We start from the raw sequence: 57,671 nt of genomic DNA on the forward strand, positions 1-57,671 counted from the left end.
GATATTTTTTAAGCCCGGAGGCTTTTGATATCTGCTCTCGAGTGCCCACACAGATTGTCTGATAAATTGTTAAAGAGCGGTGCAGTCAGCGGCTGAGCCTGCTGCTGCGAGGTGGCGTATGTTACGCTACTCTCTGTGTCAGTCAAGCGTTTATTTTCGCTTTAACCGGCGGTGATTTTCATCACCTCAACACCACATTTCGTAAGCCGTTGTGCCGTGTCGATGGAGGCGCATTATAGGGAGTCGTTCAGAGAGCGCAAGAGGCTTTTTTAAAGTTTTGTGTCGTTCGTCTGAATATTGTGCAAAGCGCGCGTTTTTAGCGCTTTTCAATTGCCTGAGGCAGGTCGGCGAGGCTATCCAGCACCCAGTCAGCGGCTGCTTCCCCTTCCGCTGTCACCGCTTTACCGCTGCGCACCAGCACCGTAGTGCCTACGCCCGCCGCTTTGCCCGCCAGCATATCTTCCGTTTTATCGCCCACCATATAAGAAGCCGCCATATCGATATCGAGATGCTTCTGCGCCGAGAGCAGCATGCCGGGCTGAGGCTTACGGCAGTCGCACTGCTGGCGATACTCCTCAACAGCCGCGTCCGGCAAATGGGGACAGAAATAGATGCCGTCGAGATCGACGTCGCGGTCCGCCAGCGACCAGTCCATCCACTCGGTCAGCTGCATAAACTGATCTTCGGTGAACATACCGCGGGCAATGCCGGACTGATTGGTAATCACCACCAGCGCGAATCCCATCTTCTTCAACGCCTGCAGCGCCTCGATAGTGCCGTCGATAAACTGGAAGTTGTCGATTTCATGGACATAGCCGTGATCGACATTCAAGGTGCCGTCACGATCAAGAAAAACAGCCGGGACTTTATTCGCCACTGAGAAACTCCTGCTACTAAAGATGCTACTAAAATTGCCGCCTAGTATTGCATGATTGCAATAAAAGAGAGAATGGCAGTTTAGATGACTTTGATTGATTTAGACGTCTGGATGCCTTAACATCCGCTCAGCTTTCGCACTCTGGTTCGGCGCGAAGGGTTCCACACCACGGACAACGTAAGACGATAATAAATAACCTAATGATTAAACTCGAAAATATTACCAAAGTGTTCCAGCAAGGCTCACGTACTATTCAGGCGCTCTCCGACGTTAGCCTGCACGTGCCGGCGGGACAGATCTATGGCGTGATTGGCTCGTCTGGCGCAGGTAAAAGCACGCTAATCCGCTGCGTTAACCTGCTGGAACGCCCGACCTCAGGCCGCGTGCTGGTCGACGGCCACGACCTGACCGCGCTGAGCGAGCGTCAGCTGACGCAGGCGCGCCGTCAAATCGGCATGATTTTCCAGCACTTCAACTTAATGAACTCGCGCACCGTTTTCGGCAACGTGGCGCTGCCGCTGGAGCTGGGCAGCCTGTCGCGCGACGAGATCAAGCAGCGCGTCACCGAATTACTGGAGCTGGTCGGCCTGGCTGATAAGCATGACGCCTGGCCCGCCAACCTCTCCGGCGGACAGAAGCAGCGCGTCGCCATCGCCCGCGCGCTGGCCAGCAACCCGAAAGTGCTGCTGTGCGACGAAGCCACCAGCGCGCTCGACCCGGCTACCACCCGCTCTATCCTTGAGCTGCTGAAAGATATCAACCGTCGTCTCGGCCTCACCATTCTGCTGATCACCCATGAGATGGACGTGGTAAAGCGCATTTGCGATCAGGTCGCGGTGATTAGCAACGGCGAACTGATCGAGAAAGACAGCGTCAGCGAAGTCTTCTCTCATCCGAAAACGCCGCTGGCGCAGCAGTTTATTCAGTCGACGCTGCACCTCGATATCCCGGAAGATTATCAGCAGCGCCTGTCGCCGCAGCCCGCCGCCGAGCGCGTGCCGCTGCTGCGTCTCGAGTTCACCGGCAAATCCGTTGACGCGCCGCTGCTTTCGGAAGCCGCGCGCCGCTTTAACGTTAATAACAACATTATCAGCGCGCAGATGGATTACGCCGGCGGCGTGAAGTTCGGCATTATGCTGGCAGAAATGGACGGCGCGGAAAGCGACGCCAAAGCCGCTATCGCGTGGCTGCAGGAAAATCATGTAAAAGTAGAGGTACTGGGTTATGTCTGAGGCGATGATGGCTTTACTGGCGCGCGGCGTCTGGGAAACGCTGATGATGACCTTTGTCTCCGGCTTCTTTGGCTTTGTGCTGGGCCTGCCGGTCGGCGTGTTGCTCTACGTCACCCGTCCGGGACAGATCCGCGAGAACAGAACGCTCTATCGCGTGCTCTCCGCGCTGGTCAATATTTTCCGCTCTATTCCCTTCATTATCCTGCTGGTGTGGATGATCCCCTTTACCCGCGCTATCGTCGGCACCTCTATCGGCCTGCAGGCGGCTATCGTGCCGCTGACCGTCGGCGCCGCGCCGTTTATCGCGCGTATGGTGGAGAATGCGCTGCTTGAGCTGCCAACCGGCCTGATTGAAGCGTCGCGCGCCATGGGCGCCACGCCGCTGCAGATCGTGCGCAAGGTACTGCTGCCGGAGGCGCTGCCGGGCCTGGTCAACGCCGCGACCATCACGCTGATTACCCTGGTGGGCTACTCCGCTATGGGCGGCGCCGTCGGCGCGGGCGGACTGGGACAGATTGGCTATCAGTACGGCTATATCGGCTATAACGCCACGGTAATGAATACGGTGCTCGTGTTACTGGTGGTTCTGGTGTATTTAATTCAGTTTTGTGGCGACCGCATCGTACGTGGCGTGTCCCATAAATAAGTCAGCAATATCATTACGTCTCCATTAAGGAAGAGATATGACTTTTACATTCAAAAAGATTGCCGCTGTGGGTGCCCTGCTTGGCGTGATTGCGCTGGCGGGATGCGATCAAAAAGCCAAAGATCCAAACCACATTAAAGTGGGCGTGATTGTCGGCGCGGAACAGCAGGTTGCTGAAGCAGCGCAGAAAGTGGCGAAGGATAAATATGGCCTCGACGTTGAGCTGGTAACCTTCAACGACTACGTGCTGCCGAACGAAGCGCTGAGCAAAGGCGATATCGACGCCAACGCCTTCCAGCACAAACCTTACCTGGATCAGCAGATCAAAGATCGCGGCTACAAGCTGGTGCCGGTCGGCAACTCCTTTGTTTATCCGATCGCGGGCTACTCGAAAAAAATCAAATCGCTGGACGAGCTGCAGAACGGCGCGCAGGTCGCTATCCCTAACGATCCGACCAACCTCGGCCGTTCGCTGCTGCTGCTGCAGAAAGTGGGCCTGATCAAGCTGAAGGATGGCGTTGGCCTGCTGCCGACCTCGCTGGATATCGTTGAGAACCCGAAAAACCTGAAGATCGTCGAGCTGGAAGCGCCGCAGCTGCCGCGCTCGCTGGATGACCAGCAGATCGCGCTGGCGGTGATTAACACCACCTACGCCAGCCAGATCGGCCTGACGCCAGCCAAAGACGGTATCTTCGTCGAAGACAAAGACTCACCCTACGTGAACCTGATCGTCAGCCGCGAAGATAACAAAGACGCGGAAAACGTGAAGAAATTCGTGCAGGCCTATCAGTCTGACGAAGTGGCAGAAGCCGCGAACAAGATCTTCAACGGCGGCGCAGTCAAAGGCTGGTAATCCCTTTCCCAATGGTTCCAGTCAGGGCGGCGCTTAGCCGCCCTTTCTTTTGCGCCGCACCCGGCGCGACTTGTTATTTCCCCTTGTCCTTGTTTCAATAACGCCACTTTTTACAACCTTGAGGATGTTGCCATGCGTTTATTACCGCTCTGCTTGTTGGCATTGATGCTGACCGGGTGCGTTCACGAATATCACCCTATAAGCAGCGGACCCGTTCATTCGCAGCCATCCCGCGAGCCGGCGCGTAAGCCGACGCCGCGTCCCGCACCGGTCAAAGTCTACACCGACGCCGCCGATCTGGTCAGCAAGCCGTTCCGCGACCTGGGCGAAGTCGCCGGCGACGACTGCCAGAGCAGCCGTCAGGATTCGCCGCCCAACCTCGCCACCGCGCGCAAGCGCTTGCAGGTAAAAGCCTCTTACCTGAAAGCCAACGCCGTTTTGCTGCACAAGTGTGAAATCGTCAGCAGCACGCCGGGCTGCTATCGTCAGGCGATCTGTCAGGGATCGGCGTTGAAAGTGAATCAATGAGCGCCTTCGCCTTCGAGCAGATCGGCGTGATCCGTTCGCCGTGGAGAGAGAAATTCGCCGTTCCGCGTCAGCCTGGCCTGGTGCCGGACGGTCAGGGCGAACTGCATCTGACGGCGCCCTATAATCAGCCGGAGGCGGTGCGCGGGCTGGAGAGCTTCAGCCATCTGTGGGTGCTGTTCGTGTTTCATCAGACTATGGCGGGCGGCTGGCGTCCCACGGTGCGGCCGCCGCGCCTGGGCGGCAATGCGCGCATGGGCGTGTTCGCCACCCGTTCGACCTTTCGCCCGAATCCTATCGGCATGTCGCTGGTCGAGCTGAAGGGCATCCGCTGCGAGAAAAATCAGGTGATCCTGCAGCTCGGCAGTCTGGATCTGGTCGACGGCACGCCGGTGGTCGATATTAAGCCCTATCTCCCCTTTGCCGAGGCGCTGCCGCAGGCGCGCGCCGGGTTCGCGCAGAAGGCGCCCGCCGCCGATATGCCGGTGCGCTTCTCGCCGCAGGCTGAGCAGCAGCTAGCGCAGCAGCAGCCGCGCTATCCCCATCTGGCGCGGTTTATTCGCGACGTGCTGGCGCAGGATCCGCGTCCCGCCTACCGCAAAGGCGACGCGCAGGCGCGGGAATATGCCGTCTGGCTGCTCGATTTTAATGTGCGTTGGCGCGTGGATGACACCGGCACTGAGGTCATCGCGCTCGACCCGCGTGAAAACGCGCTTTTGGGCCCGTGATCTCGCTGGTACACTAGCCGCCAACTCATTTTTGTCAGTGACTTTCCGTTTAACTGGAATCTTAATCAATGCGTACTACTCAATATTTGCTCTCTACTCTGAAGGAGACGCCCTCCGACGCGGAAGTGATCAGCCACCAGCTGATGCTGCGCGCCGGGATGATCCGCAAACTGGCTTCAGGTCTCTATACCTGGCTGCCGACCGGTTTACGCGTGCTGAAAAAAGTCGAAAACATCGTGCGCGAAGAGATGAACAACGCGGGCGCGATTGAGATCTCCATGCCGGTGGTTCAGCCTGCCGATCTGTGGCAGGAGAGCGGTCGCTGGGAACAGTATGGCCCGGAGCTGCTGCGCATCGCCGATCGCCACGAGCGCCCTTTCGTGCTCGGCCCGACGCATGAAGAAGTGGTGACCGATCTGATCCGCAACGAGCTGAGTTCTTACAAGCAGCTGCCGCTGAACCTCTATCAGATCCAGACCAAATTCCGCGATGAAGTGCGCCCGCGTTTCGGCGTAATGCGTTCGCGCGAGTTCATCATGAAGGACGCCTACTCCTTCCACACCACGCAGGAATCGCTGCAGGAAACCTACGACGCGATGTATCGCGCCTACAGCAACAGCTTTAGCCGCATGGGCCTCGACTTCCGCGCGGTGCAGGCGGATACCGGCTCTATCGGCGGCAGCGCGTCGCACGAATTCCAGGTGCTGGCGCAGAGCGGCGAAGATGACGTGATCTTCTCGACCGAATCGGACTACGCCGCCAACATCGAAATGGCCGAAGCGGTGGCGCCGGCCGGCGATCGCCCGCAGCCGACCCAGGCGATGACGCAGATCGACACGCCGAACGCCAAAACCATTGCCGATCTGGTCGAGCAGTTCCAGCTGCCGATTGAGAAAACCGTGAAGACGCTGATGGTGAAAGCCAGCGAAGAGAGCGGCCATACGCTGGTGGCGCTGCTGGTGCGCGGCGATCATGAGCTGAACGAAATCAAAGCGGAAAAGCTCGACGTCGTCGCCTCGCCGCTGGTGTTCGCCACCGAGGAAGAGATCCGCGCTCACGTGGGCGCAGGCCCAGGCTCGCTCGGTCCGGTCGGTCTGGCGATGCCGATTATTGCCGATCGCAGCGTCGACAAGATGAGCGACTTCAGCGCGGGCGCCAACGTCGACGGCAAGCACTTTGTCGGCATTAACTGGGAACGCGATCTGCCGCAGGCGATCGTTGCCGATATCCGCAACGTGGTGGAAGGCGATCCGAGCCCGGATGGCAAAGGCACGCTGCAGATCAAACGCGGTATTGAAGTCGGCCATATTTTCCAGCTCGGCACCAAATACTCTGAAGCGATGAAAGCGGCGGTTCAGGGCGAAGATGGCCGCAACCAGGTGATGACCATGGGCTGCTACGGCATCGGCATCACGCGCGTGGTGGCAGCGGCGATTGAGCAGAACCACGACGATCGCGGCATTATCTGGCCGGCGGCGCTGGCGCCGTTCGAAGTGGCGATCCTGCCAATGAACATGCACAAATCTTTCCGCGTGAAAGAGCTGGCGGAAGAGCTTTACACCACCCTGCGCGCGAAAGGCGTCGAGGTGATCCTCGACGATCGTAAAGAGCGTCCGGGCGTGATGTTCGCCGATATGGAGCTGATTGGCGTGCCGCACACTATCGTCATCGGCGACCGCAATCTCGATAACGAAGAGATTGAGTACAAGGCGCGCCGCGCCGGCGAGAAAGAGATGATCAAGCAAGGCGAGATCGTCGACTTCCTGCTGAAGGCCCTCAACAAGTAATGCCCCTCTCGCCCCCGCTTGCGGGGGCGTTTTTTTACACCACTTTTCCCCGTAGCGATTTTGTCGAGCTGCGCCGCGCTTTCCCCTCCAGCCGCCGCTCTTTCGAGGCGCGCGTCGGCCGCGTGGCGCGACGGGCCTTCTCCACGCGGGTCAGCTCCTGAATCAGATTCACCAGCCGCTGCACCGCCGCCTCGCGGTTCATCTCCTGGCTGCGATACTCCTGCGCTTTAATAATCACCATGCCTTCCGGGGTGATCAGATGATGCTTTGCCGCCAGCATGCGCTGCTTGTGAAACGGCGGCAGCGACGAGGTGGCGATATCGAAACGCAGATGAATGGCGGTGCTGGTTTTATTAACGTGCTGGCCGCCGGCGCCCTGGGCGCGAATGGCGCTCAGCTCAACCTCGCTCTCTGGCAGTTCGATCGTGCGTGAAACCTTAATCATTTGTCACCTGATACCCTGATGCGTTGTTTAACCCGTTCATCGACTTAACCTTTTGTGCTTGCGTTTCCTGCTGCTTAACCAGCGTATTCTGTCACTTTAGCCGCTTTCGACCACGCGATCCTGCTTTGCCGTGGCTGAAATCCTGGAAATGCCTGTGATATAGTCCTCCTGGCAACCAGAGTATTCTTGCTCTGCTGAGGAGGTGAACGTGCAAAAATATTGTGAATTGGTTCGTCGCAAGTATGCCGAGATCGGCAGCGGCGAACTGGGATATGTGCCCGACGCGATCGGCTGCGTTTTACAGGCACTCGATGATATTGCCGCTAATTCTGCGCTAAACTCTTCTGTCAGGGAACAGGCAGCCTATGCCGCTGCAAACTTACTGGTGAGCGACTATGTTGACGAATGAAGCCTACAGACCCATCAACTGTGATGACTATGACAACCTCGAACTCGCCTGCACCAGACACTGGACGCTTGAGCTGACCTTGAAAAACGGCGAGGCGCTGAAAGCGAAAGCCATCGACATGGTTTCACGCAAAAACGTGGAATACCTGACGATTGATCTCTCTGGTGAAACGCGCGAGCTACGCCTCGATCACATCGCCAGCTTCAGCCATCCTGAGCTGGGCACCGTTGTCGTCAGCGAAGAGTAACGACAACGCCTCGGGCGGGATTTTTCCCGCCCCCTTCTTTTCCCTTTACGGCTTTAGCGACCCATAATAAGCCGACACATCCGCCATATCCTCATCGCTTAATCCCGCCACAAACGCCTTCATCACCTCCGCCTGTCCGCCGCTGCGCTCGCCTTTTTTGTACGCCTGCAGCGCATGGTTCAGGTAGGCGGCGTTCTGTCCCGCCAGGTTGGGATAGAGCGGCACGCTGCTTTTTCCCTGCGCGCCGTGACAGGCGGTGCAGGCGGCGGACTTCTGCGCGCCCGCGTTGATATCGCCGTCGGCCAGCGCCGGCAGCGCCGCCGCCAGCAACAGCATGGGCAGAACTCTCTTCATTTTGCTCTCCAGCATTATCGTTATTTTTGCCAGATCGCCTGCCAGCCGTGTTCGTCAACGGCGGCGCCCTGCCGGGTAATGAACAGGCCAGGCGCGCAGACAAGCGTCTGATTGTAATAGATCAGCGGAATACGTTCGCGCTGCCACGGCGGGATCGCCAGTTCCTGCCACACTTTTTTTATCTCCCGTCCGCCGGCGCGACCGGCCAGATGCACCTCGCCCTGCGCATGAAAACGCACGCTGACCTCTTCATCCGCATCGGGCTGACGCAGCGCCGACGGCGCGCGGTGCGCCAGCAGCACGCCGAGCTGCTGCGGCAGCAGCAGCGGCTCGCGCCGGTCGGGCCAGGGCAGCAGCCGATCCTTTAGCGCAGCGCAGCGCGGCACCCAGTAGAGCCGATCGCGGTAGCGGCGCGCCTCCGCCTCGCCAAAGCGTAAGCGCGGCTGCGCGTCCTCGCGGCTCAGCATCACCTCCTGGCGCAGGCGCTGCAGCGCGGCGCGCGATACCATCGGCGCGCCCTGGCGGGCGATCCAGCGCCGCAGCAGCGCGTTGGCGCGCGTCTCGCTCATCGTTAAAAGCGGCGGAAAATGCAGGCTGCCGTCCGCCTGCGTCAGCGCGGCCAGCTGCTCCGCCAGCAGCTCGTCCAGCAGCTGCTCCTGCTCGCCACACAGCGCCGCGCTGCGCGCGCAGGCCTCGGCGAAATGCGGCCAGCGCGCCTGCAGCTCAGGCAGCAGGCGCTGGCGCAAAAAATTGCGGTCGTAGCGCGCGTCCTGGTTGCTTTCGTCTTCGATCCAGCGCAGCTGATGCTGCCGCGCATAGGCTTCCAGCTGCTGGCGCGACTGGCCGAGCAGCGGGCGCAGCAGCACGCGGCCATAGCGCGTATGGCGCAGCGGCATCGCCGCCAGCCCGGCTGGCCCGCTGCCGCGCTTCAGCGCCAGCAGCAGCGTTTCGCACTGGTCGTCGAGGTGCTGCGCGGTCAGCAGCAGCTCGTCAGGCTGCATCGCCGCCGTCAGCGCCTGGTAGCGCGCCGCGCGCGCCGCGCCCTCGACGCCCTGCTCACGCGCGTCGACCTGCACGCGCAGCACCTCGCAGCGCAGCTGCCAGTCGGCGCACAGCGCCATGCAGTGCGCCGCCCAGCTATCGGCGTTGGGGCTTAATCCATGATGAACATGCAGCGCGCGCAGGCGCGTTTGCGGGTGCGCCTGCTGCCAGCGCAGCAACTGATGCAGCAATACGGTGGAATCGAGGCCGCCGCTGAACGCCACCACCAGCGCGGCATCGGCGGGCAACAGCGAGGCGAGACAGGATAAAGACATGACGCGTTCCAGATTCAGGGCCGCCGGATGCGGCCCCTGCGCGCGCTATTTTACGCCTGATAAAGCTCCAGCGGCAAACCATCTGGATCGGCAAAGAAGGTGCACTGCTTGCCGGTCAGATCGTCGATGCGGATCGGCTCGCACACCACCCCTTTTTCCGCCAGCGTGGCGACCGCCGCCGCGACGTCCGGCACGGTAAAGGCGAGATGGCGCAGGCCGCAGGCTTCAGGATGACTGACGCGCGCCGGCGGCGAAGGAAAAGAGAACAGCTCGATGGTGTACTGGCCGTTCAGCGCCAGGTCGCCTTTCCACGAATCGCGCGCCTCGCGGTAAACCTCGCTCATCAGGCTAAAGCCGAGCACGTCGCAGTAAAAGGCCTTACTGCGCGCATAATCGGTGGCGATAATGGCGATGTGGTGGACAGAAGATAACTGCAGCATAACGACTCCATGACGGTTTTTTGCTTATCCTGAAGCGTGCGGCAGCGGCTTGCAATGCGCAATTGTCTGAAGCCGCTGCCTTTTCCCCTATTTCAGCACGCGCACGCGATAGTCGCCCTCTTCCGTCAGCGTCGCGCCGTGAATATCGGTCTCAAAGCCGGGATAGTGGCGTCCGATGGTGCAGAGCATCAGCAGGAAGTCGAGCACCGCGCGGCTCTCTTCGGTGATCATCTCGCCCGGCATCACCAGCGGCACCCCAGGCGGATAAGGCAGGATCATATTGGCGGAGACGCGGCCTACCAGCTGCTTGAGATCCACGGTTTCCACCTTGCCCTGCACCTGCTGCTGAAACGCCTGATGCGGCGTCATCTTCATCTCCGGCAGCACGTCGAACGCCTTCAGCATCAGGCGTGGCAGATCGTGCTGGCGGATCAGCTGGTGGATCCCCTGCGCCAGCGTCTGGATGCGCATATTGCGGTAGAAGTCGGGATCTTCGGCGTAGAGATCCGGCAGCATATTCTTGACCCGCAGGTTGAGATCGTAGGCGCGCTTGAACTCGGTCAGGCCGCGCAGCACGCTCATCGCCCGCGTCTTGTCGATGCCGATGCTGAACAGAAACAGCAGGTTGTAGGGGCCGGTTTTCTCTACCACGATGCCGCGCTCATCGAGGAATTTTGCCACCAGCGCCGCCGGGATCCCTTCATCCGCCATCTCGCCCAGCTCGCTCATGCCCGGCGTCAGGATGGTCACCTTGATCGGATCAAGGTACATATGATCGGCGTCCGCCTGGGTAAAGCCGTGCCACGCTTCGTCGCCCGGCTGGATCGGCCAGCACGCCGCTTCGTCGACGTGCTCCGGCTGCCAGATATCGAAGAACCAGCTGTCGGACTCCTCGCGCAGCCGCTGGATCTCGCGGCGAAAATGCAGCGCGCGCTCGACGGAGCGGTTGATCAGCCGCCTGCCGGGATTGCCGCGCAGCATCGCCGCCGCGGTTTCAATCGACGACACAATCGCGTAGTTGGGCGAGGTGGTGGTGTGCATCATGTAGGCTTCATTGAAGGTGTGCTCGTCGTAGTCGCCTTTGATATGGATCAGCGAGGCCTGCGAGAAGGCCGCCAGCAGCTTGTGGGTCGACTGGGTTTCATAGATCACCTTGCCGGGCGTGCGCTCGCCGCTCATGCCGCTTTTGCCGGCATAGATGGGATGGAAGTTGGTATAGGGCACCCAGGCGGAGTCGAAATGGATCGACGGCACCTCCAGCGTCTGCTTGATGTACTGCGTGTTGTAGAGCAGGCCGTCGTAGGTGGAGTTGGTGATCACCGCGTGCACCGGCCAGCTGGCGCGCGGCGTCGCCGCCACTTTTTGCTCAATGCTGGCGCGGGTAAACTCCCGCTTCGGAATGCCGCCGAGAATGCCCAGCGCGTTGCGCGTCGGCTTCAGCCAGATCGGCACGATATCGCTCATCATCAGCAGATGGGTCAGCGACTTGTGGCAGTTGCGGTCGATCAATACCGTGCTGCCCGTCGGCGCGGCGTACATGCCGACGATTTTATTCGAGGTCGAGGTGCCGTTGGTCACCATGTAGCTCTGCTCGGCGCCAAAGGTGCGCGCCACGTACTCTTCCGCCTCCAGATGCGGACCGGTGTGATCGAGCAGCGACCCCAGCTCGGTGACCGAGATAGAGATATCCGCCTTCAGGGTGTTGGCGCCGAAAAAGTCGTAGAACAGCGTGCCGACCGGGCTTTTTTGAAAGGCGGTGCCGCCCATGTGGCCCGGCGTGCAGAAGGTATATTTCCCCTCTTTCACATAGGTAAACAGCGCCTTGGTCAGCGGCGGCGTAATGTGATCGATGTAGTCGTCGGTGTACTGGCGGATATGCAGCGCGATATCGTCCGCGGCGTTCAGCGCATATTCAAAGAAGTGCAGCGCCATGCGCATCTCGTTGATGCTGACGTCCATCTGCGAATGGGTGTTGATAAAGGCATAGAGCGGCAGGTATTCGTTGAGCTGGTTGATGTCGGCGCACAGCGCCGGACTGTTGTGCGCGTCCCAGTCGAAGATCACGCCGCAGACGCGCGGGTTGTGCTCTATCAGCTTCAGCAGGTCGTCGATATTTTTGGGGTAAACCGGGTGAAAGCCCTGCTGCGTCAGCGCCGTCTCCAGCTCGCGCAGCGGTTCGTCTTTATAGAAAACGCCGTGTGAGCCCATGATCGCCAGAATATTCAATGCGCACCTCCCTTTTAATGTGCACTGCTAAGCATAGCGAAGAGTGGCGGTCGGCTGCTGTCGGAATGCTCCTCTCCTTTGCCAGACGGCCGCGTGCGGGCATAAAAAAAGCGGACCGGAGTCCGCTTTCTCAGGCTACTGCGCGATTACGCGTAGCCGTAGCTCATCAGACGCTGATAGCGACGGTCGAGCAGCTCTTCGGTGCTCAGGGTGTCGAGATCGGCGAGATCCGCCAGCAGCTGGTTTTTCAGCGCCAGCGCCATATCCACCGGCTGACGATGCGCGCCGCCCAGCGGCTCCGGAATGATGGAGTCGATCAGCTTCAGCTCTTTCAAACGGTTAGCCGTGATGCCCATCGCTTCTGCCGCCAGCGGGGCTTTATCCGCGCTTTTCCACAGAATCGAGGCGCAGCCTTCCGGCGAGATCACCGAGTAGGTGCTGTACTGCAGCATATTCACTTTGTCGCCGACGCCGATCGCCAGCGCGCCGCCTGAGCCGCCTTCGCCGATCACGGTGCAGATCACCGGGATTTTCAGGCCGGACATTTCACGCAGGTTGCGGGCGATCGCTTCCGACTGGCCGCGCTCTTCCGCGCCAACGCCCGGATAGGCGCCCGGCGTGTCGATAAAGGTGATCAGCGGCATTTTAAAGCGCTCGGCCATCTCCATCAGACGCAGCGCTTTACGGTAGCCTTCCGGCGCCGGCATGCCGAAGTTGCGGCGGATTTTCTCTTTGGTTTCGCGACCTTTTTGATGACCAATGACCATCACCGGGCGGCCGTCGAGACGGGCGATGCCGCCGACGATCGCTTTGTCGTCGGCGTAGGCGCGGTCGCCAGCCAGCTCGTCAAAGTCGTCAAAAGCGTTGCGAAGATAGTCCAGCGTATAAGGACGCAGCGGATGGCGCGCCAGCTGCGCGACCTGCCATGCGCCTAAATCGGCGAAGATTTTGCGGGTCAGCTCGACGCTTTTCTCGCGCAGACGCTGCACTTCTTCGTCCAGATTAATGTGTTTATCATCCTGACGACCAATCGACGTGAGCGAATCAATTTTCGCTTCAAGTTCGGCGATTGGCTGTTCAAAATCCAGGTAATTAAGACTCATAATGTTCCTGTTTTAGTCAAACTCCAGTTCAACCTGCTCCGACCCTATCAACGAGCGCAACTCGTTGAGCAGGCGATCGCTGGGCGAAATACGCCACGCTGCACCAAAGCGTAGCTTCGCTCGCGCGTCGGCTCTCTGGTAGTAGAGATTCACCGGAATCGTCCCTGAGCGATGGGGCTCAAGGGACTGGCGGAGCCGGTTTAATAGCTGGTCATCAATTTGCCTGTCCGTCAGCGAGATAGCAAGTCCACGCGCGTATTTTTCGCGCGCTTCGTCAATGTCCATGACTTCTCGGGCGGTCATTTTAAGGCCGCCGCTAAAATCATCAAAGCTGACCTGTCCGCTGACGATCAGGATACGGTCTTTCTCCAGCAGCTGCTGGTATTTGTCTAACGCATCGGTAAATAACATCACCTCCAGACGGCCGGAACGGTCGTCCAGAGTACAGATACCAATTCGGTTGCCGCGCTTGGTCACCATCACGCGCGCCGCCACCACCAGACCGGCGGCGACGGTAATTTTACCACGCTCGGTAGGATGCATGTCCTTCAGGCGCATGCCGCCTACATAGCGTTCGATCTCTTTCAGATACTGATTGATCGGATGGCCGGTGAGATAGAGGCCGAGCGTTTCGCGCTCGCCGTCCAGCTGCACCTGCTCGGGCCACGGCGTGACGCTGGCGTAGGATTTCTCCACCTGCTCTGGCTCTTCCGCCAGCACGCCGAACATGTCGGCCTGGCCGATCGCCTCCGCTTTGGCGTGCTGATCCGCCGCTTTCAGCGCGTCGCCGAGCGAGCTCATCAGCGCCGCGCGATGCGGGCCGAGGCGGTCGAAGGCGCCCGACATGATCAGCTTCTCCATCACGCGGCGGTTGATCTTTTTGGTATCGGTACGCGCGCAGAGATCGAACAGCTCGCGGAAGTAGCCGTCCTGGTTGCGCGCCTCGAGGATCGCCTCGATCGGGCCTTCGCCGACGCCTTTAATGGCGCCGATGCCGTAGACGATCTCATTGTCGTCGTTGACGTGAAACTGGTAGAGGCCGGAGTTGATATCGGGCGGCAGCACCTTCAGGCCCATGCGCCAGCACTCATCCACCAGGCCGACCACCTTCTCGGTGTTGTCCATATCGGCGGTCATTACCGCCGCCATAAATTCGGCCGGATAGTGCGCCTTCAGCCACAGCGTCTGGTAGGAGACCAGCGCATAGGCGGCGGAGTGCGACTTGTTGAAGCCGTAGCCGGCGAACTTTTCCACCAGGTCGAAGATCTTCATCGACAGCTCGCCGTCGATGCCCATGCTCTCCGCGCCCTCTTTAAACACCGAGCGCTGCTTGGCCATCTCTTCCGGTTTCTTTTTACCCATGGCGCGACGCAGCATATCCGCGCCGCCCAGGGTGTAGCCGGAGAGCACCTGAGCGATCTGCATCACCTGCTCCTGATAGAGGATGATGCCGTAGGTGGGTTCAAGCACCGGCTTCAGGCTTTCATGCTGCCACTGAATATCGGGATAGGAGATCGCCTCGCGGCCGTGCTTACGGTCGATAAAGTTATCCACCATGCCCGACTGCAGCGGGCCGGGACGGAACAGCGCCACCAGCGCGATCATATCCTCGAAGCAGTCTGGCTTCAGGCGTTTGATCAGGTCTTTCATGCCGCGCGATTCAAGCTGGAACACCGCCGTGGTTTCCGCGCGCTGCAGCATGTCGAAGCTTTTTTTATCATCCAGCGGGATGGCGGCGATATCGATCGGCGGCAGGCCCTGCTTCTCCCGGCGCGGGTTGATCATCTTCAGCGCCCAGTCGATGATGGTCAGGGTGCGCAGCCCAAGGAAGTCGAACTTCACCAGACCGGCGTACTCAACGTCGTTCTTGTCGAACTGCGTCACCGGATGGTTGCCGTTTTCGTCACAGTAGAGCGGCGCGAAGTCGGTAATCTGCGTCGGGGCGATCACCACGCCACCGGCGTGCTTACCGGCGTTGCGCGTTACGCCTTCCAGCTTGCGCGCCATGTCGATCAGCGCCTTGACCTCTTCGTCCGCGTCGTACATCTCTGGCAGCTGCGGCTCGACGGCGAAGGCTTTCTCCAGCGTCATGCCGGGATCGGGCGGGATCAGCTTGGAGATGCGGTCGACAAAGCCGTAGGGATGACCCAGCACGCGGCCGACGTCGCGGATCACCGCTTTCGCCGCCATGGTGCCGAAGGTGATGATCTGCGACACCGCCTCGCGCCCGTACATCTCGGCGACGTGGTCGATCACCTGGTCGCGCTTCTCCATACAGAAGTCGACGTCGAAGTCAGGCATCGAGACACGTTCTGGATTAAGGAAGCGTTCGAACAGCAGGTCGAACTCCAGCGGATCGAGATCGGTGATCTTCAGCGCGTAGGCGACCAGCGAACCGGCGCCCGAGCCGCGTCCCGGCCCGACCGGAATGCCGTTATCTTTCGACCACTGGATAAACTCCATCACGATCAGGAAGTAGCCAGGGAAGCCCATCTGGTTGATTACGTTAAGCTCGATCTCCAGACGCTCGTCATATTCCGGCCGTTTCTGAGCGCGCTCTTCCGCATCAGGAAAGAGAAACTCAAGGCGCTCTTCCAGCCCTTCGCGCGACTTCATCACCAGAAAATCTTCGGTGCTCATGTCGCCGGTCGGGAACTGCGGCAGGAAATATTCGCCGAGGCGCACCGTCACGTTGCAGCGCTTAGCAATCTCTACGCTGTTTTCCAGCGCTTCCGGGATGTCCGAGAACAGCTCGCACATCTCCTCTTCGCTGCGCATATATTGCTGAGGGCTGTAGTTGCGCGGCCGTTTGGGATCGTCGAGCGTGTAGCCGTCATGGATCGCCACGCGGATTTCATGGGCGTCGAAATCCTCTTCATTGAGGAAGCAGACCTCGTTGGTGGCGACCACCGGCACGCCTTCGGCGATGGCGAGTTCGACCGCGGCATGCAGATAGCTCTCCTCGTCGGCGCGGCCGGTGCGGGTCAGCTCAAGGTAGTAGCGATCGGGGAAATGGGTCTGATAAAAGCTCAGGCACTGCGCCACCAGCGCGTTGTTGCCGCGCAGCAGGCTGCGGCCGACGTCGCCGCGACGGCCGCCGGAGAGCAGGATCAGGCCTTCGCCCAGCTCCAGCAGCCAGTCGCGGTCGATCACCGGGCCGGCAATGCCGTAGCCGCGCTGATAGGCGCGCGAGATCAGCAGCGTCAGGTTCTGATAGCCGGTATTGTTGGCGGCCAGCACGGTGAGCTGCGTCAGCTCATCGCCCATCAGCTCGCTGGCGACGTTAAAGTCCGCGCCGATAATCGGTTTGATCCCCGCGCCGTGCGCGCTGCCGTAGAAACGCACCAGCCCGCACAGGTTCATGAAATCCGTAATCGCGATGGCCGGCATGCCGAGCGCAGCCGCCTTTTTGACCAGCGGCCCGGTTTTCGCCAGACCATCGACCATGGAGTAGTCACTGTGGACACGCAGATGTATAAAACGGGGTTCAGCCATATCGGTTTCCGGTTAAAACAGCGTCAGGCGATTAAAGCGGTGCCGGCTGGCCAGCGGCCAGCACTTCAGCGTCGATCAGGGCGTTGCGCACCGGCGCAAAGCTGCGGCGATGATGCGGCGTGGCGCCGTGCTGCGTCAGCTTTTCCATATGCAGCGCAGTGGGGTAGCCTTTATGCTGGGCGAAGCCATATTGCGGGAACAGCCGATCCAGCGCCGCCATTTCGCGGTCGCGCGTCACCTTGGCGATAATCGACGCCGCGCTGATTTCAGCCACCAGGCTGTCGCCTTTCACCACCGCCTGCGACGGCATCGGCAGCGCCGGGCAGCGGTTGCCGTCCACCAGTACGAAATCGGGCGTCAGGGCCAGGCCCGCCACCGCGCGCTGCATCGCCAGCATGGTGGCGTGCAGAATATTGAGCTGATCAATTTCGTCCGGCTCGGCGCGGCCGAGGCTCCACGCCAGCGCGTTCTCCTTGATCTCGTCGAATAACGCCAGGCGGCGCTTTTCCGACAGCTTTTTCGAGTCCGCAAGGCCCTGAATCGGCCTGGCGGGATCGAGGATCACCGCTGCCGTTACCACTGCGCCAACCAGCGGGCCGCGGCCCACTTCGTCGACGCCTGCGATCAGGCGGGCAGCGGGATAGATAAACTCAGCCATGGGCGATCTCCAGTACGGCGTCCGCTGCCTGTTCATCTGCGTTCCAGCGGATCTGCTGATGCAGCTCGCTAAAGGTCGCGAGCAGCGCATCGCGCTCTGGGCCGGCGTGCAGCAGCGGATCGAGCGCCGCCGCCAGCGCGTGCGGTTCGCACTCGTCCTGCAGCAGCTCTTTCACCAGTTCGCGTCCCGCCAGCAGGTTCGGCAGCGAGACGTAAGGCGTTTTCACCAGCCGCTTCGCCAGCCAGAAGGTCGAGGGCTTCATGCGGTAGCCGACCACCATCGGACATTTTGCCAGCATACACTCCAGCGCGGCGGTGCCGGATGCCAGAATCGCGGCGTCGCTCGCAATCATCGCCTCGCGCCCTTTGCCATCCAGCAGATGCATCGGCAGCTCTGGGGCAACCTCGGCTTTGATCTGCTCGAACTGCACGCGACGTTTCGCATTGACCAGCGGCACCACAATCTCCAGCGTCGGATAGCGCACGCGCAGCAGCTGCGCCGCGCGTAAAAAGTCGGCGCTGAGCATCTCGACTTCCGCATGGCGGCTGCCGGGCAGCAGCGCAAGGCAGATCGCCTCGTCGGCAATGCCGAGTTCGCGCCGCGCGGCCGCTTTGTCCGGCTGCAGCGGCATCGCATCCGCCATGGTGTGGCCGATAAAGCGGCACGGCACGTTGAAGCGATCGTAAAAGGCTTTTTCAAACGGCAGAAAAGCGAGCACCAGATCGGTGTTGCGGCCGATTTTAAACACGCGCTTTTGTCGCCAGGCCCAGACCGAGGGGCTGACGTAGTGAATGGTGCGAATGTTGTTGCGCTTGAGCCGCCCTTCCAGTCGGATATTGAAATCGGGCGCGTCGATGCCGACGAAAACGTCGGGCTTGAGATCGGTAAAGCGCTGCGTCAGGTCGCGGCCGATTTTCATCAGGCGCGGCAGACGGCCCAGCACTTCGACAATGCCCATTACCGCCAGCTCTTCCATCTCATACCAGACTTCGCAGCCTTCGGCCTGCATGCGCGGGCCGGCCACGCCGACGAATCGGGCATCGGGATGACGCGCTTTGAGCGCGCGGATCAGGCCGGCGCCAAGAATATCGCCGGAGGTTTCTCCGGCGACCAGGGCTATCGTAAGGGGACGCACTGACATGAATTAACGAATCAACCCACGCGTTGAACGGGCGAAGAAGTCGTAGAACGGCTGCACTTCGCTGTGCTGCTTCGCCAGCGCTTCGATCTCCGGCTTCGCTTCGTCCAGCGTTTTATTGCTGCGGTAGAGCACTTTATAGGCGTTGCGAATGGCGTGCAGCGCCTCTTTGCTGAAGCCGCGGCGCTTCAGGCCTTCGATGTTGATGCCGAACGGCGTCGCGTGGTTGCCCTGCGCGATAACGTACGGCGGCACATCCTGCGCCACGCCTGAACAACCGCCCACCATCACGTGCGCGCCGATAGTGCACCACTGATGCACCGCCGTCATGCCGCCGATAATCGCAAAGTCGTCCACGGTGACGTGGCCGCCCAGCGTGGCGTTGTTGGCGAAAATGCAGCGGTTGCCGATCACGCAGTCATGGGCGATATGCGCATTCACCATCAGCAGGTTATCGCTGCCGATGGTGGTCACGCCGCCGCCCTGCACGGTGCCGCGATGAATGGTAACGCTCTCGCGGATGCGGTTGCGGTCGCCTACTTCAACGCGCGTCGGCTCGCCGGCGTATTTGAGATCCTGGTTCACTTCGCCGATAGAGGCGAACTGATAGATCTGGTTATCTTTCCCGATGCGCGTGTGGCCGTTGATAACCACATGCGACTTCAGGACCGTGCCTTCACCGATCTCTACATGGGCGCCGATAAAGCAGAACGGGCCGATATGCACGTTGGGGCCGATAACGGCGCCCTCTTCGATGACGGAACTGGCATGGATGGTGGCGGTTGGATCAATCACAGATTATGCCTCCCGGCTACGGGCACACATCATGGTCGCTTCACAGACAATCTTGCCGTCAACGGTAGCAACGCCTTTAAAGCGCGTCAAACCACGGCGGGTTTTCTCGAAAGTCACTTCCATGATCATTTGATCGCCCGGTACCACCGGACGCTTGAATCGGGCTTCGTCGATGCCGGCGAAATAGTAGAGTTCGCCCGGCTCCAGCTTGCCGACGCTTTTAAACGCCAGGATGCCGGTAGCCTGCGCCATCGCTTCGAGGATCAGAACGCCTGGGAAAATCGGTTTACCAGGGAAGTGCCCCTGGAAAAACGGTTCGTTTACGGAGACATTCTTCACCGCGCGCAGATACTTGTGCTCTTCAAACTCCAGCACGCGATCAACCAGCAGAAACGGGTAGCGGTGCGGCAGCAGCTCTAAAATTTCTTCAATTTTCAGAGTATGAGTTTCAGTAGTCAAAATACTCTTCCTGTCCTAAAAATCTGATGACATCAATAACACGGCCTGCACAGATCAAAACGATCCTCCGCAGGCCGAAATCGGTTCAATGGCGCCTGGCTTGCCTGCTTAGCAGTTTTTATTAGCAAGCCGGTCGCATGTGGGATGGCGTTTAGTCGTCTTTGCCGACCTTCCGCTCGATGGCTTTTAAGCGCTTGCTCATGTCATCGATGTTCATCACCAGCGCTGCAGTTTTGCGCCAGGTTTTGTTGGGTTGTAGCGGAATGCCCGAGGAGTATACCCCAGGCTCTGTGATAGGACGCATCACCATGCCCATTCCGGTCACGGTCACCTTGTCACAGATTTCCATATGGCCGTTAATGACGCTGGCACCGCCAATCATACAGTAACGTCCAATTTTCAAACTACCCGCCATGATCACACCACCCGCAACCGCGGTATTGTCGCCAATAACCACGTTGTGTGCGATCTGACACTGGTTGTCTATGATAACACCATTGCCGATCAGAGTGTTATCCAGCGCGCCACGATCGATGGTGGTACAGGCGCCGATTTCAACCCGATCGCCGATAATAACAGCGCCAAGCTGCGGGATTTTCACCCAATTGCCGCGATCGTTGGCGTAGCCAAAGCCGTCAGCGCCGATCACGGTGCCAGACTGAATCAGACAATCCTGACCGATTTCGATTTCGTGATAAATGGTCACGTTGGCCCACAGGCGGCTGTTGTTGCCGATGCGCGTCTTTTTACCGACGAAGCAACCCGCGCCGATCACCACGTTGTCGCCCAGCACCACGTCCGATTCAATCACCGCATTGGCGCCGACCGAAACGTTCTGCCCCAGCGTCGCGCGGGGATCGATCACCGCGCTGGGCGCGATATTCTGCGCCGGCTGCGGGGTAGTATCCAGCAGCTGAGCCATGCGCGCATAGGTCAGATAGGGATTCTTCACCACCAGCGCGGCCGTGTGACACCACTCCAGATCCGCTTCCGTCAGCACCACGGCCGATGCCTGACACTGGGCGAGCTGCTCGCGGTAGCGGCTGTTGCTAAGAAATGTGATTTGGCCGGTTTGGGCGGATTGCATAGAAGCAATGCCGGAGATGGCGAGGTCGCCATCTCCGTGCAATTCTGCATCCAACTGCTGGGCTAAATCAGCCAGTCGAATTGATGACATCGATTATTTAACCTGTTTCAGCACGTCAGCGGTAATGTCTTTCGCGTTAGCCGCGTAAGCCACGGCGTTGGCGTCGATCACCACGTCATAACCTTCATCGCTCGCCACTTTCTTCACGGCGTCCTGAATACGGCTCAGCAGCTTGTTGCGCTCTTCCATCTGACGACGACGGTTGTCCTGCTCAAACGCCTGCGCTTTAGAGGAGAAGGCTTCGCGCTGCGACATGACGTCTTTTTCCATGCGGCTGCGGTCGCTGGCCTTCATGGTTGAACCGTCACGCTGCAGGCGCTGCATTTTGGTCTGCAGGTCGCGCTCCTGGCTCTGCAGCTCGGTTGCACGGCCCTTGAACTCGTTTTCCAGCTGTTTAGCAACGGTCGCACGCTGCGGTAACTGTTGGAAAATGCTGGACACGTTTACCACTGCGATTTTGTCAGCAGCCTGAGCGCCTGCGGAAACAGCTAAAGCAAGACCCAGTCCTGCGGCACACAACAACTTTTTCACTATAAACTCCTTACCATCAACGTTTGTGTCAGCGACACAGTGTTTGCTCCGAACCGCTATCGAGACTGCGGTTCGGTAGCAAGACTTCAGCTTACGCTTCCTTGCTCAGAACCTTACCAGGTTTTACCAATGTTAAACTGGAACTGTTCTGATTTGTCCCCTTCCACTTTCTTGACCGGCTGCGCATAGGAGAAGACCAACGGTCCCAGCGGAGACATCCACTGCAGCGCGATACCGCTTGAAACGCGGATATTGTTCGGATCGCTGTAGTCCGGGATGCCGGCAGCGCGGGTTTCATCGGTGTTCTGCCACTTGGTGTCCCAGACGGTGCCCGCATCGACGAACAGCGAGGTGCGCACCGAGTTGGCATACTTCTCGCTCAGGAACGGCGTCGGCGTAATCAGCTCGAGGCTGGCCACCGCCATCGCGTTGCCGCCCACCGCGTCGCTCGACTTACAGATGCCGTTCGGATCGCTCAGCGTACAGGTTGAGGAGCCGTCGTTCAGGTAAGCCGCTTTCGGACCGATGGTGTTGGAGCGGAAACCGCGCACCGTGCTGGAGCCGCCCGCATAGAAGTTCTCATAGAACGGCATCTCTTTGCCGCCCAGACCGTCGCCGTAACCGACGCGGCCGCGGCCTAACAGCACCCAGGTGCGATCGCGGTTCAGCGGCACGAACTGCTGCGTGTCCAGCGTCGCTTTATAGAAGCTGTTGTCCGAGCCCGGAATGGTGACCTTGCCGTTCAGGTTGGTACGGTTACCCGCCGTCGGGAAGAAGCCGCGATCGAGGGTGTTATAGGTCCAGCCGTAGTTGAAGGTGAAGTCATCGGCGGAGAAGTCGCCTTTGTCGTTCAGCTCCTGCGGCTTGCCAACGGAGTCGAGATAACGCCACATCGCCACCTGCGGCTGCATGTTGGAGAGGTCGTTATGCACATAGCCCAGACCGACGCGCAGCGTGTTGTTCTCGTTGACCGGGAAGCCGAGCGTGCCGTCTACGCCATAACTCTTGTTGGTGTAGTCGGAGAGATCCGCGTCGTCCGCTTTAAAGTCGTTGTAGAACACGCGGCCGCCGAGGCTCACGCCATCCACCGTAAAGTACGGATCGGTCAGCGAGAATTCCGCATAGGTCTGGTAGTCGTTTTTGGTGCCGCTGATGCTCACCGTGTTGCCGGTGCCCAGCCAGTTATCCTGGGTGACGCCAACCTGGAAGCTGACGCCGCTTTCGGTGCCGTAGCCGACGCCGAAGTTAAAGGTGCCGGTGTTGCGCTCTTTCACCTTGTAGACCACGTCCACCTGATCCGGCGAACCCGATACGCGCTGGGTATCGACGTCCACGGTTTCAAAGTAGCCGGTACGGTTCAGGCGCTCTTTGCCCTGCTCGACCAGGTCGCTACCCAGCCATGCGCCTTCCATCTGGCGCATTTCGCGGCGCAGCACCGCGTCTTTCGAGGTGTCATTGCCCTCAAAGCGCACTTTACGCACGTAGTAACGGTTGCCGGCATCCACGCTGATATGCAGCTTCACCGTTTTATCGGCGTCGTTGATCTCCGGCTGCGTCATCACGCGCGGATAGGCGTAGCCGTAGCGGCCCAGCAGCTTCTTGATGTCATCTTCCATCTGGGTGACTTTGGTGCCGTTATACAGCTCGCCCGATGGGATTTGCGTCAGATGTTCGATCTCTGCCGAGTGGCCCGCCATGCTGCCGTTGACGATCACGCCGGCGATTTTGTACTGATCGCCCTCGGTGATATTAACGGTGATGTAGATGCCTTTTTTATCCGGCGTCAGGCTGACCTGCGTCGAATCGATATTGAAGCGCGCATAGCCGCGATCGAGGTAGAAGCTGCGCAGGGTTTCCAGGTCGCCCGCCAGTTTCTGCTTTTGGTATTTGCGATCGCCGACCACGTTCCACCACGGCACTTCGTCGCGCAGCTGGAAACGGGAGATCAGCTCATCGGAGCTGAAGGCTTTATTGCCGACGATGTTGATCTGCTGAATTTTGGCGGAGACGCCTTCAGTGAAGACCAGCTTCAGGTCCACGCGGTTACGCGGCAGCGGCGTGACCACCGCCTTCACGTTGGCGGTGTATTTGCCCACGCTGTAGTAGAAATCCTCCAGCCCTTTCTCGATCGACGAGAGGGTGGTGCGGTCCAGGGCTTCGCCTACGCGCACGCCAGAGGCCTCAAGGTTCTGCTTGAGCTGATCCTCTTTCACCGCTTTGTTGCCGGTAAAGGTAATGCTGGCAATGGTAGGACGTTCTTTAACCTGAACAATCAGCGTGGTTCCGTCGCGCAGGACCTGAACATCCTCAAAGTTGCCGGTCGCGAACAGGGAACGAATGGTGTTTTTGACATCTTCGTCATTCACCGTATCGCCAACTCGTACCGGCATGCTCAGCAGAGCCGCGCCGACGGCGACTCGCTGCAGCCCTTCGAAATGAATATCCTTCACCACGAAATCGTCTGCACCGTAAACGGTGGCGCTGCTAAACAGCAGCGACGCTATGAGCAACTTTTTCATCGCCATCGTTATTATGCGTTTTCCTAACACATCCCGCGTCTGTCTGCGTTCCAGCGATTACAGACGTGAGAAATCATTGAAAAGTGCAAGCCCCATTAACAACACCAGCAGGATTGAGCCAATGCGATAACTGAAGTCCTGAACTCGCTCGGACACCGGTCCACCTTTGATCTTTTCGATCGCCAGAAAGAGCAAATGCCCACCATCTAACACCGGCAGTGGGAAGAGATTGATGATTCCGAGATTGACGCTAATCAACGCCAGAAACATCAGGTAGTAAATCATCCCGTATTCCGCTGACAAACCTGCGCCCTGCGCGATCGAAATCGGCCCGCTCAGGTTGTTCAGCTTCACATCGCCGGTAATTAACTTGCCCAGCATGGAGACCGTCAGCTTCATCAGTTGCCAGGTCTTCGCGCTGGCCTCACCAATAGCGTCGAACGCGCCATACTGCCTTACCGTTTTATAGGCTTCCGGCAGCGGGATCACGCGCGGGATCACCCCGGCGAAACCTTCTGCTTTCGCGCCTGGTCTGGCTTCCGGCGTCAGGTGCAGCTGCACCGTTTCGCCGTTGCGATCCACGTCCAGAACCATCTCTGTGCCGGGATTATCCCGCACCTGCGTGACAAAAGCCTGCCATTGCGTCAACGGCTGACCATCGACTTTAACGATCCTGTCGCCCGCTTGCAAACCGGCAACGCTCGCGGGTGAGTTTGCCTGCACCTCCGCCAGCGTGGTTTCGATTTGCGGCCCGCGCGGACGAATGCCCAACGCGACAACCGGATCCTCTTTGTCTGGCTCGAACTGCCAGTTGCGCAGGTCGACCGCTTTCTGCTGCGTCGCCTCTTCGCCGAAGCGCGAGACGGTCAGCACCGTTTGCGCGTCACCGATTTTGCCGATCAGCGCCATACGCACGGCATCCCAGTCAGGCGTTTCGATACCGTCTACCGCTTTAAGTTCCATTCCGCTGGCAATTTGCGCTTCCGCCGCCACCGAACCGTTCACTATTTCGCCGACCACCGGGCGCACGCCAGGCACGCCGTGCATAAACACGACCCAGTAGGCGAACACGGCGAAGATGAAGTTGGCGACGGGACCGGCGGCGATAATCGCCGCGCGCTGCCAGATGGCTTTGTTGTTAAACGCCTGATGACGCAGTTCGGCGGGCACGCTTTCCACGCGCTCGTCGAGCATTTTGACATAGCCCCCGAGCGGGATCAGCGCGATGACATATTCGGTGCCCTGCTTATCGCGACGCTGCCAGAGCGCCTTGCCGAAGCCAATCGAGAAGCGCTCAACGCGCACGCCGCAGCGGCGCGCCACCCAGAAATGGCCAAACTCGTGAACGGTGATCAGCACGCCGAGGGCGATGATAAAGGCGACGAAACTCCACAATATACTCAACATCTACGCCTGTCCTCAGAGGGTGCGGAACACCAGCAATAGCAAGCAGGCGAAAACCGGCACCGCGGCGGTGAGGCTGTCGATGCGATCGAGAATGCCGCCGTGACCGGGGATCAGGTTGCCGCTGTCTTTGATGCCCGCTTCGCGTTTAAACATGCTTTCCGTTAAATCGCCCAGCACCGAAGCGAGCGTCGCCAGCACGGCGCAGATAACCAGCGTGCCGGCCGAGACGCTCAGCGGCGCGAGGCTGGCGAACAGCCAGGCGATCAGCGCGGAACAGACCAGCCCGCCAAAGAAGCCTTCCCAGGTTTTGCCGGGCGATACTTTCGGCGCCAGCTTATGCTTGCCGAACAGTCGGCCGAACATATAGGCGCCGGAATCCGCGCCCCACACCAGCAGCATCACAAACAGCAGCCACCAGGAACCGGCAAAGCGATCGCTGTCGTAGTGATACTGACGCAGCGCCACCATTCCCCAGAAAAAGGGAACCAGCGTGAGCAGGCCAAACAGCAGACGCAGCGGACGCGAATGACGCCACAGCGCGGCCGACGCGGGATAGGAGAGAACCAGCAGCAGCGCGGCAATCCACCACGCCAGCGACGCCCAGAGCGACGTGGCGACCTGCGGCAGATGCACGTCGCGCTGATAAGGAGGAAGGGTAAAAAGCATCGCTGACAGCAGCAGTCCGCAGAGAACCGAGAGCCAGATGCGCTGCTGACGCGACGCCATGCCCGCAAACTGACCCCATTCCCAGGCGGCCAGCATGCAGATGACGATCATCGTCATCGCAAAACCTACAGGCGGTAACCAGAAAAGCGCAGCAATCACCAGCGGAATAAGAATAAGCGCGGTAATCAGACGAGACTTCAGCAAAGGTTACCCCCTGTTTGCTCAGGCGCCGCCTGGTGCAGCGCCGCCAAAACGACGCTCCCGCAGAGAGAATGCATTCAGTGCACCTTCAAAAACGTGTTCATCAAAATCAGGCCAAAGAACATCGGTAAAATAAAACTCAGCATAGGCGATCTGCCACAGCAGGAAGTTGCTAATCCGATGCTCTCCCCCGGTCCTTATCACTAAATCCACTGGAGCCAGCCCCTGCATGCAGAGATGCGCAGACAGGTTCTCCTCGGTGATCTGGTCAGGACGCAGCAAACCTTCCTGAACCTGCTCAGCGAGTTTTTTTACTCCCTGGATAATATCCCAACGTCCGCCATAGTTCGCGGCAATATTGAGAGTCAGTCCACTATTTTGCTGAGTCAGTTCCTCGGCGCGACGAATACGCTCCTGAATACGGTTACTGAAACGGCTCACGTCGCCGATAATGCGCAGACGCACGTTGTGCTTGTGCAGGCTCTTCACTTCACTGTCGAGCGCCCAGACAAACAGCTCCATCAGCGCCGTCACTTCCTGAGGCGGACGGCTCCAGTTTTCACTGCTGAAGGCATAGAGCGTCAGCGCTTCAAGATTATTGCTGACGGCGAAGCTGACGGAGCGGCGCACCGCTTTTACGCCCGCCTTATGGCCGGAAATACGCAGTTTTCCCTGATTTTTAGCCCAGCGACCATTGCCATCCATGATGATAGCGACGTGACGCGGGCCTGTTCCCTGCTGGTCATCGGTTTTGTTGTGATTATTGGACGACATAACGCGTAATTAATTCCTGTTGTCAGAAATGCTGTGGTTTCTGAATACATTGCGCCCGGTACTCTCTCGCCCAAAAAGGGGCGAGGCGCATCTGATACGATGCTATACCCGGAAACGCGAGCGAGCGACTATACCATTTTCGCCACAGGCGAACAAATAGCGGCGCGCGTTAACGCGAGGAGGCGAAACGCGGCAGCATCGCTGTGGCTCGGGCGCGCGCGGCGCGGTCGATATCCAGCACGGCGTCCACGGACTCTGGCTCTGCGAACGTCTGCGCCGCCAGCACCTCGCTGTTGAGCGCCGCGATGTCGGTAAAGCGAATCTGGTTGTCCAGAAAGGCCGCCACCGCAACCTCGTTGGCCGCGTTCAGCGTGGTGGTCGCCGCCTGGCCCGCCTCGCAGGCTTCTATCGCCAGCTTCAGGCAAGGGTAGCGGGCAAAGTCGGGTTCGGCGAACGTCAGCGCGGACATGCGGGTGAAGTCCAGCGGCGTCACGCCTGCCGTAATACGCGCGGGCCACGCCATGCAGTGAGCAATGGGGGTGCGCATATCCGGTGAACCGAGCTGTGCCAGCACGCTGCCGTCGCAGTAGCGCACCATGGAGTGGATCATCGACTGCGGATGCAGGATCACCTCCATTTGCGCTGCGCTGGCGTTAAATAACCAGCGGGCTTCAATGTATTCGAGACCTTTATTCATCATGGTGGCCGAGTCGACGGAGATTTTACGCCCCATCGACCAGTTCGGATGCGCGCAGGCCTGATCCGGCGACATGGTCGCGAGGTCGGCCAGCGGCGTGTCACGAAAAGGACCACCCGATCCCGTAAGGATAATGGACTCAATGCCATTTTCTCGCAGGCCAGCGTATCCTAACTGATGCTGGATGGAAGCGGGCAAACTCTGAAAAATGGCGTTGTGCTCGCTGTCGACGGGCAGCAGCTGCGCCTGATGGTGACGCACCGCCTCCATAAACAAACGGCCGCAGGTGACAAGGGACTCTTTATTGGCGAGCAGCACGCTTTTGCCGGCGCGGATTGCCGCCAGCGTCGGCAGCAGCCCCGAGGCGCCGACGATCGCCGCCATCACCTGATCGACCTCGTCCAGCGCGGCCAGCTCGCAGGCAGCCTGAACGCCGGAGAGCACTTCGGTCGCCACGTTGAGTGCTTTCAGTCGTTCACGCAGCGCCTGCGCGGACGCCTCGTCCGCCATCGCGGCATAGCGCGGCTGGAAGGTCTGGCACTGCTCCGCCATCAGCGCGACGTTTTGTCCGGCCACTAGCGCGGTGATCTGGTAAAGCTCGGGATGGGCGCGCACCACCGCCAGCGTGCTGGCGCCAATCGATCCGGTGGAACCCAGCAAGGTTAATCGCTTCATTTCGCTCTCCCTGTGAAGGCGCTGAATCACTCCGCAAGCGCGGAAGGCATAATGTAAAACGCCGCCAGAGCGCATTCGCAATGAACGCAGCTCTGAACGGCGTTTGATACCCAACGAGGTTGAGTATAGAGCGCAGCTGACGGGATTAGAACTCCATCAGCTCCTTCTCTTTTTCGGCCAGCGCCGCATCGACGTTCTTGATGCGCGCATCGGTCATTTTCTGGATCTCGTCCTGAGTACGACGCTCGTCGTCTTCGCTGATCTCTTTGTCTTTCAGCAACGCTTTGATCTTGTCGTTGGCGTCGCGACGCACGTTGCGCACGGAAACGCGACCCTGCTCGGCTTCGCCGCGCACGATCTTGATCAGATCTTTACGACGCTCTTCGGTCAGCGCAGGCAGCGGAACGCGAATGTCGCTGCCGGCTGAGTTCGGGTTCAGGCCGAGGTCGGAAGCCATAATGGCTTTTTCCACTGCCGGGCCCATTGAGCGGTCGAACACGTTGATTTTCAGCGTGCGCGAGTCTTCTACCGTCACGGACGCGAGCTGACGCAGCGGCGTCGGCGTGCCGTAGTATTCGACCACGATACCGTCGAGCAGAGAAGGAGAAGCACGACCGGTGCGCACTTTGCTGATGGTGTTTTTAAACGCTTCGACGCATTTGTCCATGCGCGTTTCAGCATCTTTTTTGATGTCGTTAATCACGTTGAAACCCTTGGATTCGGTTTGACCTGGCCATTCCGGCGGCGCCGGAAGCGGTATCGCCGTTGAGCGATAATCCTGAATGGTGCGCGGTGGCGTTCACCGCGCCGACAGAATATACCTTATTTTATCTTGCGTCGGGTATTAATGCGTAATCAGGGTGCCTTCTTTTTCACCCATCACCACGCGACGCAGCGCGCCAGGTTTGTTCATATTAAATACGCGGATCGGCAGCTGGTGGTCACGCGCTAGCGTAAAGGCCGCCAGATCCATCACTTTCAGCTCTTTTTCCAGCACTTCGGCGTAGGAGAGCTGATCGTACAGCGTCGCATCCGGGTTTTTCACCGGGTCAGCTGAATAGACGCCATCGACTTTAGTGGCTTTCAGCACCACGTCGGCTTCGATTTCGATGCCGCGCAGGCAGGCCGCTGAGTCGGTGGTGAAGAACGGGTTGCCGGTGCCGGCAGAGAAAATCACCACGCGGTTGTTGCGCAGCAGGCTGATCGCTTCCGCCCAGCTGTAATTGTCGCACACGCCGTTCAGCGGGATAGCTGACATCAGGCGCGCGTTGACATAGGCGCGGTGCAGTGCGTCGCGCATCGCCAGGCCGTTCATGACGGTCGCCAGCATGCCCATGTGGTCGCCGACTACGCGGTTCATGCCCGCCTGCGCCAGGCCCGCGCCGCGGAACAGGTTGCCACCGCCGATCACCACGCCCACCTGAATGCCCAGCTCGACCAGTTCTTTCACCTCTTGCGCCATGCGGTCAAGCACGCTCGCGTCGATACCAAAACCTTCGGCACCTTGCAGTGCTTCGCCACTCAGTTTCAGCAGGATACGTTGATATACAGGTTTTGCGTTGGTCGCCATGGTCGGTTCTTCCTGGAAGAGTTGAAAAGGAGAAATTAAATCTGATCGATCATCCGCTTAGCCAGTGCAAATTACTATTGGGATGAGACTGAAAAGCGCCTGCTTTGCGCAGCAGACAAAAAAGAACCGCCTTCTGGCGGTTCCTTTGACAGCATTAAGACTGTTTGGACATTGCCGCTACTTCAGCAGCGAAGTCGCTTTCGACTTTCTCAATGCCTTCACCCACTTCGAAGCGGATGAAGTTGATGACGTCAGCGCCCTGCTCTTTCAGCGCCTGGCCAACGGTTTTGCTCGGATCGATAACGAAAGCCTGACCGGTCAGAGAGACTTCGCCGGTGAATTTCTTCATGCGGCCTTCAACCATCTTCTCTGCGATCTCTTTCGGCTTGCCAGACTGCATCGCGATGTCCAGCTGAACCTGGTACTCTTTCTCAACCACTTCAGCAGAGACGTCTTCCGGCTTAACGAATTCCGGCTTGCTGGCAGCAACGTGCATAGCGATCTGCTTGATCAGCTCTTCGTTAGCGCCTTTCGCAGAGATCAGCACGCCGATACGCGCGCCGTGCAGGTATGAACCCAGCTGCTCGCCTTCCAGCACCGCGATACGACGGATGTTGATGTTCTCGCCGATTTTCGCGACCAGCGCCACGCGCTCTTCTTCGAACTTGGCTTTCAGCGCTTCAACGTCGGTGATGCGCTCAGCGGTCGCCGCGTCCAGCACTTTGTCAGCAAACGCCTGGAAACCGGCATCTTTCGCAACGAAGTCGGTCTGGCAGTTAACTTCCAGGATCACGCCGTAGTTGCCGTCGATTTTGGTTTTGATCACGCCGTCAGCAGCCACGTTGCCTGCTTTTTTCGCCGCTTTGATCGCGCCGGACTTACGCATGTTCTCAATCGCCAGCTCGATGTCGCCGTTCGCTTCGGTCAGCGCTTTTTTGCAGTCCATCATGCCCGCGCCAGTACGCTCGCGCAGTTCTTTTACCAGTGCAGCGGTAATTTCAGCCATTCCAGAATCCTCGGTTCGTACCCCTGTGCTCGCGCACCAGGGCACCTGTTGCGGAAAATTACTCTGTCCCGCCCGCCAGATAAGGAGGCGTGACAGACGGAGATAAAATAAAGGGGCCAAGACTGGCCCCTTAACAGATTACATCTGATGTCTAAGGGCTCTTTGCCAGAGCGAACCTTATTAAGCGTTTTCTAAAGACGCTTCTTCAGCCTGCTCAGCCAGATCCTGTGAACGGCCTTCGCGCACGGTAGTGGCAACGGCAGTCAGGTACAGGCTTACAGCACGGATTGCATCGTCGTTACCCGGGATAACGAAGTCAACGCCGTCTGGATCAGAGTTGGTATCAACGATAGCAAATACCGGGATACCCAGGTTGTTTGCTTCTTTGATCGCAATGTGCTCGTGATCGGCATCGATAACGAACAGCGCGTCCGGCAGACCGCCCATGTCTTTGATACCGCCCAGGCTGTTTTCCAGCTTGGCCAGTTCGCGACCGCGCATCAGCGCTTCTTTCTTGGTCAGTTTGTCGAAGGTGCCGTCCTGAGACTGAGTCTCGAGATCTTTCAGACGTTTGATAGACTGACGAACGGTTTTCCAGTTAGTCAGCATACCACCCAGCCAGCGGTGGTTAACGAAGAACTGGTCGCAGCTCAGTGCAGACTCTTTTACCGCTTCGCTGGCAGCGCGCTTGGTACCGACGAACAGGATCTTGCCTTTACGGGCAGAGATTTTGTTCAGCTCAGCCAGAGCGTTGTTGAACATCGGTACAGTCTGCTCAAGGTTGATGATGTGAACTTTGTTACGCGCACCGAAGATGAACGGCTTCATTTTCGGGTTCCAGTAACGGGTCTGGTGACCGAAGTGAACACCAGCCTTGAGCATGTCGCGCATGGAAACAGTTGCCATGATTACCTCTAGATTAAGTTTGGGGTTGGGCCTCCATGTATCCCATACGACCGACCTCTTGCGAAGCACCCCGGCGTATGTGTCGATACATGTGTGTTTTAGTACACAAAGTGAGTTTTTCGCGTTTCTCGCCGACCTTTAACGGCCTGACAGAGAATCGTCGGCGCGCTTTATACCACAACCCCGCTGCTGAAGCCAGAATTTGTTCAGCGCAGGGCCGCGCGACGCGAACTGTTTGGCTGCCTGGTTTTCGGCTGCTAACATGACAGCACATCGTTCATTATTGCTGAAATTTTCGGCAACTGCGGATTAATTTAATGGCAATTTCAATTAAAACCCCTGAAGAAATCGAAAAAATGCGCGTCGCCGGCCGCCTGGCCGCCGAGGTGCTGGAGATGATCGCCCCGCACGTCAAACCCGGCGTGTCAACCGGCGAACTGGACCGCATCTGCCACGATTACATCACCAACGAGCAGCACGCCATCTCCGCCTGCCTTGGCTATCACGGCTTCCCGAAATCGGTCTGCATCTCGGTCAACGAGGTGGTGTGTCACGGCATTCCCAGCGACGATCGCCTGCTGAAGGATGGCGACATCATCAACATCGACGTCACCGTGATCAAAGATGAGTACCACGGCGACACCTCGAAGATGTTTATCGTCGGCAAGCCGACCATCCAGGGCGAGCGCCTGTGCCAGATCACCCAGCAGAGCCTCTATCTGGCGCTGCGTCTGGTGAAGCCGGGCATCCGCCTGCGCGAGCTGGGCCGCGCTATCCAGAAGTATGTGGAATCTCACGACTTCTCCGTGGTGCGCGAGTACTGCGGCCACGGCATCGGCAAAGGCTTCCACGAAGAGCCGCAGGTGCTGCACTATGACGCGGATGACGGCGGCGTGGTGCTGCAGGCGGGCATGACCTTTACCGTCGAGCCGATGGTCAACGCCGGCGACTACCGCATCCGCACCATGAAAGATGGCTGGACGGTAAAAACCAAAGATCGCAGCTTGTCCGCGCAGTACGAGCATACTATTGTGGTGACCGATAACGGCTGCGAAATCCTGACCCTGCGTAGCGATGACACCATCGACGCGGTGCTGGTCAACGAAGGGTAATCCTCCCCCACTGATAAAAAGCCGGCCCTGCGCCGGTTTTTTTATGGCTCAAGAAGAGAGAAGCGGTATGAGCGCGATCCTGACGGATGAGGTCATTGACGGCCTGAAAGACTCCCCGGCGCACTGGGATGACGCGGCGCTAACCCGCGACAGCCTGAAGCAGAGGCTGGAAACCTTTAACGCCTTTCTCTCCACGGCGTTCGACGCTGGCGAATCGGCAGAAACGCTGATTGACGCGCGCACCCTGTTTATCGATCGGCTGCTGCGCCGGCTGTGGCGCTTTTACGGCTTCGACGCGCAGCCCGCTATCGCGCTGGTGGCGGTCGGCGGCTATGGCCGCGGCGAACTGCATCCGCTCTCTGACGTCGACATCTTGATCCTGAGCCGCGATGCGCTCGACGAGGCCAACGCGCAGCAAACCAGCGAGCTGCTGACGCTGCTGTGGGATCTCAAGCTGGAAGTGGGCCACAGCGTGCGCACGCTGGAAGAGTGCTTGCTGGAGGGGCTCGCCGATCTGACCGTCGCCACCAACCTGATCGAGTCGCGCATGCTGACCGGCGACGTCGCGCTGTTTCTTGAGATGCAGAAGAACATCTTCAGCGAGGGCTTCTGGCCGTCGGCGACCTTCTACGCCGCCAAGATCGAGGAGCAGCAGGCGCGCCATCAGCGCTATCACGGCACCAGCTACAACCTGGAGCCCGATATCAAAAGCAGCCCAGGCGGCCTGCGCGATATCCATACGCTGCAGTGGGTGGCGCGCCGCCACTTCGGCGCCACCACGCTGGATGAGATGGTCGGGTTCGGCTTTCTCACCGAGGCGGAGCGCAACGAGCTTAACGAGTGCCAGGCGTTTCTCTGGCGCATCCGCTTCGCCCTGCACCTGACGCTGACGCGCTATGACAACCGCCTGCTGTTCGATCGCCAGCTTAACGTCGCGCAGCGCCTCAACTATCAGGGTGAAGGCAACGAGCCGGTCGAGCGCATGATGAAGGATTTCTTCCGCGTCACGCGCCGCATCGGCGAGCTTAACCAGATGCTGCTGCAGCTGTTCGACGAAGCGATTCTGGCGCTCTCCACCACTGAAAAGCCGCGTCCGCTGGACGACACCTTTCAGCTGCGCGGCAACCTGATCGACCTGCGCGACGAAACGCTGTTCGAGCGCGAGCCGCAGGCGATCCTGCGCATGTTCTACGTGATGGTGCGCAACGAAAATATTCGCGGCATCTACTCCACCACGCTGCGCCAGCTGCGCTACGCCCGCCGTCATCTCAAACAGCCGCTGTGTCAGATCCCGGAAGCACGCCAGCTGTTTATGGCGATTCTGCGCCATCCCGGCGCGGTGAAGCGCGCGCTGCTGCCGATGCACCGCCACAGCGTGCTCTGGGCCTATACGCCGCTGTGGGGGCATATCGTCGGCCAGATGCAGTTCGACCTGTTTCACGCCTATACCGTCGACGAGCACACCATTCGCGTGCTGCAAAAGCTGGAGAGCTTCGCCAGCGAGGCGACGCGCCCGATGCATCCGCTCTGCGTCGAACTCTGGCCGCGCCTGCCGCAGCAGGAGCTGCTGCTGATGGCGGCGCTGCTGCACGACATCGCCAAAGGGCGCAACGGCGATCACTCGATTCTCGGCGCGCAGGACGCGCTGGAGTTCGCCGAGCTGCACGGCCTTAACTCGCGCGAGACGCAGCTGGTCGCCTGGCTGGTGCGCCATCATCTGCTGATGTCGGTGACCGCGCAGCGCCGCGATATTCAGGATCCCACCGTGATCCAGCAGTTCGCCGAGGTAATGCAGAACGAGAACCGGCTGCGCTACCTGGTCTGCCTGACGGTGGCCGATATCTGCGCCACCAACGAAACCCTGTGGAACAGCTGGAAGCAGAGCCTGCTGCGCGAACTCTTTTTCGCCACCGAGAAGCAGCTGCGGCGCGGCATGGAGAACAGCCCGGATCTGCGCGAGCGCGTGCGGCATCACCGCCTGCAGGCGCTGGCGCTGCTGCGCATGGACAATATCGACGAAGAGCGACTGCACCATATCTGGAACCGCTGCCGCGCCGACTATTTTCTGCGCCACACGCCCAACCAGCTCGCGTGGCACGCGCGCCATCTGATGGAGCACGATCTGCGCCAGCCGCTGGTGCTGGTCAGCCCGCAGGCGACGCGCGGCGGCACCGAGATTTTTATCTGGAGCCCGGATCGCCCCTATCTCTTCGCCACCGTGGCGGGCGAGCTGGATCGCCGCAATCTCAGCGTGCACGACGCGCAGATCTTCACCAGCCGCGACGGCATGGCGATGGACACCTTTATCGTGCTGGAGCCGGACGGCAGCCCGCTGGCGCCGGATCGTCACGCCATGATCCGCCAGGCGCTGGAGCAGGCGATCGCCCAGACCAGCTGGAATCCGCCGCGCACCCGCCGCGCCTCGGCGAAGCTGCGCCACTTCAGCGTCGACACCGAGGTCAACTTTTTGCCGACCCATACCGATCGCCGCAGCTATCTGGAGCTGGTGGCGCTCGATCAGCCCGGCCTGCTGGCGCGCGTCGGCGAAGTCTTCGCCGATATGGGCGTGTCGCTGCACGGCGCGCGCATCAGCACCATTGGCGAACGCGTCGAGGATTTATTTATTCTTGCTAACAGCGAACGGCGCGCCCTTGATGCGGAAATGCGCAAAGCGTTGCGACAACGGTTGACAGAAGCCCTTAATCCAAACGATAAAGTGTGACCGCAATCGATTTACATACTTTTGCTGTCGGGATGTGGCCCGACACGCACCAGAGAGATCAGGAAAAAATTATGCAACAGTTACAGAGCGTTATTGAAGCGGCCTTCGAGCGTCGCGCCGAGATCACCCCAGCGAACGTGGACACCGTCACCCGTGAAGCCATCAACGAGGTGATCGCTCAGCTGGACAGCGGCGCGCTGCGCGTATCTGAAAAGATCGACGGCCAGTGGGTAACGCATCAGTGGCTGAAAAAGGCGGTGCTGTTGTCGTTCCGCATCAACGACAACCAGGTGATGGAAGGCGCGGAAACCCGTTTTTACGACAAGGTGCCGATGAAATTTGCCGGCTGGGACGACGCGCGCTTTAAAGCCGCCGGCTTCCGCGTCGTGCCGCCGGCCGCCGTTCGTCAGGGCGCCTACATCGCGCGTAATACCGTGCTGATGCCTTCCTATGTCAATATCGGCGCTTACGTCGACGAAGGCAGCATGGTTGATACCTGGGCGACCGTCGGCTCCTGCGCGCAGATCGGTAAAAACGTGCACCTCTCCGGCGGCGTCGGCATCGGCGGCGTGCTGGAGCCGCTGCAGGCCAACCCGACCATTATCGAAGACAACTGCTTTATCGGCGCGCGTTCTGAGATCGTGGAAGGCGTGATCGTGGAAGAAGGCGCGGTGATCTCAATGGGCGTCTATATCGGCCAGAGCACCAAAATCTATGACCGTGAAACCGGCGAAGTGCACTACGGCCGCGTGCCGGCAGGCTCGGTGGTGGTTTCCGGCAACCTGCCGTCGAAAGATGGCAGCTACAGCCTCTACTGCGCGGTGATCGTGAAGAAAGTCGACGCGAAAACGCGCGGCAAAGTGGGCATCAACGAACTGCTGCGCACCATCGACTAACGCCTTTCGACGGGCCGCTGCGGCCCGTCATCTTTTCTTTACACTTCCCCTCTTCCCGACCTGATTCGCGTGGCGAATTAACAGGTGCGTTTACTTTTTACCCAGGTCATAATCCGCGCCAGTTATCTCCCGTCGCGCCGTGTTCATCTCATTTGTTGTCTACAGTTATTTTTTGTGCCGTGAACACCGCTGCGCGCCTCTCTCTTTTTGGTGGAAAAATCGCTATGTATGACAATCTCAAAAGCTTAGGCATTAACAATCCCGACGATATCGATCGCTACAGCCTGCGTCAGGAAGCCAACAACGACATCTTGAAAATTTACTTTCGCAAAGACAAAGGCGAGTTCTTTGCCAAGAGCGTGAAGTTTAAATATCCGCGCCAGCGCAAGACCGTGGTAGCCGACAACATTAATCAGGGATACAAAGAGGTGCAGGAGATCAGCCCGAACCTGCGCTATGTGATCGACGAGCTGGATCAGATTTGCCAGCGCGATCAGGTGGAAGTGGATCTGAAGCGTAAGATCCTGGCGGATCTGCGCCATCTGGAGAGCGTGGTGACCAATAAAATTGCTGAGATCGAAGGCGACCTGGACAAGCTGACGCGCAATAACCGCTAACGCGCCTGGTGTTGCCTGCTACAGAAGGCAACAGTGCCACTGCACCTTTTCTGCTGCCGGGCCGCGGCCCTTGCCAGCAGCGCACACGGAAGCTGGCCAGCAGGCTTGGGCCGCTCAGGGTCTGGCATTTCGCAGCGCTGAACAGAGTGAGTCTGCCAGGAGAGCCCGCAGGGATGCGGGCGAAAGGTGGGGCTGGAACAGGGATGTTCCATCCCCACCGGTCCGTCAGGCAGACGAATGACGTGAAGGGACCGCGTCAGCGGCGCGAGGACCGCCAGCCCCTGAGGGGCCCCAGCCGGCGTTATCTCCAAAGCTAAACTGACAAGCATTACATGGCCTTTTTGTTGCCCTAACTCTGCTCGTCCAGCTGCAGCGCCACATAGAGCAGCAGGCGATCGTCAAACTGGCTGAGATTCAGCCCGGTCAGCTCGGAAATGCGGTTCAGCCGGTACTCCAGCGTATTGCGATGAATAAACAGCGCGCGCGCCGTGGCGCTGGGCTGCACGTTGTGGGTAAACCAGGCGACCAGCGTGCGCCGCAGCAGGCCGTTGTTATCCATGCTCTTCAGCTTCGCCAGCGGGCGCGCCAGCTCATTCGCCTGCCAGCCGCCGCGCAGGCTGTCGAGCAGCACCGGCAGCACCAAATCCTGATAGAAATAGCTGCGCAGCTCCGGCATACGCTGCTTGCCGACCATCATGGTAGTGCGTGCGGTGCGGTAGGAGCGCGCGATGCTGCCCGGCCCGGTGAAATAGTTGCCAAGCGCGATGCGCATCCGCACCTGGCCGCTCTCCTTCATGCGCTGTAATAACTGGTCAACGCGCTTGCGGTGATCCTCCTGATCGTAGCGCCCGTGCGCATTCAGCGCCGGCTTCAGCACCACCATCTCCGTCAGGGAAACAATGGCGATCAGGTTGTCGCGCTCTGGCGTGGTGAGCAGCGTTTGCAGCTGCTGCAGCTCCGACATGGCGCTGTCGACGCCGAGCTGCCCGCTGTCCACCTCCACCACCGCCACCACGCGCGGCTGATGCAGATCGATGCCGAGACGCTGCGCCCACTCGGTCAGCTGCGGCGTCAGGGTCTCGCTGCGGATCAGATTCAGCACCAGCTCCTCACGCAGGCGGCTGTCCTGCGCCAGCATATGCAGCAGTCGGGTCTGCTCCAGCATCATCTCCGCCGTCATGCAGACCAGCTCGCCGTAGTGGCGCAGCGCCAGCGGATCGCCGGTGAGGCCAATGACGCCGACGATCTCACCGTCGATGCGCAGCGGCAGATTGATGCCCGGCCGCACGCCGTGCAGATGCTTCGCCACCGCCTCGTCGATGTCCACCACGCGACCCTGCGACAGCACCAGCAGCGCACCTTCGTGCAATTCGCCAATACGCTCGCGATCGCCGCTGCCGATAATGCGGCCGCGCGCATCCATCACGTTGACATTGCTGTCAATAATCTTCATGGTGCGCGCCACGATATCCTGCGCAAGGCGCGCATCAAGATGATAGGTTGCCATCTGTTGATCCTGACAGAGAGAGGAAGCTACAGCATACGCATGGCCGCGCAGCCAGGCATTGTGCAAATGCACAGAGCCAGGGCGGGATTTACCGATTTTGCGGCGCGGGTCACACTCTGTCCGCGGCGAAAAAAAAGGCGGACCGCAGTCCGCCTGAGGGATAAAACGCGTTACTGCATCAGCAGATAGATGCTGCTGTCGCCGCGCTTGACGTTCAGCGCCAGCACCGAGGGTTTGGTGTCGAGGATTTTACGCAGCTCGCCGAGGTTGGCGACGCGCTGCTGGTTGACGCCGAGGATCACATCGCCTTTTTTCAGGCCGATGCGCGCCGCCGCGCTGCCAGGCTTCACGTTGTCGACGCGCACGCCTTTGTCGCTGCCGCTGTCGTTGCTGAGATCGGCGCCTTCGATGCCGGTGTAGATGGTGGCCGACTGCACTTTATCCTGGGTGCTCTGCTGCAGCTCAACGGTGACGCTAACCGGTTTGCCGTCGCGCAGCAGGCCGAGTTGCAGTTTGGTGCCAATCGGCAGCGAGCCGACTTCGGCACGCAGCGCGGCAAAACTGCTCAGCGGCTTGCCGTTCATCGACACCACCACATCGCCCGCCTTCACGCCCGCTTTCGCCGCGGCGGAGTTCGGCAGCACCTGGCTGACAAAGGCGCCGCGCTGCGCGTCGACCTTCATCGCTTTCGCCAGCTCGGAGTTCAGCTCAGCGCCAAGAATACCCAGTTCGCCGCGTTTCACCTGACCGAACTCCACCATCTGGCCGGTAAGGTTTTTCACCATATTGCTCGGAATGGCGAAGCCGATGCCGATATTGCCGCCGTCCGGCGCGAGGATCGCCGTGTTGATGCCGATCAGCTCGCCGTTGAGGTTCACCAGCGCGCCGCCGGAGTTGCCGCGGTTAATCGCCGCATCGGTCTGAATAAAGTTTTCGTAGTTTTCGACGTTAAGGCCGCTGCGTCCCAGCGCCGACACGATGCCCGAAGTCACGGTTTCGCCCAGGCCGTACGGGTTGCCGATCGCCACGGTGTAGTCGCCGACGCGCAGATTGTCGGAGTCGGCGATTTTAATCGCCGTCAGGTTTTTCGCGTCAATCAGCTGCACCAGCGCGATATCGGAACGGGGGTCTTTGCCAATCACCTTACCGTCGTAGCGACGGCCATCGCTGAGCTGCACCTGAATTTTGGTGGCGTTGTCGACGACGTGGTTGTTAGTGACGACATAGCCTTTCTCGGCGTTGATCACCACGCCGGAGCCCAGCGCGCGGAATTTTTCCTGCTGGGTATTGGCGCCGTCGCCGCCGCCTGCGCCGCCCTGACACATCGGTGAACTCTGGAAAGGCGAACCGTCCTGGCAGAACGGCGAGTTATCGCCGAAGAACTGCTGGAACTGCTGCGGCAGACGCGGCGTTTTCACCGTGGTGCTGCCTTCGACGCTGATGCTGACCACCGAAGGCATCACTTTTTCCAGCATCGGCGCCAGGCTCGGCAGCTGCTGGCTGGTAGAAGAGGCGGATTCAGCGGCGAAAACGGCGGCAGGGCTTAACGCCAGGCCAAGACTGAGCGCCAGCGCGCTCAACGTTAAGGTGTTTTTTTTCATTCGTATGAGTCTCATCCAGTAATTAACGTCAGACCCTTGCTGTGGTCAGTTATGAGATTAATCTTTTACCGCGAAGTTCCAGCAAAAGTTTGCGCTAAAGGTAAAAATTTATTCTGGCTCTTTACAAAACTCGCGTTATTCCACTGCCATCAGGCGACGGTACTCATCCCAGGCGTAGAGATCGGTCATGCCGCTAATATAGTCCTGGATGAGACGAAAGCGGTAATATCGCTCCCACAGCAGACGCTGGTATTTGTGCTCCACCACCAGCGAACGCATTTTTTGCTGATAGGCTTTGCGATGTTTGCCGGAAAGCTTATGAAACAGGCGAGTTTCAATCGGATGCGCGCGCAGAAAGTCGTCATTAATCAGGCTGGTAAAGGCTTCAAAGGTCAATGTCATCAGTGGTTGATATATTTCTAACAATCCCTTAATCACTCGATAACCTTGTAATTCCAGCTGTTCCACTTCGGCATGGTTAAATACATGACGGCGCGCCACCGTTTTAAACATCTGCAATAAACGCCCCTCTTCACCATCATCTTCTAATAGCGCATGATTAAAATCGCCGTTAAAAATCGCGGGTAAATTATCGACAAAGCGTTTTACCGCATGGCTGACCAGCACGCTCTGGACGTTAACGCGCAATGACATAAAGAACTGATCGCTTCTGCTGCGACGCTTTTTGTTACAGGCTTCGCGCCAGGCATCGCCGACCGTTCGGCTGAAAGCGTCGTTATTTTTTACCGGCCCCCAGTTTTTACATAAATAGTCATAAAGCGCATCAATGTTAAATATATCTTTTTCGACCGCATCGTCCAGATCGGCGATGCAGTAGGAGATATCGTCCGCCGCCTCCATAATATAGGTCAGCGGAAAGCGATGATGCTCTTCCAGACTGGTGGCCGCGCGCAGCTCGGCAATATAATCGCGCTCAGAGAGATAAAAGCCGGGCTTTTTCATCAGCGCGCTAAACTGCGCGGGTTTGTCGCCCTGCCACCAGGCGGGCGCGGTATATTTCAAAATGCAGGCGACCTGCGAGTAGCTCAGATTCAGCTGTAGCAGCGTATGCACCATGCGGATCGCCTGCGCGTTGCCTTCAAAATGGCACAGGTCCTGGCGGATCATCGCGTTTAGCTGATTAAAATCGGCGCGCTGCTGCTCCCCTTCCACGCCCGCCACCAGCGGATCCACCAGCTCCAGCGCAAGATGCTCTTCAAACCAGTCGTTGATGGCGGCCTCGCCGAAGTGGCCAAACGGCGGATTGCCGACGTCGTGCAGCAGGCAGGCCATCTCTACCAGGCTTTCAAACGCGCCTTCCATCTCATCCAGCCCGTACTGCGCCAGTCCGCCCTGATTTTTCAGGGTTTGCAGGATCTCTTTGGCGATATAGCGTCCGGTCTGCTGCACCTCAAGCGAGTGGGTCAGGCGCGAGCGCACCGCCGCGTTGCGCTCCAGCGGAAAGACCTGAGTTTTTTGCTGCAGTCGGCGGATCGCCGCCGAGTTGATAATACGGCCGCGATCGCTCTCAAAGTGGCGGGTAATATAGTATTCCCCTTCCGGATCTTTGCGCGTGTTATAAGGACGGGTGAAACTGATCTTCTTCCTGAAATTAACCGTCGCCATCGTTACTCCTTCGTGAATCAATCGCCTGCCAGCCATGCTAGACTATGCCCTAATTTTTACGACCACTTCCACCACATTAGCGAGACCTATTTATGAAAGCAGGCATTATTGGCGCGATGGAGCAGGAAGTGACCCTGCTGCGTGACAAAATCGAGAACCGCCAGACCCTGACGCTGGCCGGCTGCGAGATTTACACCGGCACGCTTAACGGCGTTGAGGTCGCTCTGCTGAAATCGGGCATCGGTAAAACCTCGGCGGCGCTCGGCACCACGCTGCTGCTGGAGCTGTGCAAGCCGGACCTGGTGATCAACACCGGCTCGGCGGGCGGCCTGGCGCCGACGCTTTCAGTGGGCGACATCGTGGTCTCTGACGAAGTGCGCTACCACGACGCCGACGTCACCGCGTTCGGCTACGAGCCAGGCCAGATGGCGGGCTGCCCGGCGGCTTTTCGCGCCGACGCGCAGCTGATCGCCGCCGCAGAGGCGTGCATCAGCGAGCTGAACCTGAACGCGGTGCGCGGTCTGGTGGTGAGCGGCGACGCCTTTATCAACGGCGCCGAGCCGCTGGCGCGCATCCGCGCGACCTTCCCGCAGGCGATTGCCGTGGAGATGGAGGCGACCGCCATCGGTCACGTCTGCCACCAGTTCAAGGTGCCATTCGTCGTGGTGCGCGCTATCTCCGACGTGGCCGACAAGGCGTCGCATCTCAGCTTCGAAGAGTTCCTCGCCGTGGCGGCGCAGCAGTCGTCGCTGCTGGTGGAGAAGCTGCTGGCGCGTCTGGCGCGTGGCTAATCCCCGCTGGCTGCTCGGGCTGCTGCTGCTTTGCAGCAGCCTGTTCGCCGCCGCGCCGCGCGTTATTACCCTCTCCCCGCATCTCACCGAAATGGCGTTTGCCGCCGGCATTACGCCGGTAGCGGTCAGTGCATGGTCCGACTATCCGCCCGCCGCGCAGGTGCTGGAGCAGGTGGCCAACTGGCAGGGCGTTAACGTCGAACGCATTCTGGCGCTGAAGCCGGACGTGGTGCTCGCCTGGCGCGGCGGCAATCCGCAGCGCCAGATCGATCAGCTCAGGCAGTTCGGCGTCAACGTCGTCTGGATCGATCCCGACTCGCTGGAGCAGATGGCGGACGCCGTGGCGTCGCTGCAGCGCTGGAGCCCGCGGCCGCAGCAGGCGCTCGACGCCGCGCGGCAGCTGAAAAGGCAGGCAAACGCCCTGCTCGCGCGCTACGCCGCCCTGCCTCCCGTGCCGGTGTTTCTTCAGTTCGGCCAGCAGCCGCTGTTTACCGCCGCGCGCGACACCCTGCAAAACAGCATCATCACGCTGTGCGCCGGAAAAAATATCTTTGCCGACAGCCGCGTCAGCTGGCCGCAGGTCAGCCGCGAGCAGGTGCTGATGCGCCATCCGCAGGCCCTTATTATCGGCGGCAGCGCCGCCCAGGCGCAGAACGTTGCGCGCTTCTGGCAACCGCAGCTCAACGTACCGGTTATCGCCATCAATGATGACTGGCTCAGCCGTCCCGGTCCGCGTATGCTGCTGGCGGCGAAGCAGCTTTGCGCTGCGCTGCACCCGGAACAATAAATCAGCAAAAAGCGATTAAAGATCCGGCTAACTTTGCCGTTAATCAAGAAACGAGACGCCGACGCCACGTAAGCTCAGCGTCCTTTTATGCGCCCCGCGCATTTTGACTACACCAGGAATCACACATGACCAGAGCCTTGCTGCTGGCCATCGCGATCGCGGCCGTCGCGCCTTTTGCGACTGCGTCGACCACGGGAACGATTGGCGTTCAGCTCACGATCTTTTCGCGCTGTGAAATTAACAGCCAGCCGCAACGGGCAGTGCCGCAGATTGATTGCGGTCGCCTCGCCAGCGCGCAGCCGCGCGTGACGGAAAGTCTGTTAGAGAAGGATGCGATGCGTAAGGAAACGGCGAAGTTGATAACGATCGAGTGGTAAAAAAAGGGCCGTCGCAAGACGGCCTTTTTGCATCAGATGCTGAACGAGGAGCCGCAGCCGCAGGTGGTTTTGGCATTCGGGTTGGTGACGATAAAACGTGACCCTTCCAGGCCTTCGGTGTAGTCCACCGAGCCGCCGACCAGATACTGCAGGCTCATCGGATCGACCACCAGCGCCACGCCCTGCTTCTCGATGGTCATGTCGCCGTCATTCATTTTGTCGTCAAAGGTGAAGCCATACTGGAAGCCGCTGCACCCGCCGCCGGTAATATAGACGCGCAGTTTCAGATCGGGATTCTCTTCGTCGGCAATCAGGTTTTTTACCTTGCTGGCCGCCGCATCGGTAAACTGTAACGGCAGTGCTGCAACATCATCACTCATCTTATACTCCGGTAAACGTCCAGGTCAGAAAACGACCTCAATTGGCGTATTATCTGCCAGCCCGTTAGCGCAATCAAGTTTTGCCCTTCGCACTGCGTGCCGCCGGCCTTCAGCTAAGGTAAGTATAGCGCGCCGTTTCTGGCCTTTCGTCATGCCCTGCTCTTCCCGTAGAATGGCGCGAGTTTTTTTCTGAACCGCTGGAGCCGAATAAATGAGTAAGTCCGAAAACCTGTTTGCCGAAGCGCAGCGCCTGATCCCCGGCGGCGTTAACTCGCCGGTGCGCGCGTTTAACGGCGTAGGCGGCACGCCGCTGTTCATCGAACACGCCGACGGCGCCCACCTGTATGACGCCGATGGCAAAGCCTATATCGACTACGTCGGCTCATGGGGCCCGATGGTGTTGGGCCACAACAACGCCGAGATCCGCAATGCGGTGATTGAAGCCGCCGCACGCGGCCTGAGCTTCGGCGCGCCCACCGAAATGGAAGTGAAGATGGCGCAGCTGGTGTGCGAGCTGGTGCCGAGCATGGATATGGTGCGCATGGTGAACTCCGGCACCGAGGCGACCATGAGCGCCATTCGTCTGGCGCGCGGCTTTACCCGCCGCGACAAGATCATCAAGTTTGAAGGCTGCTATCACGGTCACGCCGACTGCCTGCTGGTGAAAGCGGGCTCCGGCGCGCTGACGCTGGGCCAGCCAAACTCCCCTGGCGTGCCGGCCGATTTCGCCCGTCATACCCTGACCTGCACCTACAACGATCTCGATTCAGTGCGTGCCGCCTTCGAGCAGTACCCGGAAGAGATCGCCTGTATTATCGTCGAGCCGGTGGCGGGCAATATGAACTGCATTCCGCCGCTGCCGGACTTTCTGCCGGGCCTGCGCGCGCTGTGCGACGAGTTCGGCGCGCTGCTGATCATCGACGAGGTGATGACCGGCTTCCGCGTGGCGCTGGGCGGCGCACAGGAGTATTACAACGTGAAGCCGGATCTGACCTGTCTCGGCAAGATCATCGGCGGCGGCATGCCGGTGGGCGCCTTCGGCGGACGCCGCGAGGTGATGGACGCGCTGGCGCCGACCGGTCCGGTTTATCAGGCGGGCACCCTTTCCGGCAACCCGATCGCGATGGCGGCCGGTTTCGCCTGCCTGACGCAGATCGCCCAGCCGGGCACCCATCAGACGCTGACCGAGCGCACCACGCAGCTGGCGCAGGGTCTGCTGGCGGCGGCGCAGGCGGAGAATATCCCGCTGGTGGTGAATCACGTCGGCGGCATGTTCGGCATTTTCTTCACCGATGCTGACAGCGTGACCTGCTACGCCGACGTGACGAAGTGCGACGTCGAGCGCTTTAAGCGTTTCTTCCATCTGATGCTGGAAGAAGGCGTTTACCTGGCGCCTTCCGCCTTCGAAGCGGGCTTTATGTCGCTGGCGCACAGCGTCGAGGATATCGACCGCACCGTCGACGCCGCGCGTCGCTGTTTCGCGCAGCTGTAAACGTGAATGAGTCAAAGACCGGCAGAGGCCGGTCTTTTTTTTGCTTGCAGGAAAGTGCTGGCGCGGTAGTCGTCCGCAGTAAAGCCTTTTACCGCGAGCGTCTTAGCAGCCAGATAAAGTAAGGCGCGCCGATAAAGGTCGCCATCAGCCCCGCCGGCAGCTGATCGGGAAACGCCAGCATGCGTCCGCACCAGTCGGCCAGCAGCATCAGTCCTGCGCCGAACAGCCCCGCCATCGCCATCTGCGGCAGCGCGCGGCGAAAACCGAGCATGCGCGCAATATGCGGCGCCATTAAGCCGACAAAACTCAGCGGACCAATCGTCAGCGTCGCCGCGGCGGTCAGCGCGGCCGCCAGCAGCAGCAGCGCCAGACGCGAGGCGTTCAGCGCCATGCCCGCCGAGCGCGCCGTGGCGGAACCGAGCGGCAACAGCGTCAGCCAGCGGCTGGCGAGCGGCGCCAGCGCCGACAGGATCAGCGCCAGCCCGACGCTCTGCAGCGCCGCCTTTTCGCTGACGTTGTAGGTCGAGCCGGAAATCCAGCTCAGCAGGCCGCCCATGCGCGGATCGCCGCTCGCCAGCAGCAGCATCAGCAGCGTGACGAACGCGCTGTTAAGCGCCATGCCCGCCAGCAGCATACGCTCCGGCGAAAAGCCGCCGCGGCTCGCCACCAGCATAATAATCAGCAGCGTTCCCGCCGCGCCCAGCGCGCCCGCCGGCAGCAGAAACGCCAGCGCGTCGCCCGGCACGAAAAACAGCATCACCACCACGCCGAACGCCGCGCCGGAGCTGATGCCCAGCACTTCCGGGCTGGCCATCGGATTGCCGGTCAGCCGCTGAATCAAACAGCCGGCTACGCCGAGCATCAGCCCCACCGCCAGCGCCGCCAGCAGACGCGGCGCGCGCCACGGCAGCAGCTGGCGTAGCAGTTCGCCGCTCGACCAGTTCCAGCCGTGCGCGTCGCGGCCGAAGGCGAGCGCGGCCCAGACCAGCAGCGCCAGCAGCGCCAGGCCAAGCAGCGTCCAGCGCGGCACCGCATGACGTTCCGTCGGCACCCTGTCGCCCATATCAAGCGCGGGCGGCACCGAGCCGGTGCGCAGGCGCGGCAGCAGCCAGAGCAGCAGCGGCACGCCGGTCAGCGCGGTCAGCGTGCCGGTAGAGAGTTCGCGCCAGTGCGCGCTCAGCCACAGCACGCAGGCATCCGCCAGCCACAGCAGCAGCGCGCCGATCAGCGGCGCCAGCAGCATGCGGCTCAGCAGCCGACGCGCGCCCAGCAGCTTCGCCAGCAGCGGCGCAAAGAGCCCGATAAAGCCGATAATGCCCGCCACGCTCACCAGCTGCGCGCTAAGCGTAATCGCCAGCGCCAGCGTGCCGACGCGCGCCAGCGTCAGCGCCATGCCGAGGTTCTTCGCCACGCCGTCATCCAGCCCCATCAGCGTCAGCGGACGCAGCAGCGCCAGCGCCAGCGCAAAGGCGAGCAGCAGACGCGGCCACAGCAGGCTGACGTTCTCCCAGCCCATCTGGTTCAGCGAGCCGGTGCTCCAGAGAAACATCGTCTGCAGCTGGTCGTGATTAAAGATGGCGAAGATCTGGTTCACCGCGCCGCTGTAGAGGCTCAGCACCAGCCCGGAGAGGATCAGCGTCACCGGCGACAGCCGTTTGCCCCAGGCGACGCCGAACACCACCGCGCCCACCGCCAGCGCGCCGATCAGCGCCGCCAGCTGCGTGGTGGCCGCGCCGCCCGGCAGCTGCCACAGCGTGGCGACGGTGATGCCAAGCTGCGCTCCAGAGGAGACGCCCAGCGTGGTCGGCTCCGCCAGCGGGTTGCGCAGCGTCTGCTGGAACAGCAGCCCCGCCAGTCCGAGTCCGGCGCCGACCAGCAGCGCCAGCCCAAGGCGCGGCAGCAGGCTGTAGTGAAAAAGCATCTGATCGATATTGTCGAGATCCGGCGACAGCAGCGCCTGCGGCCACTGTGCCGCCGGCAGCGCCGCGCGCAGATTAATCAGGCTCAGCAGCAGCGCCAGGAGAAACAGCAGGCTGAGCAGCGCGACAGGGAAATAACGATGGCGCATCAGCGCGTCTCCAGCGCGCGTTCCAGCACGCGAACAAAATGCAGCGCCGACAGGGTCGCGCCGTAGTACCACACCGCCGGAACGCGCTGAAAGCGTCCGGCCCGAACAAACGGCAGCGCCTGCCACAGCGGGCTGCGGCTGAGCTGCGCCATATCGGCGTCGTTGTCGTGATCGAAACAGATCGCCTCGACATCGCGCAGGTGCGCCAGCCGTTCGATGCCGATCACCGCGCTGCCCCAGAAGTTGGTTTCCCCCTGCCACGCATTGGTCAGACCGAGATGCTCCATCACCTCAAGAAACAAACTGTTTTTGCCAAAGGCGAGCGCGTGGCGGCTGTCCATCAGCGACATCAGCAGGATCGGACGCGCGGCCCAGGGCGCCAGCCGCTGGCGCGCGGCGGCCAGCTCGCTATCCAGCATCTGCAGATGCGCCTCCGCTTCGGCTTCGCGGCCGATGCGCGCCGCCAGCGCGCGCAGCGAGTCGCGCGCAGCGGAGAGCGGCTTGCCGTCGCCGCGATTGAGATCGAAGCCCATGATTGGCGCGATGCGTCGCAGCTTATCCGGCGACGGGCCGTAGCCGTTGGAGCAGAGGATCAGCGACGGCTGCAGCTGCGTCATCAGCTCGAGATTAGGTTCGGTGCGCAGCCCGACGTCCAGCGTGTGCGGCGGCAGCGGCGGCTCGCCGACCCAAATGTTGTAGTTGCGCGTATCGGCAACCGCCAGCGGCACAACGCCGAGCGCCAGCAGCAGTTCGGTCGGTAGCCACTCCAGCGCGATAATGCGCGCCTGCTCGGGCGCGGTCGCGGCGCGCAGCGGCCAGGCGCTCAGCCACGGCGACAGCGCCAGCGCCGCCAGCAGGCGACGACGAGTGATCTCCATGATCGGGTCCTTAGTAGACAAAGCTGACCGGCGCGCCGCCCTGCGGATGCGGCAGGATGCCCATCGGAATGCCGTAGATCGCGCCCAGCACCTCGGCCTGCATAATGGCGTCCGGCGCCCCTTCGGCAATCATTTCGCCGCCGCGCAGCGCCACCAGATGGTCGCAGTAGCGCGCTGCCATATTGATGTCGTGCAGCACGGCGATCACCGTCAGGCCACGTTCGCGGCTGAGGCGCTGGATCAGCGCCAGCACCTCGACCTGATGTGCGATATCCAGCGCCGAGGTCGGCTCGTCCAGCAGCAGGCAGCGGCTGTTCTGCGCCACCAGCATCGCCAGCCAGGCGCGCTGACGTTCGCCGCCGGAGAGGCTATCCACCAGACGCGCGGCCAGCGGCTTCAGCCCGACCTGGGCGATCGCCTCCTCTACCCGCACGCGATCTTCCTGACCAAAGCGGCCCAGCGCGCCGTGCCACGGGTAGCGACCAATCGCCACCAGCTCGCGCACCGTCATGCCTTCGGCGGCGGGCAGCTGCTGCGGCAGATAGGCGACCTCGCGCGCGAAGGCTTTGCCGTTCCACGCCTCGACCGGACTACCGTTAAGCAGCACGCGGCCTTCGCTGGCGTTCTGGTGGCGGCCCAGCATCTTAAGCAGGGTGGATTTGCCGGAGCCGTTGTGGCCGATAAGCGCGGTGACCTTGCCAGGCGGAAAGGTGAGCGAGAGCGGATGCAGCAGCGTGCGGCCGGGCACGTGAAAGCTGACATTATCCAGCGTAAAAGTGGCTGCGTCGTGCGGAGGCTGCATGGTTATCCCAGGTTAAACGGGCGCCGCAGCGCCCGGTTGCATCAGAAACGGAAAGTGGCGGTGCCGACGATTTGACGCTCTGCGCCCCAGTAGCAGGCGTAGTCGCGGTAGCAGCTGGCGACATAGTCGCGGTCAAACAGGTTTTTCACGTTGACGCCCACCGAGGAGCCCGGCAGGCCGAAACGGCCAAGATCGTATTTCAGCATCGCGTCCACCGTGGTGTAACCGGCAACGTCGAAGTTCTGGTTGGTTTGCGTGCCGGTGCTGTATAGCCCTTTGCTTTCGCCGACGTAGCGCACGCCTGCGCCGACGGTGACGCCGGAGAGCGCGGTTTCATGGAAGCTATAGTCCGCCCACAGCGACGCCATATGCTTCGGCACCTGCACCGGCGTGCGGCCTTTCAGCTGCGTGTCATGGGTGTACTCCGCGTCGGTGTAGGTGTAGGACGCCGTCAGGTCGATATTGGCGTTTACCGCCGCTTTGGCTTCCAGCTCGACGCCGCGCGAACGGATTTCGCCGCTCTGCACGCTGGCGAACGGATGGTTTACCGTATCAGGATCCGCCGTCAGGTTTTTAGTCTTCGTCAGCTGATAAACCGCTGCGGTCATCGTGATCGGACGATCCTTCGGCACATATTTCACGCCCGCTTCATACTGTTTGGCGCGCGACGGATCGAAGGCCTGACCTTCATAGGTCGAACCCGAATTAGGAATGAAGGCTTCGCTGTAGCTGAAGTAAGGGGCGATACCGTTGTCGAATACATAGTTCAACCCGCCGCGCCAGGTAAAGGCCTGATCGTTCTGGCGGCTCAGCGTGCCGTTATAGCGATCGTACACCGAGGTCATCGCGTAATCGTAGCGGCCGCCCAGCGTCAGCACCCAGCGGTCCCACTCCATCTGATCCTGAACATAGAGGCCGGTCTGGCGCTGTTTATTGAGATGTTGATACGGGTCATACGGCGTGACGCTCTCATCGCCATACTGCGGAGCAATGGCGTTCAGGCTGCTGGCCGAGCCAAACTGCGCATTGATATCATTACGCGTGCGCTGATAATCCACGCCCAGCAGCAGCGTATGATCCAGCGCGCCGGTGGCGAATTTCGCCTGCGCCTGGGTATCGACGGCGAACTGGTTTAGCTTCTCGTCCGACACTGCCGAGCCGCGCGTAATCGACTGGGTCGCCGCGTCGAAGCCGTTGCCGTAGATGCTGCGGTAGTTAGTGCGCAGATCGGCGTAGCGCAGGTTCTGACGCACCGTCCAGGTGTCGTTGAAGCTGTGCTCGGCGCTGTAGCCGATCATTTTGGTATTGCGCGAGATCTTATTGCTCTGCTCGCCTTCGTCGAAGTTGGTCGGTAGCTTATATTCGCTGCCGTCCGCGCGCGTAATCGGCACCACCGTGCCCTGACGCGGCAGCCAGCCGTAGTAGCCGGTTTGCGGCTCATTCTGGAAATAGGTCAGCAGGTCGATGCGGGTGTTGGCGTCAGGACGCCAGCTAAAGGAGGGCGCGATGGTATAGCGCTTCTCTTTGTTCATCTCCTGCTGCGCGTCGGCGCTGTGGGCAAGGCCGGTCAGGCGATAGCTGTAGACGCCGTCGTCATCCAGCGCGCCGCCAAAGTCGAAGCCGGTGGAAAAGAGGTTGTCGCTGCCCATCTGGAACTGCACTTCGCGCAGCGTCTCCTGCGTCGGACGCTTGCTTACCAGCGCCACCACGCCGCCGGGATTGCTCTTGCCGTAGAGCACCGACACCGGCCCGCGCAGCAGTTCGGCGCGCTCAAGGAAGTAAGGATCGATGGCGAATTCGGAATAGTTGTCGCCCTGCAGCTTCAGGCCGTCAAGATACTGGTTGGTGTTGGTTTCGCTAAAGCCGCGAATCGACAGCGCGTCGATAACGCCGGAGCTGCCGCGGTTGCCGGTCAATACGCCCGGCGTGTAGTTAAATGCCTCTTTCACCGAGGCGATCTGCCGCGTCTCCATCTCCTCGCGCGTTACCACCGACACCGACTGCGGGTTTTTCTCAATCGGCGTGTCGGTTTTGGTGCCGGTGGCGCTCTTTTTCGCGGCAATGGTCGGCGCCGGTCCCCATGCGCTCTCCTGCGCCGCCTCGGCGCCGCCTGCCGCGGAAACCACCAGCGTCTCCTCAGCCAGCGCTGAGGCGCTCACTGAACCAACAATCACGGCAATGCTTAAAGCCAGCGGGCGGCGGGAAAAAACGCCGCGCAGATAACAAGGAAAAGTCGTTCGCGCATTCATAGTAGTGTCTCTTGAATAAAGTAGTGGGCAGGCGAATGGAAACGAGAATGATTATTATGCCGGATGGATTTTAGGCGAAACTGCGCGTTTTCCGCAAGCGTTAATCCCGCGCGCAGCGCCGTCTGGCGGGCATTCGCGCAGTATTGATCGGGCACAAAAAAAGGGCGCCTTAGCGCCCTTTTTAACCGGTGGTTTAGTTACCGCCGAACATATCTTTAATCCAGCCCGCGACGCCGTCGCCCTCTTTCTTCTCCGGCTGCTGCTGCGGTTGCTGCTGCATCTGCTGCTGGTTTTGCTGCTGGTTCAGCATCTCCTGCTGCTGCTGCTGTTGCTGCTGTTGGAACAGCTGCTGCTGCTGCTGACAGAGCGCATCGGGATCGAGCGCCCACACCGGCAGCGAGCGCCAGGTGCTGCTGCCGGTGCCGCAGACAAAGTTGCCCGCGGTGTCGACGTTCATCATCGAGACATCTTCCGGCGGCGTCAGCACCAGCGGCATCGGCGCCTGGTTATCCAGGTAGCGGCGATAGATCTGCATCGCGCCGCTGGCGCCGTAGAGCTTGCTCGGCTGGTTGTTGTCGCGGCCGACCCAGGTAATAGCGACTTCCTTGCCGTCGACCCCGGCGAACCAGCTGTCGATCAGGTCGTTGGTGGTGCCGGTTTTACCCGCCAGATGCGCCTTCGGATAGCGCGCGCCCAGCGCACGCGCCGTGCCGTGATCGGCAACCTGCTGCATGGTGTAGAGCGTCAGATAGGCGGCCTGCGCCGGCTCGACGCGCTGCGCCTGCGGATAGCTCTGGTAAAGCACGCTGCCGTCTTCGGCAATTACCGAGCGCACCGCCGACAGCGAGGCGCGGTTGCCGCCGCTGGCGATCGACTGGAACGCCTGCGCCACTTCGATCGGCGTCAGGTTAAGCGCACCGAGCAGCATCGAGGGCACCGGGTTGAGCTGATCTTTCGGCACGCCCAGTTTGGTCCAGGTATCCACCACCGCGTCCAGTCCCAGCGTCATGCCGAGGTTAACCGTCGGCACGTTCATGGAGTTGGTCAGCGCGTCCACCAGCATCACCTTGCCGCTGAAGCGACGATCGTCGTTCATCGGCTTCCAGACGCTGCCGTTCGGCTGTTTTAGCGCGATCGGCTCATCGGCGATCCAGCTGTTAAGACGATAGGTGTTCGGCTGGCTGAGTGCGGTCAGGTAGGTCGCCGGCTTCGCCAGCGAGCCGATAGAGCGACGCGCCTGCAGCGCGCGGTTATAGCCGGCGAACTGCGGATCCGCGCCGCCGACCATGGCGCGCACTTCGCCGCTGAAGCGATCGACCACCACCATCGCGGTTTCCAGATCTTTCAGGCCGCGCTGTTTTTTCAGCGCCGGAATGCCGTCAAGCACCGCCTTCTCCGCCGCATCCTGCGACACCGGATCGAGCGTGGTGAAGATCTTCACGCCGGAGAGATCTTTGACCTTGTCGCCCAGCTTCGCCTGCAGCTCGCTGCGCACCATCTGCATAAAGGCGGGCTGCGGGGTGATCACGCCGCCTTTCGGCTGCACGCCGAGCGGACGCGCCGAAAGCATGTCGTACAGCTCCTGGTCAATCACCTTCTGCTGCTGCAGCAGACGCAGCACCAGGTTACGGCGCTCCAGCGCCAGCTTGGGATTACGCCACGGGTTGTAGAGCGAGGCGCCCTTCACCATCCCCACCAGCATCGCCTGCTGATCGAGGCTCAGCTCGTCGACCGGACGGCCAAAGTAGTAGAGGCTCGCCAGCGGGAAGCCGCGGATCTGGTCGTTACCCGCCTGGCCGAGGTAAACCTCGTTCAGGTAGAGTTCCAGAATGCGATCCTTGCTGTAGCGCGCGTCCATAATGACCGCCATATAGGCTTCGCGCGCTTTACGCCACAGCGAACGCTCGTTGGTCAGGAACAGGTTTTTCACCAGCTGCTGCGTCAGCGTACTGCCGCCCTGCACCGCTTTGCCGGCGGTGATATTGGCGAGGAAGGCGCGGCCGATCGAGTAGGGGCTAATGCCGTCATGCTCGTAGAAGTGGCGGTCTTCGGTGGCGATCAGCGTGTCGACCAGCAGATCCGGGAAGCCGGCGCGCGGCACGAACAGGCGCTGTTCGCCGTTCGGCGACTGCAGCATGGTAATCAGGCGCGGATCGAGGCGGAAGAAGCCGAAGTCGCGGCCGGAGTCGAGGTTTTTAATCTCGCCCAGCTCGTCGCCGTCAAACACCATCTGCGCGTGCACCTGACCCTCTTTGCTGTCCGGGAAGTCAAACGGACGGCGCAGCAGATCGATGGTGTTACCTTTAACCGAGAATTCGCCGGGACGCGTAATGCGCGACACCTCGCGATACTGCGTGCCTTCCAGCAGCGCGATCATCTCTTTCTTGTTATAGGCCATGCCAGGCTCAAGGCTGACCATGCGGCCGTAGACGGTCGCGGGCAGCTGCCACACTTTGCCGTCGATGCGGGCGCGGATCTCCGAGTCGAGGTAGACGCCCCAGGCGGCCATAATCACCACAAACACGAGGAACAGCTTGATCAACCAGCCTAACCAGCGGCGCTTCCCGCGCGGCGGACGCTTTCCTTTACTTTTACGCGGCACAGGCGCTTTCTCCTCGACCTCATCGTCAAAATCATCTTGTTCAAAATCGTCTTCATCCCTGCGGCGACCCCGACGCGTAGCGTTACGCGGCGGCTTGGGTTGTTTTCCTTTGCGCCCAATGGGTTCGCGATCGTTCCCAGACATTGGTTTCATTCTCCAGGCATTACGTTGGCTGCGCCGATACTCTAGCGACTTTTACCGCGTCCGCATGGCGGAACCCTCCTAAATCGATCCAGCGGGCTCAACCTTGCGGGGAATATTTTTTCGTGCGCCTTGTGGGCAAGGCGCTGGCCGGATCGTCAGGCCAGGGATGGCGGGGATAGCGCCCTTTCATCTCTTTCTGCACTTCAGGATATGCGCCGCGCCAGAAGGCGGCCAGGTCGCGGGTGATCTGCAGCGGCCGCTGCGCGGGCGACAACAGCTCCAGCACCAGCGGCACGCGCCCTTCCGCCACCGCAGGATTGCTCGCCTCGCCGAACATCTCCTGAATACGCACCGCCAGCGCGGGCGGCTTATCGGCGTGATAGCGAATCGGCAGCCGGCTTCCGGTGGGCACAGTGTAATGAGTTGGCAGCGCACTATCCAGCCGCTGACGTTGTGACCATGTGAGCAAATGTAATAGCGCGCTGACAAGGTTGACCGCCTGCAGCGATTTGAGATCGCGCACCGCGCCCATCTCCGGCAGTAGCCAGCGGTCGAGCGTCGCCAGCAGCGACGCGTCGTCGACCGCGGGCCAGCCCTCTTCCGGCAGCCACTGCGCCGCGCATTGCAGCCGCACGCGCAGCTGCTGCGCCGCCTCGCTCCAGCCCAGCACCGCCAGCCCTTTTTGCGCGATCCAGCGCAGCATCGCCGCGTGCAGCACCTCGGGCTCCGGGCGCGCCATCGGCTGCGCCTTCAGCACCAGCGCGCCGATCTGCTCGCGGCGCAGCGCGCGCAGCGTGCCCTTCTCTTCGTCCCACTCGACTTCGGCGCGCACCTCGACCAGCGTCGGTCGCGCCTGACGCAGCGCGTCAATATCGATCGGCAGCGCCAGCAGCATGCGCGCGTCGGGCGTGGCGCTGCCCTGCAGCAGCGCGGGCGCGAGCAGCCATTCATAGCGGTTCAGCCCCTCTTGTCCATCGAGCATCGCGCCCAGCCCGTTGGCGAGCTGATAGCGGCCGCCGCTGTCGCGGCGACGCGCCAGCCGGTCGCCGAAGCCCGCCGCCAGCAGCGCCGGAAAGCGATCTTCATCGACGCGCCCGCCGCTGACGCCGAGCCGCGTCTGCCACTGCTTCGCCCGCCGCTGCCACTGCGGCTGCGGACGGTGCAGCGCGTCGCGTAGATCCGGGCTGCCGCTGCGCGGCGGATCCTCAAGGATCGCCACCAGCAGCGCGGCGCTGGCGACCGCGTCGGCGTCCTGACCGGCGGCGCAGAGCACGGCGCTGAGGCGCGGATCGGTGCCGAGCTGTGCCATGCGGCGTCCCAGCACGCTCAGGCCACCGTTCTCTTCCAGCGCGCCAAGCTGCATGAGCAACTGCCTCGCCGCGTGCAGATGTTTTTCCGGCGGCGCGTCGAGCCAGGTGAGCTGATCCGGCTGGCGGCAGCCCCACTGCAGCAGCTCAATCCAGAGCGCGGCGAGATCGCTGTGCAGCATTTCCGCCTCGCTCTGCGCGGCGGCGCGCGACGCCTGCTCTTCAGGGATCAGATGCAGGCAGATGCCGGGCATCAGACGCCCGGCGCGGCCGGCGCGCTGCGTCATCGACGCCTGGCTAATGCGCTGGGTCAGCAGCCGCGTCACGCCGCTGCGCGCGTCGAACTGCGCGGTGCGCTCCAGCGCGCTGTCCACCACCAGCCGAATCCCTTCAATGGTCAGGCTGGTTTCGGCGATATTGGTGGCGAGCACTACTTTGCGGCGGCCGGGCGGCGCAGGCAAGATGGCGCGGCGCTGCGCCGCCAGCGGCAGCGCGCCGTAGAGTGGCGTAAGGTCGACATCCTCCGCCACGCGGGATTCTAGCTCGCGCCGCACCCGTTCAATCTCCGCCACGCCGGGCAGAAACAGCAGCAGCGAGCCGCTCTCTTCGCGCAGCAGCTGCGCCGTTTCGCGCGCCACCGCCTCTTCGAAGCGCAGCGTGGTGCTGAGCGAGGCGAAACGCCGCGTCACGGGAAAGCTGCGCCCTTCGGAGACGATCAGCGGCGCATCGGGCAGCAGCGCCGAGAGGCGCGCGTTGTCGAGCGTCGCCGACATCAGCAGAATTTTCAGATCGTCCCGCAACCCCTGCTGCACGTCGAGCAGCAGCGCCAGCGCCAGATCCGCCTGCAGGCTGCGCTCGTGGAACTCATCGAGGATCACCAGCGACACGCCGCTGAGTTCCGGGTCGCGCTGCAGCTGGCGCGTCAGCATCCCTTCCGTCACCACTTCCAGCCGGGTAGCTGGCCCGACGCAGTTTTCGCCGCGCATGCGATAGCCGACGGTGCCGCCTGGCTGCTCGCCAAGCTGCTCCGCCAGGCGCTGCGCCACGTTACGCGCCGCCAGCCGACGCGGCTCCAGCATAATAATGCGGCCCGGCAGACTGGCCTGCTGCAGCAGCTGCAGCGGCAGCCAGGTTGATTTGCCCGCGCCGGTCGGCGCCGCCAGCAGGATTTGCGGCGCGACGTCGAGCGCCTGAAGCAGGTCGGGCAGCACGGCGCTGACCGGTAAATCACTCACGGCAAACTCCCGTTCAGCCTGTGTTAAGATGGCGCGCATTGTAGCACTCATCCGCGAGGATTGCCGGAGACCGCCATGGAGACGCAACGCCTGTTTTTTGGCATCGGGCTGCCTGACGCGCTGCAGCAGCAGCTGGTGCGCTGGCGCGCCGATCGCTTCCCCGACGACGCCGGCCGCCCCATCGCGGCGGCCAACCTGCACCTGACGCTCGCCTTTCTCGGCGAGGTGAAAAGCGAGACCGCACAGAAGCTGCAGCAGCTGGCGGCGCGCATCGAACAGCCCGCCTTCGATCTCGATCTGGACGACGCCGGACACTGGCCGCGCCCTGCCGTGGTGTGGCTCGGCTGTCAGCGGCCGCCCCGCGGCCTGCTGCAGCTTGCCGATCTGCTGCGCGCCCAGGCGGCGCGTCACGGCTGCGCCCAGAGCGCGCAGCCGTTTCATCCGCACGTGACGCTGCTGCGCGACGCCGCGCCGCGCATCGCGCTGCCGCCGCGCGGCTTTCACTGGCGCCTGCGCGTCGACCACTTTTCGCTGTTTTCGTCGCACTATGCGCGCGGCCGCACGCGCTATCAGGCGCTGGCGAGCTGGCCGCTGACCTGACTCTGGAGCGCTATGCTGTTTTCACCGCCGTTGAAGCCCGCCCGAC

General features: G+C 60.8%; 51 protein-coding genes (1 of these 51 running past the window's edge). 18 read left to right on the forward strand and 33 right to left on the reverse strand.

Going from position 1 to position 57,671, the window contains the following annotated elements; genetic code table 11:
* Positions 1–316: 316 nt before the first annotated feature.
* Complete coding sequence (gmhB, locus tag B2J69_RS08820) at positions 317–877, reverse strand: D-glycero-beta-D-manno-heptose 1,7-bisphosphate 7-phosphatase (RefSeq protein ID WP_081138379.1); 561 nt, start codon at positions 875–877, stop codon at positions 317–319.
* A 200-nt stretch (positions 878–1,077) separates the two neighbouring features.
* Here gmhB and metN point away from each other — a divergent pair, with 200 nt between their 5' ends.
* From metN to proS, 6 genes are all read left to right on the forward strand, one after another.
* Positions 1,078–2,109, forward strand: coding sequence for a methionine ABC transporter ATP-binding protein MetN (gene metN, locus B2J69_RS08825; protein WP_081138381.1), 1,032 nt, complete (start codon positions 1,078–1,080; stop codon positions 2,107–2,109).
* Positions 2,102–2,755, forward strand: a complete 654-nt coding sequence (locus B2J69_RS08830; protein ID WP_081138383.1) for a methionine ABC transporter permease MetI — start codon at positions 2,102–2,104, stop codon at positions 2,753–2,755. The genes metN and B2J69_RS08830 overlap by 8 nt, the downstream gene beginning before the upstream one ends.
* A gap of 37 nt (positions 2,756–2,792) precedes the next feature.
* Positions 2,793–3,608: a MetQ/NlpA family lipoprotein gene (locus B2J69_RS08835; protein ID WP_081138385.1), complete on the forward strand. Its 816-nt coding sequence runs from the start codon at positions 2,793–2,795 to the stop codon at positions 3,606–3,608.
* A gap of 132 nt (positions 3,609–3,740) precedes the next feature.
* Positions 3,741–4,136 carry an Rcs stress response system protein RcsF gene (gene rcsF / locus B2J69_RS08840; protein ID WP_081138387.1) on the forward strand — a complete coding sequence of 132 codons (396 nt, stop codon included), beginning with the start codon at positions 3,741–3,743 and terminating at the stop codon, positions 4,134–4,136.
* A complete protein-coding gene (gene tsaA, locus B2J69_RS08845) occupies positions 4,133–4,861 on the forward strand; it encodes a tRNA (N6-threonylcarbamoyladenosine(37)-N6)-methyltransferase TrmO (RefSeq protein ID WP_081138389.1) in 729 nt (242 codons plus the stop codon). Before rcsF ends, tsaA begins: the two co-directional genes overlap by 4 nt.
* Positions 4,862–4,929: 68 nt before the next feature.
* Positions 4,930–6,648 carry a proline--tRNA ligase gene (gene proS, locus B2J69_RS08850; protein WP_081138391.1) on the forward strand — a complete coding sequence of 573 codons (1,719 nt, stop codon included), beginning with the start codon at positions 4,930–4,932 and terminating at the stop codon, positions 6,646–6,648.
* Between the two features lie 34 nt (positions 6,649–6,682).
* Here proS and arfB read toward each other — a convergent pair whose 3' ends face one another.
* Positions 6,683–7,093, reverse strand: coding sequence for an alternative ribosome rescue aminoacyl-tRNA hydrolase ArfB (gene arfB / locus B2J69_RS08855; RefSeq protein WP_081138393.1), 411 nt, complete (start codon positions 7,091–7,093; stop codon positions 6,683–6,685).
* Between the two features lie 208 nt (positions 7,094–7,301).
* On the opposite strand from arfB, the gene B2J69_RS08860 reads away from it, so the two are divergent.
* On the forward strand, positions 7,302–7,502 hold the full coding sequence (locus tag B2J69_RS08860) for a YaeP family protein (RefSeq protein WP_081138395.1): 201 nt from the start codon (positions 7,302–7,304) through the stop codon (positions 7,500–7,502).
* Positions 7,489–7,749, forward strand: coding sequence for a Rho-binding antiterminator (gene rof / locus B2J69_RS08865; protein ID WP_081138397.1), 261 nt, complete (start codon positions 7,489–7,491; stop codon positions 7,747–7,749). Before B2J69_RS08860 ends, rof begins: the two co-directional genes overlap by 14 nt.
* A gap of 45 nt (positions 7,750–7,794) precedes the next feature.
* On the opposite strand, the gene B2J69_RS08870 is transcribed toward rof, so the two are convergent.
* The 21 genes from B2J69_RS08870 to rpsB form a co-directional block, all read right to left on the reverse strand.
* Complete coding sequence (locus tag B2J69_RS08870) at positions 7,795–8,103, reverse strand: c-type cytochrome (RefSeq protein ID WP_081138767.1); 309 nt, start codon at positions 8,101–8,103, stop codon at positions 7,795–7,797.
* 20 nt (positions 8,104–8,123) lie between these two features.
* Positions 8,124–9,419 (reverse strand): tRNA lysidine(34) synthetase TilS, encoded by a 1,296-nt coding sequence (gene tilS / locus B2J69_RS08875; protein WP_081138399.1) that lies wholly within the window; start codon positions 9,417–9,419, stop codon positions 8,124–8,126.
* A 50-nt stretch (positions 9,420–9,469) separates the two neighbouring features.
* Positions 9,470–9,859, reverse strand: coding sequence for a VOC family protein (locus B2J69_RS08880; protein WP_081138401.1), 390 nt, complete (start codon positions 9,857–9,859; stop codon positions 9,470–9,472).
* An 87-nt stretch (positions 9,860–9,946) separates the two neighbouring features.
* Positions 9,947–12,085 carry a lysine decarboxylase LdcC gene (locus tag B2J69_RS08885; RefSeq protein WP_081138403.1) on the reverse strand — a complete coding sequence of 713 codons (2,139 nt, stop codon included), beginning with the start codon at positions 12,083–12,085 and terminating at the stop codon, positions 9,947–9,949.
* A 146-nt stretch (positions 12,086–12,231) separates the two neighbouring features.
* On the reverse strand, positions 12,232–13,188 hold the full coding sequence (accA, locus tag B2J69_RS08890) for an acetyl-CoA carboxylase carboxyl transferase subunit alpha (RefSeq protein ID WP_081138405.1): 957 nt from the start codon (positions 13,186–13,188) through the stop codon (positions 12,232–12,234).
* A gap of 12 nt (positions 13,189–13,200) precedes the next feature.
* The gene (dnaE, locus tag B2J69_RS08895; protein WP_081138407.1) at positions 13,201–16,683 is read right to left on the reverse strand and encodes a DNA polymerase III subunit alpha; all 3,483 of its coding nucleotides are present in this window, start codon (positions 16,681–16,683) and stop codon (positions 13,201–13,203) included.
* Between the two features lie 31 nt (positions 16,684–16,714).
* Entirely contained in the window at positions 16,715–17,341 is a 627-nt protein-coding gene (gene rnhB, locus B2J69_RS08900) for a ribonuclease HII (RefSeq protein WP_081138409.1), read from the reverse strand.
* Positions 17,334–18,482: a lipid-A-disaccharide synthase gene (gene lpxB, locus B2J69_RS08905; protein ID WP_081138411.1), complete on the reverse strand. Its 1,149-nt coding sequence runs from the start codon at positions 18,480–18,482 to the stop codon at positions 17,334–17,336. The genes rnhB and lpxB overlap by 8 nt, the downstream gene beginning before the upstream one ends.
* A 3-nt stretch (positions 18,483–18,485) precedes the next feature.
* Positions 18,486–19,274, reverse strand: a complete 789-nt coding sequence (gene lpxA / locus B2J69_RS08910; RefSeq protein WP_081138413.1) for an acyl-ACP--UDP-N-acetylglucosamine O-acyltransferase — start codon at positions 19,272–19,274, stop codon at positions 18,486–18,488.
* A gap of 3 nt (positions 19,275–19,277) precedes the next feature.
* Entirely contained in the window at positions 19,278–19,733 is a 456-nt protein-coding gene (gene fabZ / locus B2J69_RS08915; protein ID WP_013507953.1) for a 3-hydroxyacyl-ACP dehydratase FabZ, read from the reverse strand.
* A gap of 151 nt (positions 19,734–19,884) precedes the next feature.
* Positions 19,885–20,910 (reverse strand): UDP-3-O-(3-hydroxymyristoyl)glucosamine N-acyltransferase, encoded by a 1,026-nt coding sequence (gene lpxD, locus B2J69_RS08920; protein ID WP_081138415.1) that lies wholly within the window; start codon positions 20,908–20,910, stop codon positions 19,885–19,887.
* A 3-nt stretch (positions 20,911–20,913) separates the two neighbouring features.
* Complete coding sequence (gene skp, locus B2J69_RS08925; protein WP_033749591.1) at positions 20,914–21,411, reverse strand: molecular chaperone Skp; 498 nt, start codon at positions 21,409–21,411, stop codon at positions 20,914–20,916.
* Positions 21,412–21,524: 113 nt separating this feature from the next.
* Positions 21,525–23,936: an outer membrane protein assembly factor BamA gene (gene bamA / locus B2J69_RS08930; RefSeq protein ID WP_081138417.1), complete on the reverse strand. Its 2,412-nt coding sequence runs from the start codon at positions 23,934–23,936 to the stop codon at positions 21,525–21,527.
* Positions 23,937–23,987: 51 nt separating this feature from the next.
* The gene (gene rseP, locus B2J69_RS08935) at positions 23,988–25,337 is read right to left on the reverse strand and encodes a sigma E protease regulator RseP (protein ID WP_081138419.1); all 1,350 of its coding nucleotides are present in this window, start codon (positions 25,335–25,337) and stop codon (positions 23,988–23,990) included.
* Positions 25,338–25,349: 12 nt separating this feature from the next.
* A complete protein-coding gene (gene cdsA, locus B2J69_RS08940) occupies positions 25,350–26,207 on the reverse strand; it encodes a phosphatidate cytidylyltransferase (RefSeq protein WP_081138421.1) in 858 nt (285 codons plus the stop codon).
* 18 nt (positions 26,208–26,225) lie between these two features.
* Positions 26,226–26,978, reverse strand: coding sequence for a (2E,6E)-farnesyl-diphosphate-specific ditrans,polycis-undecaprenyl-diphosphate synthase (ispU, locus tag B2J69_RS08945; RefSeq protein ID WP_033793566.1), 753 nt, complete (start codon positions 26,976–26,978; stop codon positions 26,226–26,228).
* A 169-nt stretch (positions 26,979–27,147) separates the two neighbouring features.
* Positions 27,148–28,350, reverse strand: a complete 1,203-nt coding sequence (gene ispC / locus B2J69_RS08950) for a 1-deoxy-D-xylulose-5-phosphate reductoisomerase (RefSeq protein WP_081138423.1) — start codon at positions 28,348–28,350, stop codon at positions 27,148–27,150.
* Positions 28,351–28,495: 145 nt separating this feature from the next.
* Positions 28,496–29,053 (reverse strand): ribosome recycling factor, encoded by a 558-nt coding sequence (frr, locus tag B2J69_RS08955; protein ID WP_081138425.1) that lies wholly within the window; start codon positions 29,051–29,053, stop codon positions 28,496–28,498.
* A gap of 141 nt (positions 29,054–29,194) precedes the next feature.
* Positions 29,195–29,920, reverse strand: coding sequence for a UMP kinase (gene pyrH / locus B2J69_RS08960; RefSeq protein ID WP_033793563.1), 726 nt, complete (start codon positions 29,918–29,920; stop codon positions 29,195–29,197).
* Positions 29,921–30,074: 154 nt separating this feature from the next.
* Positions 30,075–30,926: a translation elongation factor Ts gene (gene tsf / locus B2J69_RS08965; protein ID WP_081138428.1), complete on the reverse strand. Its 852-nt coding sequence runs from the start codon at positions 30,924–30,926 to the stop codon at positions 30,075–30,077.
* Positions 30,927–31,106: 180 nt separating this feature from the next.
* Positions 31,107–31,832 (reverse strand): 30S ribosomal protein S2, encoded by a 726-nt coding sequence (rpsB, locus tag B2J69_RS08970; protein ID WP_143806260.1) that lies wholly within the window; start codon positions 31,830–31,832, stop codon positions 31,107–31,109.
* 317 nt (positions 31,833–32,149) lie between these two features.
* Here rpsB and map point away from each other — a divergent pair, with 317 nt between their 5' ends.
* From map to B2J69_RS08990, 4 genes are all read left to right on the forward strand, one after another.
* Positions 32,150–32,944, forward strand: a complete 795-nt coding sequence (map, locus tag B2J69_RS08975; RefSeq protein WP_081138430.1) for a type I methionyl aminopeptidase — start codon at positions 32,150–32,152, stop codon at positions 32,942–32,944.
* A gap of 67 nt (positions 32,945–33,011) precedes the next feature.
* A complete protein-coding gene (glnD, locus tag B2J69_RS08980) occupies positions 33,012–35,666 on the forward strand; it encodes a bifunctional uridylyltransferase/uridylyl-removing protein GlnD (RefSeq protein ID WP_081138432.1) in 2,655 nt (884 codons plus the stop codon).
* A gap of 71 nt (positions 35,667–35,737) precedes the next feature.
* A complete protein-coding gene (gene dapD / locus B2J69_RS08985; protein WP_081138435.1) occupies positions 35,738–36,562 on the forward strand; it encodes a 2,3,4,5-tetrahydropyridine-2,6-dicarboxylate N-succinyltransferase in 825 nt (274 codons plus the stop codon).
* A gap of 224 nt (positions 36,563–36,786) precedes the next feature.
* On the forward strand, positions 36,787–37,179 hold the full coding sequence (locus B2J69_RS08990) for a DUF3461 family protein (RefSeq protein ID WP_033749575.1): 393 nt from the start codon (positions 36,787–36,789) through the stop codon (positions 37,177–37,179).
* A gap of 349 nt (positions 37,180–37,528) precedes the next feature.
* Here B2J69_RS08990 and B2J69_RS09000 read toward each other — a convergent pair whose 3' ends face one another.
* The 3 genes from B2J69_RS09000 to dgt form a co-directional block, all read right to left on the reverse strand.
* Positions 37,529–38,686: a CdaR family transcriptional regulator gene (locus tag B2J69_RS09000; protein WP_081138438.1), complete on the reverse strand. Its 1,158-nt coding sequence runs from the start codon at positions 38,684–38,686 to the stop codon at positions 37,529–37,531.
* A gap of 170 nt (positions 38,687–38,856) precedes the next feature.
* A complete protein-coding gene (degP, locus tag B2J69_RS09005) occupies positions 38,857–40,287 on the reverse strand; it encodes a serine endoprotease DegP (RefSeq protein WP_081138441.1) in 1,431 nt (476 codons plus the stop codon).
* A 135-nt stretch (positions 40,288–40,422) separates the two neighbouring features.
* Positions 40,423–41,913, reverse strand: a complete 1,491-nt coding sequence (gene dgt, locus B2J69_RS09010) for a dGTPase (RefSeq protein ID WP_081138444.1) — start codon at positions 41,911–41,913, stop codon at positions 40,423–40,425.
* 92 nt (positions 41,914–42,005) lie between these two features.
* Between dgt and mtnN the strand changes: the two genes are divergently transcribed.
* From mtnN to B2J69_RS09025, 3 genes are all read left to right on the forward strand, one after another.
* Positions 42,006–42,704 (forward strand): 5'-methylthioadenosine/S-adenosylhomocysteine nucleosidase, encoded by a 699-nt coding sequence (gene mtnN, locus B2J69_RS09015; protein WP_081138446.1) that lies wholly within the window; start codon positions 42,006–42,008, stop codon positions 42,702–42,704.
* Complete coding sequence (gene btuF, locus B2J69_RS09020; RefSeq protein WP_081138449.1) at positions 42,697–43,491, forward strand: vitamin B12 ABC transporter substrate-binding protein BtuF; 795 nt, start codon at positions 42,697–42,699, stop codon at positions 43,489–43,491. Before mtnN ends, btuF begins: the two co-directional genes overlap by 8 nt.
* Before the next feature lie 125 nt (positions 43,492–43,616).
* Positions 43,617–43,868 (forward strand): hypothetical protein, encoded by a 252-nt coding sequence (locus B2J69_RS09025; RefSeq protein WP_081138452.1) that lies wholly within the window; start codon positions 43,617–43,619, stop codon positions 43,866–43,868.
* Positions 43,869–43,900: 32 nt separating this feature from the next.
* Here the strand turns inward: B2J69_RS09025 and erpA are convergent, their stop codons facing one another.
* Positions 43,901–44,248 (reverse strand): iron-sulfur cluster insertion protein ErpA, encoded by a 348-nt coding sequence (erpA, locus tag B2J69_RS09030; RefSeq protein ID WP_033749565.1) that lies wholly within the window; start codon positions 44,246–44,248, stop codon positions 43,901–43,903.
* A 211-nt stretch (positions 44,249–44,459) separates the two neighbouring features.
* Between erpA and hemL the strand changes: the two genes are divergently transcribed.
* The gene (hemL, locus tag B2J69_RS09035; RefSeq protein ID WP_081138454.1) at positions 44,460–45,740 is read left to right on the forward strand and encodes a glutamate-1-semialdehyde 2,1-aminomutase; all 1,281 of its coding nucleotides are present in this window, start codon (positions 44,460–44,462) and stop codon (positions 45,738–45,740) included.
* Between the two features lie 88 nt (positions 45,741–45,828).
* Here the strand turns inward: hemL and fhuB are convergent, their stop codons facing one another.
* From fhuB to hrpB, 6 genes are all read right to left on the reverse strand, one after another.
* On the reverse strand, positions 45,829–47,808 hold the full coding sequence (gene fhuB / locus B2J69_RS09040; RefSeq protein WP_081138456.1) for a Fe(3+)-hydroxamate ABC transporter permease FhuB: 1,980 nt from the start codon (positions 47,806–47,808) through the stop codon (positions 45,829–45,831).
* A complete protein-coding gene (fhuD, locus tag B2J69_RS09045) occupies positions 47,808–48,686 on the reverse strand; it encodes a Fe(3+)-hydroxamate ABC transporter substrate-binding protein FhuD (protein ID WP_407944736.1) in 879 nt (292 codons plus the stop codon). The genes fhuB and fhuD overlap by 1 nt, the downstream gene beginning before the upstream one ends.
* A gap of 10 nt (positions 48,687–48,696) precedes the next feature.
* Entirely contained in the window at positions 48,697–49,488 is a 792-nt protein-coding gene (gene fhuC / locus B2J69_RS09050; RefSeq protein WP_081138458.1) for a Fe3+-hydroxamate ABC transporter ATP-binding protein FhuC, read from the reverse strand.
* 41 nt (positions 49,489–49,529) lie between these two features.
* Positions 49,530–51,737, reverse strand: a complete 2,208-nt coding sequence (gene fhuA / locus B2J69_RS09055; protein WP_081138460.1) for a ferrichrome porin FhuA — start codon at positions 51,735–51,737, stop codon at positions 49,530–49,532.
* A gap of 193 nt (positions 51,738–51,930) precedes the next feature.
* Complete coding sequence (mrcB, locus tag B2J69_RS09060; protein WP_081138463.1) at positions 51,931–54,483, reverse strand: bifunctional glycosyl transferase/transpeptidase; 2,553 nt, start codon at positions 54,481–54,483, stop codon at positions 51,931–51,933.
* 97 nt (positions 54,484–54,580) lie between these two features.
* The gene (hrpB, locus tag B2J69_RS09065; protein ID WP_081138465.1) at positions 54,581–57,064 is read right to left on the reverse strand and encodes an ATP-dependent helicase HrpB; all 2,484 of its coding nucleotides are present in this window, start codon (positions 57,062–57,064) and stop codon (positions 54,581–54,583) included.
* Positions 57,065–57,100: 36 nt separating this feature from the next.
* Here hrpB and thpR point away from each other — a divergent pair, with 36 nt between their 5' ends.
* Together thpR and sfsA are read left to right on the forward strand one after the other, a co-directional pair.
* The gene (gene thpR, locus B2J69_RS09070) at positions 57,101–57,625 is read left to right on the forward strand and encodes an RNA 2',3'-cyclic phosphodiesterase (RefSeq protein ID WP_081138467.1); all 525 of its coding nucleotides are present in this window, start codon (positions 57,101–57,103) and stop codon (positions 57,623–57,625) included.
* A 12-nt stretch (positions 57,626–57,637) separates the two neighbouring features.
* Positions 57,638–57,671, forward strand: the beginning of a protein-coding gene (gene sfsA / locus B2J69_RS09075) for a DNA/RNA nuclease SfsA (RefSeq protein WP_081138469.1). 671 nt of this gene lie beyond the right edge of the window; 34 of the gene's 705 nt are visible here — the first part of the coding sequence; it begins with the start codon at positions 57,638–57,640; its stop codon lies beyond the right edge, outside the window.

Origin of the sequence: Pantoea latae (assembly GCF_002077695.1) — a bacterium.
GTDB classification, from domain to species: Bacteria; Pseudomonadota; Gammaproteobacteria; order Enterobacterales; family Enterobacteriaceae; genus Pantoea; species Pantoea latae.

Excerpts from the sequence above, each read along its gene's own strand:
- pyrH (WP_033793563.1), bottom strand. The coding sequence starts at position 29,920 with ATGGCGACCAACGCAAAACCTGTATATCAACGTATCCTGCTGAAACTG.
- metN (WP_081138381.1), top strand. The coding sequence starts at position 1,078 with ATGATTAAACTCGAAAATATTACCAAAGTGTTCCAGCAAGGCTCACGT.
- mrcB (WP_081138463.1), bottom strand. The coding sequence starts at position 54,483 with ATGTCTGGGAACGATCGCGAACCCATTGGGCGCAAAGGAAAACAACCC.
- rcsF (WP_081138387.1), top strand. The coding sequence starts at position 3,741 with ATGCGTTTATTACCGCTCTGCTTGTTGGCATTGATGCTGACCGGGTGC.
- lpxB (WP_081138411.1), bottom strand. The coding sequence starts at position 18,482 with ATGTCAGTGCGTCCCCTTACGATAGCCCTGGTCGCCGGAGAAACCTCC.
- fhuA (WP_081138460.1), bottom strand. The coding sequence starts at position 51,737 with ATGAATGCGCGAACGACTTTTCCTTGTTATCTGCGCGGCGTTTTTTCC.
- fhuD (WP_407944736.1), bottom strand. The coding sequence starts at position 48,686 with ATGGAGATCACTCGTCGTCGCCTGCTGGCGGCGCTGGCGCTGTCGCCG.
- rpsB (WP_143806260.1), bottom strand. The coding sequence starts at position 31,832 with ATGGCAACTGTTTCCATGCGCGACATGCTCAAGGCTGGTGTTCACTTC.
- map (WP_081138430.1), top strand. The coding sequence starts at position 32,150 with ATGGCAATTTCAATTAAAACCCCTGAAGAAATCGAAAAAATGCGCGTC.
- fhuB (WP_081138456.1), bottom strand. The coding sequence starts at position 47,808 with ATGCGCCATCGTTATTTCCCTGTCGCGCTGCTCAGCCTGCTGTTTCTC.
- tsf (WP_081138428.1), bottom strand. The coding sequence starts at position 30,926 with ATGGCTGAAATTACCGCTGCACTGGTAAAAGAACTGCGCGAGCGTACT.
- tilS (WP_081138399.1), bottom strand. The coding sequence starts at position 9,419 with ATGTCTTTATCCTGTCTCGCCTCGCTGTTGCCCGCCGATGCCGCGCTG.
- degP (WP_081138441.1), bottom strand. The coding sequence starts at position 40,287 with ATGAAAAAAAACACCTTAACGTTGAGCGCGCTGGCGCTCAGTCTTGGC.
- dgt (WP_081138444.1), bottom strand. The coding sequence starts at position 41,913 with ATGGCGACGGTTAATTTCAGGAAGAAGATCAGTTTCACCCGTCCTTAT.
- thpR (WP_081138467.1), top strand. The coding sequence starts at position 57,101 with ATGGAGACGCAACGCCTGTTTTTTGGCATCGGGCTGCCTGACGCGCTG.
- mtnN (WP_081138446.1), top strand. The coding sequence starts at position 42,006 with ATGAAAGCAGGCATTATTGGCGCGATGGAGCAGGAAGTGACCCTGCTG.
- B2J69_RS08990 (WP_033749575.1), top strand. The coding sequence starts at position 36,787 with ATGTATGACAATCTCAAAAGCTTAGGCATTAACAATCCCGACGATATC.
- B2J69_RS08880 (WP_081138401.1), bottom strand. The coding sequence starts at position 9,859 with ATGCTGCAGTTATCTTCTGTCCACCACATCGCCATTATCGCCACCGAT.
- B2J69_RS08835 (WP_081138385.1), top strand. The coding sequence starts at position 2,793 with ATGACTTTTACATTCAAAAAGATTGCCGCTGTGGGTGCCCTGCTTGGC.
- B2J69_RS09000 (WP_081138438.1), bottom strand. The coding sequence starts at position 38,686 with ATGGCAACCTATCATCTTGATGCGCGCCTTGCGCAGGATATCGTGGCG.
- glnD (WP_081138432.1), top strand. The coding sequence starts at position 33,012 with ATGAGCGCGATCCTGACGGATGAGGTCATTGACGGCCTGAAAGACTCC.
- erpA (WP_033749565.1), bottom strand. The coding sequence starts at position 44,248 with ATGAGTGATGATGTTGCAGCACTGCCGTTACAGTTTACCGATGCGGCG.
- lpxD (WP_081138415.1), bottom strand. The coding sequence starts at position 20,910 with ATGTCATCAATTCGACTGGCTGATTTAGCCCAGCAGTTGGATGCAGAA.
- B2J69_RS08870 (WP_081138767.1), bottom strand. The coding sequence starts at position 8,103 with ATGAAGAGAGTTCTGCCCATGCTGTTGCTGGCGGCGGCGCTGCCGGCG.
- proS (WP_081138391.1), top strand. The coding sequence starts at position 4,930 with ATGCGTACTACTCAATATTTGCTCTCTACTCTGAAGGAGACGCCCTCC.
- bamA (WP_081138417.1), bottom strand. The coding sequence starts at position 23,936 with ATGGCGATGAAAAAGTTGCTCATAGCGTCGCTGCTGTTTAGCAGCGCC.
- ispC (WP_081138423.1), bottom strand. The coding sequence starts at position 28,350 with ATGAAGCGATTAACCTTGCTGGGTTCCACCGGATCGATTGGCGCCAGC.
- rof (WP_081138397.1), top strand. The coding sequence starts at position 7,489 with ATGTTGACGAATGAAGCCTACAGACCCATCAACTGTGATGACTATGAC.
- hrpB (WP_081138465.1), bottom strand. The coding sequence starts at position 57,064 with ATGCGCGCCATCTTAACACAGGCTGAACGGGAGTTTGCCGTGAGTGAT.
- dnaE (WP_081138407.1), bottom strand. The coding sequence starts at position 16,683 with ATGGCTGAACCCCGTTTTATACATCTGCGTGTCCACAGTGACTACTCC.
- arfB (WP_081138393.1), bottom strand. The coding sequence starts at position 7,093 with ATGATTAAGGTTTCACGCACGATCGAACTGCCAGAGAGCGAGGTTGAG.
- rnhB (WP_081138409.1), bottom strand. The coding sequence starts at position 17,341 with ATGGCTGAGTTTATCTATCCCGCTGCCCGCCTGATCGCAGGCGTCGAC.
- rseP (WP_081138419.1), bottom strand. The coding sequence starts at position 25,337 with ATGTTGAGTATATTGTGGAGTTTCGTCGCCTTTATCATCGCCCTCGGC.
- accA (WP_081138405.1), bottom strand. The coding sequence starts at position 13,188 with ATGAGTCTTAATTACCTGGATTTTGAACAGCCAATCGCCGAACTTGAA.
- dapD (WP_081138435.1), top strand. The coding sequence starts at position 35,738 with ATGCAACAGTTACAGAGCGTTATTGAAGCGGCCTTCGAGCGTCGCGCC.
- fhuC (WP_081138458.1), bottom strand. The coding sequence starts at position 49,488 with ATGCAGCCTCCGCACGACGCAGCCACTTTTACGCTGGATAATGTCAGC.
- B2J69_RS08830 (WP_081138383.1), top strand. The coding sequence starts at position 2,102 with ATGTCTGAGGCGATGATGGCTTTACTGGCGCGCGGCGTCTGGGAAACG.
- ispU (WP_033793566.1), bottom strand. The coding sequence starts at position 26,978 with ATGTCGTCCAATAATCACAACAAAACCGATGACCAGCAGGGAACAGGC.
- hemL (WP_081138454.1), top strand. The coding sequence starts at position 44,460 with ATGAGTAAGTCCGAAAACCTGTTTGCCGAAGCGCAGCGCCTGATCCCC.
- tsaA (WP_081138389.1), top strand. The coding sequence starts at position 4,133 with ATGAGCGCCTTCGCCTTCGAGCAGATCGGCGTGATCCGTTCGCCGTGG.
- B2J69_RS09025 (WP_081138452.1), top strand. The coding sequence starts at position 43,617 with ATGACCAGAGCCTTGCTGCTGGCCATCGCGATCGCGGCCGTCGCGCCT.